This window comes from Caulobacter sp. GW821-FHT11E11, from assembly GCF_058808315.1.
In genome coordinates this window covers 332769-390439 of the sequence record NZ_JBXARO010000002.1, presented here as the reverse complement: position 1 = coordinate 390439, position 57671 = coordinate 332769, and the positions used below count along the sequence as shown (strand labels likewise).

Here is a 57671-nt window from a genome sequence, read left to right as displayed (position 1 = left end):
GAAGATCACCAGCGCCGAGGGCTACGCCTTCGACGCGCCCCAAGCGCTGATCGACATGCGCACGGGCGAGGTCAGCGGCAATTCCGGCATCGCCGGCACGGCGCCCCAGGGCAGCACCCAGGCCAACAGCTACAACGTCACCGACAAGGGCGACCGCGTGGTGCTGAAGGGCCGCGTCCGCACGCGGCTGGACCCCGGTCGCTGACGTGGCCGCCGGCAAACGCGTCTGCTTCCTCTACATCGCGCAACACCATCAGGTCTGGCACAGCCTGTCGGTGGCCGTCGCCATGGCTCGGCGCTGGCCGGCCATCAAGGTCGAGATCGCCACGACCACGCCCGACCTGCTGGACTATGTCGCCGGCCTGATCGCCGAGCTGGGCGGCGCGCCGATCGAGCTCGTCCTGCTGCCGCCGACCTGGCTGCGTCGCCTGAGCAAGAGCGGCGCCCCGCCCAAGGCGCCGATGCTAATCGCCAACGCCCTGCGCCTGGCCCGCTACGACGCGGTGATCACGCCTGAGCGCACCACCGCCCTGCTCCGCCGCATCGGCGTGCGCCATCCGCTGTTGGTCTATACCCAGCACGGGGCCGGTGACCGCGAAGGCCCGTTCGAGCCGCGCCTGAAGGTGTTCGACCTGGTCATGGCCGCCGGTCGCAAGCAGTACGACCGCATGATCGGCGAGGGGTGGGTCACCGAAGACACCTGCGCCATGGTCGGCTATCCCAAGTTCGACCTGGTCGACGAACTGCCCCAGCGCGAGATCCCGCGCTTCGACCACCCCGGTCCGGTGGTGCTGTACAATCCGCACTTCCACACCGAGCTCGGCTCCTGGCCCAAATGGGGCAAGCAGGTGCTGGAGTTCTTCGCGGCCAACGACCGCTACAACCTGATCTTCGCCCCGCACATCCGGCTGTTCGAGACCGCCTCGATGGAAGAGCGCGCGGCGTTCAAGAGCTTCGCCGAAAATCCCCGCATCCATGTCGACCTGGGCGGGCCGGCGGCGGCGGACATGACCTACACCAAGGCCGCCGACCTCTATCTGGGCGACGTCTCCAGCCAGGTCTACGAGTTCCTGCGTACGCCCAAGCCATGCCTGTTCCTCAACAGCAGCGGCGCGGCCTGGTGCGGTGATCCCAGCTTCCACCACTGGCTGTACGGCCCGGTGCTGGAGAGCGTCGAGCATCTGGGCCCGGGCCTGGACCAGGCCTTCGCGACCCACGAGGAGTATCGCGAGACCCAGACCTGGGGCATCGACGAGACCTTCGACGTCAGCAACACGCCCGCCTCGGTCCGCGCGGCCCGCGCCATCGTCGACAAGCTGGAACGCGCGGCATGACCGACGCCGCGCCACCTGTCTCTCCGTTGAGGAAGGTGCTGAGCAACGCCGGCGAGCTGCTGAGCGGCCGCGTGGTCAACGCCGTCGTCGGCCTGGCCTATATCGCCCTGACCGCCCGCAGCCTGGGCAAGGAAGCCATGGGCGTCGTCGTGCTGGTCAACGCCTTCGCTCAGTTCCTGGGCGAGGTGGCGCACTTCCAGTCTTGGCAGACCCTGATCACCTACGGCGCCGAACCGGCGATGGACGGTGACAAGCCCAAGTTCCATCAGGTGCTGCGCCTGTCGCTGCTGCTGGACCTGATCAGCGGCGTCCTGGGCACCGCCCTGGGCGTGGCCGGCGCCTTCCTGTTCTGGCGCCAGCTGCAATGGCCGGCCGACATGATGGGCTATGGCGCGCTGTACGCCCTGTCGATCGGGGTGATGACCTCGGCCACGGGCGTCGGTTTGCTGCGCCTGTTCGACCGTTTCCGCTTCCTGGCGGCCCAGCAGGCGGTCAGCTCGCTGGTGCGGATGGTCGGCTGCGCGATCTGCGCCGTGACCAACGCGCCGATCCAGTGGTTCCTGCTGGCCTGGGCGGCCGGCACCTTCGCCTCATTCTTCTACATCGCCGCCATCGCCATCTGGGATCTGAACAAGCGCGGCCTGCTGCAGGGCTTCACCCTGGCGGGTCCGACCAGCCAAGGTCTGCCCGGCGTCTGGCGCTTCGCCATGGCCACCAACTTCTCCAGCACCGTCGATGTCGGCTTCACCCACGTGCTGACCCTGGTGGTCGGCGCCATGCTGGGCCCGGTGCAGGCGGCCTACTGGCGGATCGGCAAGCAGGTGGCAGACGGCATGGCCAAGCCGGCCCGCCTGATGGTGCCGGCTATGTATCCCGAACTGGCCAAGATGCGCACGACGGGCGGTCAGCAGGCCATGACCAAACTGGCCATGCAGATCGGCCTGATCGGCGGCGCCGCGGCTGGCGTGCTGCTGCTGGTCAGCCTGGTCGCCGGACGATGGATCCTGGAAATCGTGATGGGCAAGGCGTTCGGCGGCGCCGCTGGAGTCATGAACTGGCAGGTGGCCGCCGCGGCCATCGCCATCCTGTCCCTGCCGCTGGAGCCGATGCTGGTCTCGATGCGCGCCGCCGGCGCTGCTCTGGCCGTTCGCCTGGTGGTCGTCGTGGCCTATCTGGCGGCCCTGGTTCCGCTGATCCACGCCTTCGGCCTGACCGGAGCAGGCGCCGCCCTGGTTGCGTCCGCTTTGGCGATGGCGGCCGGCATGTATTTCATGGCGCGTCACAGGCTCGCCCGACTCGCGACGGAGGAAGGCTCCGCGCGCACCGACAAAGACGATGAAAGACTATCCTATGATCACCCCCACGGCGTCTGAGCGTACTGTCCGGTTCGCCGACTTCCCGACCCTGACCCAGGCCCTCGATTTCGCCGCGACCGGCGAGACGGGCGTCAACCTGTATTCGCTGCGCGGTGAGCTGGTCGAGGCCATCCCCTACGCCAAGCTGCGTGACGACGCCGTCGTGCTGGCTCGCCGCCTGCTAGCCACGGGGGCGAAGGTCGGCGACAGCGTGGCCCTGCTGGCCGAGACCGACGCCGACTTCGTGCGCGCCTTCTTCGCCTGCCAGTATGCCGGCCTGCTGCCCGCGCCGATGGCCCTGCCGACCCCGCTGGGCGGCCGCGCGGCCTATATCGAGCAGATCACCAACCTGGCCAAGTCCGCCAAGGCCAAGATCCTGATCGGTCCGGTGGGCCTGAAGGACTGGGTGGCCGAGATCGGCGAGCGCGCCGGCCTGGACTTCGCTGGCGTCCTGGCCGACCTGCCCGAAGACGGCGGCGCGCAGCTGCCCACGATCAAGCCGGAAGACCCCTGCTACCTGCAGTTCTCGTCGGGCAGCACCCGCACCCCGACCGGCGTCCTCGTCCTGCACAAGGCCCTGATGGCCAACTGCGTGGCGATCACCCGCGACGGCCTGCAGGTCGAGCCCAGCGACCGCGCCATCTCGTGGCTGCCGCTCTATCACGACATGGGCCTGATCGGCTTCTTGCTGGCCCCGCTGTCCTGCCAGATGACGGTCGACCTGCTGCCCACCGGCGCCTTCGTGCGTCGTCCTCTGCTGTGGATCGACCTGATCGGCCGCAACGGCGCGACGATCGCCTACAGCCCGACCTTCGGCTACGAGTTGTGCGCCCGTCGCGTGCAGGGCCAGCCGCTGGACAATTACGACCTCTCGCGCTGGCGCAACGCCGGCCTCGGCGGCGACATGATCCGCATGCCGCCGCTAAAGGCCTTCGTCGAGGCCTTCGAGCCCGCCGGCTTCTCGCCCAAGGCCTTCGTGGCCAGCTACGGCATGGCCGAGGCGACCCTGGCCCTGTCGATGGCCCCGCTGGGCAAGGGCCTGCGCGCCGAGACCCTGGACGTCGAGCGCCTGGAGCGCGACAGCCTGGCCGTCGATGCGCCGGAAGGCTCCGAGCGCGCCCGCGACTTCGCCCGCTGCGGCCCCGCCCTGCCCGACCACTTCCTGGAAGTGCGCGACGAGAACGGCGCGGTCCTGCCCGAGCGCGGCGTCGGCCGCATCTTCGCCAAGGGGCCCTCCATCATGAGCGCCTACTTCGCCAATCCGGACGAGACCGCCCGCGTGCTGTCGGCCGACGGCTGGCTGGACACCGGCGACCTGGGCTTCAAGATCGAGGACGAGATCGTCATCACCGGTCGCGCCAAGGACCTGATCATCCTGAACGGCCGCAACATCTGGCCGCAGGACCTGGAGTGGACCGCCGATCACGAGATCGACGGCCTGCGCAGCGGCGACGTCTGCGCCTTCGCCATTCCGGCCGAGCCGGAAGACCAGATCGTGGTGCTGGTCCAGGCCCGCGGCGGCGACGCCGACACCCGCGCGGCCCTGGTCGAACAGGTATCCACCCTGCTGCGCACCCGCCACGGCGTCGACGCCAAGGTGAAGCTGGTCGGCGCCCACGCCCTGCCCCAGACCTCGTCTGGCAAGCTCAGCCGCTCGAAGGCCAAGGTCGCCTATCTGGCCGGGAACTACGGTGACTAACCGCGTCGTCGCCGTCACCGGCGCCACGGGCTTCCTGGGCCGTCACCTGGTCCGCGCCCTGGCCCGGGACGGCTGGACGCCGCGCGTCCTGGTGCGCCGTGACCCGGTCCATCCGTTCTGGCGCGATATCGAGGTCGAGGTCGTCGTCGGCGACCTGAAGTCCCCGGGTGCGCTGGATCGCCTGTGTCAGGGCGCGGAAGTCGTGATCCACGTAGCCGGCCTGATCAAGGCTGGCTCGCTGGATGGCTTCAACATCGTCAATCGCGACGGGGCCCGCGCCGTGGCCCTGGCCGCGAAAGCTGCCAACGCCCGGTTCATCCTGGTCTCCAGCCTGGCTGCGCGCGAGCCTCAGCTCTCGAACTACGCCGCCAGCAAGCGGGCCGGCGAGGACGCCGTGCGCGAGGTCCTGCCCGACGCCCTGGTCGTGCGCCCGCCGGCCATCTACGGCCCCGGCGACACCGAAACCCTGGCCCTGTTCAAGATCGCCGCCAAAAGTCCGGTCCTGCCGGTGCTGTCGCCCGACACCCGGATCGCCATGATCCACGTCCAGGACGCGGCGGCCAAGCTTGCGAACTATTGCAAAAAGCCGATTTCGGGCCTCGTAGAGCTATCGGATGTGCGGCGCGACGGTTACACCTGGGCGGAAATCATGAGCGCCGCGGGTGCGACAATGGGCGCAACCCCGCGCCTGGCAAGGCTTCCCGACAAGGTGCTGATTTTGGCCGGAATCCTTGCGGATGCTTGGTCTTACGCGACCAAAACGCCCTCGGTGTTCGGTTCCGGCAAGGTCAAGGAGTTGCTTCACGCCGATTGGTCACTATCTAGCGCTCCGATGGCGGAGGGAGTACCCAGCCTGTTCGGCCTGATCGATGGGTTTGCTCACACCGTCGATTGGTACCGGACAGAGGGCTGGTTGCCTGAAAATATCGGCGCCTGATTCGAATATGGCGGAAATCTGACAGACTCGCCGTTACAGTAGTGTCACGGGTGGGGCTCCCGGAGGTTTGATTTAGAATGGAAACGGTGACGGATCTCAGCTTGCGCGAGATCGGGGTAGCGACGACCAAGGTTCTGGGACGGCCTGTCGAGGTGCGTGCGGAATCGCATATTGGCCGCGACCTCGCCGTGGACTCCCTGGCCCTCATGAACATCATCATGGAGCTCGAAGACACCTTCGACATCTCCATTCCCCTCGATCGCCTGGCCTCTGTCGAGACCGCTGGCGATCTTTCCAAACTGATCAACGATCTCCGGACTAGGGCTTAACTGATGGGGCTGTTTGATAAGCACCTGGCCTATCGCGACGCGTACAAGGCCATCCAGGACGCCGGGGCCGACCCGTTCAAGGTCCGCTTCGACGCCGTCACCTCGCCGACCGAGGGTGTCGTCGAAGGCCGCCGCACCATCCTGCTGGGCACCAACAACTACCTGGGCCTGACCTTCGACCAGCAGGCGATCGACGCCTCGGTGAAGGCCGTCCAGGAGCGCGGCACCGGCACGACCGGCTCGCGCATCGCCAATGGTTCGTTCGAGGCTCACGTCGAGCTCGAGACCGAACTGGCCAAGTTCTACGGCCGCAAGCACGCCATGGTCTTCACGACCGGCTACCAGGCCAATCTGGGCGTGCTCTCGACCCTGGTGGGTCGAGGCGACCACCTGATCCTCGACGCCGACAGCCACGCCTCGATCTACGACGGCTCGCGCCTGGGCCATGCCGAGGTCATCCGCTTCCGCCACAACGACCCCGAAGACCTGGCCAAGCGCCTGCGTCGCCTGGGCGATGCGCCCGGCGAGCGCCTGATCGTGGTCGAAGGCGTCTATTCGATGATCGGCGATGTCGCGCCGCTCAAGGAAATCGCCGCCGTGAAGCGTGAGCTGGGCGGCTACCTGCTGGTCGACGAAGCCCACTCGATGGGCGTGCTGGGCGCGACCGGTCGCGGCCTGGCCGAGGCGGCCGGCGTGGAAGACGACGTCGACTTCATCGTCGGCACCTTCTCCAAGAGCCTGGGCGCCATCGGCGGCTTCTGCGTCTCGAACCTGGACGACTTCGACGTCATGCGCGTCGTCTGCCGTCCCTACATGTTCACCGCCTCGCTGCCGCCGGCCGTGGTCGCCTCGACCATCACCGCCCTGCGTCGCATGGTCGAACAGCCTGAGCTGCGCGACCGCCTGAACCGCAACGCCAAGCGCCTGTACGACGGCCTGACCGCCATGGGCTTCCACACCGGCCCGACGGCCAGCCCGGTGGTCGCCACGACCATCCCGGACCAGGAACGCGCCATCGCCATGTGGAACGGCCTGCTGCAGGCCGGCGTCTACCTGAACCTGGCCCTGCCGCCCGCAACGCCGGACAGCCGTCCGCTGCTGCGCGCCAGCGTCAGCGCCGCTCACACCGACGAACAGATCGACGCCGTCCTCAGCGCCTTCGCCGAAATCGGCGCGGCCCTGGGCGTCATCGAGCCCCTCAAGCGCGCTCGCGCCTGACAACGCTCCCATTGCTAAACGAAAACGCCCGGGGTTCAGCCCCGGGCGTTTTTGTTTGTCCTAGGCCCTGCGACGGCTTTTCCAGACCTTCATCAGCACCCCGGGCGCAGCGAGGATCGGATGGCGCTCGCGCCAGGGCGTGACCTCGACCGCCACTCCAGTGTGCCGTTCTATCTTCCAAGCCGCGTAGCGCGCCGCGCCCTGGAAGGTGAAGGACGCCTTCATCAGCCGGGCGGCGTTCAGCGGCTTGCCCAGCAGCTTGCGCGGCGTCCAGGCCTTGCGGGTGCTCGCGCGCTGACCAGTCTCCAGCGGCCCGCCCTGGTCGGCCTGCACGGCCTCCATGACGCGGTCGTAGCGGCCCGGATCGAAGGTCAGGATCGAGACCTCGCGGCCAGCCTTCTCGACCCGCAGTTCGGCCTTGTAGGTCTCCTGGAACAGCGCGGTCCACAAAGCCTGTGGCGCGCCGTCGACCGGCCCCAGGGCCTGGGCGTAGCGGGCGGCCGTACGGCAAGCGTCGGTCACCGCGTCGATCACGGCGTCCCGCGCGCCCTCCCCAGCCCAGATCAGGGCGCAAGGCTGGACGAAGCGGGCCCAGATGGTGGTGTCGTAGTCGCCGCCGCCAGCGGTCTTGCGAAACTGGCTCAAGGTCATCGAGGCGACCTTGGCCCGCAGCACCTCTCCGTCGACGGCCAGCTCATGATAGCTGACGTCCGGCCACAGGATGCGCGTGAAGAATCCCCGCCAGCCCGTGGGCGGCCGCTCGGTCAGGACGTAGTAGTCCAGCACGCCGGATAGGTCGCCGGTCCGCAGGATCGATCCGTAGAACAGCACCGCCCGCGCGTCCGGGAAGATCGTCGCCAGGTGCTCGGCGAAGGCGGTGATCGGCGCGGGGGTCGAAACGGAGAGCTCGGCCGCGACCAGGTCGCGAAGGCGGCTCATCCGACCAGGAACCTCAAGGCTGGGCCCAGGCCGATCGTCAGCGCGCCGCCCTCGAACACCTCGCCGTCCAGCACGAACGGCGCGCCACCGGCCAGGCTGATCTCGCGCGGGTCGCGACGGCGATAGCCCATGCCTTCCAGCGCCGGCACGACCCTGCCGCTCAGCACCATCGGGAAGGCCTTCAGCAGGCGGTGCGGAGGCGCATCGACGTCCAGCAGCTTCAAGCCCTCGCGCGGCGCGCCAAAGGGCATGACGCCGAACGGCAGGCGCTTAAGGGCCGTGGCCAGCACCGCGAAGCGCTCGCCCTCGGGCTGGGCCTCGCCGTCCAGGGAGATCTGGGCCGGCACGCCCTCGCGCCACTCGTCGCGGCTGCCGCCGAACACGGCGCGCAAGGCGGCGGTGACGATGGTCACGGCCACCGCCAGGTTATGGAAGAAGCCGACCTTGTGGACCCGCTGGGCCAGGGTGGTGGCCTTCACCGGGGCCCCGACACCGAAGAAGAAGCCCTGCAGGCAGGGCCGGCGGCCGTCGTCCCAGCTGACCCGCAGCGGCGGGCGCGACTTGACCGTCGGCTCGGACCGGCGGGCGGCGATCAGGGCCTCCTCCAGCCGCCAGTCGTCGGGGGTGCCCAGGTCGATGGCCAGCACGTTGGTCTTGCCCGAGGGCAGCACCGCCAGCATCGGCAGGTTCTCGCCGAAGGTGTGAGGTAGCAGGCTGATGACGTCGCGCACGGTGCCGTCGCCGCCGTCGATGACCAGCAGGTCCAGGCCGTCGCGCGCGAAGTCCTCCAGCGCCGTCCGCAGGGCGTCGCGACCGAACGGCTCGACCAGGATCACGCCCTCGGGCGTGGGCCCAGGCGGATGCAGCCGGTTGCCGTGGCTCTTCGGATTGCGGACGACCCCGATACGCGTCATTTCGACAGCCAAGACTGGATCGAGCCCTTCGGTGCGGCCAGCCCCTGTAGAATCTGGACGGCGTGTACGATGAAGCACACGGCGGTCCAGATAGCCACCAGGGTGAAGCCGACGTCCGGACGGCCCACGAGGACGCAGGCCGTCATCAGGAGCAGGTTCGGATTCCGGCGCGCCGTGATCAGGCGGAAGAAGCTGTCGAACGGCCGCCAGGCGTGCATCTCCAGCTTGAATAGGGACAGGAAGATCCCCTCCTCCACCCGCTGGGCGACATAGCCGCCGACGACGATGGCCAGGCTGAGGCCGGCATAGGGGATCGACTGGCCGACCGCATACACGCCGACGAACCACGCCCACCACCAGAACGGCGGATGCAAGAGGTCGATGCCGTGGTCGAAGACGTTGCCCCATTTGGACGAAGTCAGGGTCACGCGGGCCAGCTTGCCGTCGACGGTGTCGAGGAAAGTCATGATCCAGGCGCAGACCAGCCCCCAGCCGAACTGGCCGTGCCAGAACAGCCAGGTGGCGGCCAGGGTCAGCAGAAAGCCGAGGAAGGTCACCTGGTTCGGCGTCATCTTGGCGATCGCGGCCCAGCGGGTGACGATCCGGGCCGGCGTCGGCCAGACGTACTTGGTGACGAAGTCGGTGACGCCCTTGTACGAGCCCTGGAACAGGCGCTTCTCGACGGCCCGGACTGTCTCCGGCGTCAGGCGCTCCAGCACCGGCGGCTCACGCTTGCGCAGGGCGCTGTTGTAGGCCGAGCCCAGCTCAAGCGCGGTCAGGCGCACCAGACGCGGGTCCAGTCCCGACGGATCCTGGCCGGCGTTCAGCGCTTCAGTCGCGGCATAGGCCAGGTCGGCGGGCGCATGCACGGCCACGGCGCGGCCGACGTCATCGACCAGCACCGCGCCCTCGCGGCCGGCCAGAGCCTTGATCAGCGACTCGTCGAACACCCAGCCGGCGTCGACCGCGACCACGGCGTTCGACAGGTCCACGGCCGGCGTCTCGACCAGGCCCAGGCGGCGATAGATGCGCGACAGGCGCTCGGGCGAGCTCATGCCCCAGATACGACCGCCAGCCTCGCCGACGGTCAGAGCGCGCGGCCCGTTTTGAATTTCACTACCCAAAGACAGTTATACCCCTTGAATCTCGACCCGATTGATACGCAGCTTCGCCCGCTTCGACCAGAACGACCCGAACCGTCTTGTCCATATACCGCATCGCGCACCTCTCCGACCCCCACCTGCCGCCCCCGCCGGGCGCGTTTCGGTGGAAGGACGTCTTCACCAAGCGGCTGCTAAGCCGCATCGCCTGGCGTCGGAAACGCAAGGTCCACCGGCCCGATGTGCTGGCGACGCTGGTCGCCGACCTCAAGGCCGTTTCGCCCGATCATGTGGTGATCAGCGGCGACCTCACCAACTTTGCTTCGCGTACGGAGATCGCGGCCGCGCGCACGTGGCTGGAATCGCTGGGAAACCCGGCCGACTTCACCGTCAGCCCCGGCAATCACGACGCCCTGGCCGGCCGGGGCGGCGCCGAACGCTTCGCGACCTGGACGCCCTGGCTGGGCGATGCGGGCGAGACCCGCTTCCCCCAGGTGCGACTGCGCGGCCCCGTGGCGATCTTCAACCTGTGCTCTGCCGTCCGCACGGCTCCACACCTGGCCACCGGACGCCTGGGCGAGGAACAACTGCAGCGCCTGGACGCCCTGCTGGGTGATTCCGCCTATGCCGGCCTCTTCCGCCTGGTCGTGCTGCACCACCCGCCGCACAAGGGCGCGGTGGCCAAGCGCAAGCAGCTGGAAGACCAGGCCGAGTTGCGCGCGATCCTGGCCAGGCGCGGCGCCGACCTCGTCCTGCACGGCCACGCCCACGAGTCGCTGATCGGCTCGGTGCCCGGCCCGAACGGCGCGGCCATCCCGGTGCTGGGCGTGCCGTCGGCCTCAGCCCAGCCCACGGGTCACTCACCGGCCCGCTGGCACATGATCGAGATCGAAGATCGCCACATCCGCGTCGTGGCGCGCGGCATCACGCTGGACCAGGACGGCCTGGTCGAGCTTGGTCGCTACAGCCTGGCCGACATCAGCGGCTAGACGGGTAGCGGACCTTCACGCGGATGGTCGTCTCGCCGACAGGCTTCACGCCGAAGCGCACCGCGTCGAACGATGGCGAGGCGAACTTGGTCGGGGCGTCGTTCGAAAAACCGTAGCCTTCCGTGGGCATGCCGGCCGGGCTGCGGCTGAGATCACCGTTGCCGTCGGCGTCGTGATAGACCGCCACCGCGTAGGCGTCCTCCGGCGAAGGCAGGAAGAAACAGGCCTGGCTCATCGGGGCAGAGGTCTTGATCTTGGCGCGACCGATCTTGCCGCGCGAACTCAGGAAGCGGCTGGGATCCCCCGGATAGACCACGATCACCACGTCGCCGGCGTTCGAGCGCAGCGCGCCCACCTGCACGGTCAGCCGGGTGGCGGTCTTGCGGCCGACGCACTCCTTGTCGACCAGCGCCCGGGCCATGCCCTCGGCGCGCGCGTTTCCCGCCGTCGCGACCATCGCGAACATTACGCCGACGAGAACGGAACGTACTTTCATCTAAAAGGCCGCGTCCTTATTGTTACCGCAGGCGATATCGGCCTGAAGTTCCGGCTTTCTCATGACCAATCCCACCGCCCTGGCGTTCGGCTATCCCGCTTCGAAGGTTGCGGAGACCGCTCATTGGCTGATTCTGGTTCGTCCGAAGCAACCGACATTTGGGTCTTTGGTCCTGGTGTGCAAGGAAGCTGTCCAGGCGTTCTCCGACGTGAGTCCCGCCGCCTTCGCCGACCTGCAGGTCGCGGTGGCCGGGATCGAGCGCCTTCTGAAAGCCAAGATCGCCTACGAGAAGATCAATTACCTCATGCTGATGATGGTCGACAAAGACGTCCATTTCCACGTGCTTCCGCGCTACGAGGGCGTTCGCGAGCATGAAGGGCAGTCTTTCCCTGACGCCGGCTGGCCCGCGGCCCCCGCCCTGGGCTCGGCCGCGGCCCTGTCGGACGAGGCCGTCGCGCGCCTGGCGCAGGATTTCGCCCAAGCCTGGGTCGTCGCGTGAGCGCCAAGGACCTGACCACCGGGCCCGTGCGCCTGATAGACCGCTACCTGCTGCGCCTGCTGGTCTGGCCGCTGGTGGGGTGCCTGGGCGTCACGGTCGTCGCCCTGCTGCTCGAGCGCGTCCTGCGCCTGCTGGACGTGCTGTCCCAGAGCAGCGCCCGCTTCGGCTACGTCACCCAGTTGGCCGCCAACCTAGTGCCGCACTATCTGGGCCTGGCCCTGCCCGTCGCGTTCTTCGTGGCGCTGTTCATCGTCATCACCAAGCTGTCGGACGGCTCTGAAATCGACGCCCTGCTGGCCAGCGGCCAGTCGCTGGAGCGCATCGCCGCGCCGTTCCTGCTCGTCGCCGTGTTCCTCAGCGTCTTCAGCGTCGGCGTGTTCGGCTACATGCAGCCCTACAGCCGCTACGCCTATCGCGCCGTCATGCACGCGGCGATCAACGCCGGCTGGAACGGACGCCTGGCGGGCGGGGCCTTCATCGACGACAAGGGCTCGCTGCTGACCGCCGACAGCGCCGACCTGGCCGGCCAGCGGCTGACGCGGGTGTTCATCCGCCGCCTGGACGCGCGCGGCCAGGAAGAGATCATCACCGCCGCCTCGGCCGACCTGAAGATGGACGCCGGCGGCAAGACCATCACCATGGACCTCAAGGACGGCCGCCGGATCGCCCACGACGTCAACGGCCAGTACCGCAACCTGGCCTTCGACAGCCTGACCACCCAGACGCCGCTGTCCGCCGCCGCCGTTCTCCTGCGCGATCGCGGCAGCGACGAGCGTGAGCTGACCCTGGGCGAGCTGTACAAGCAGGCCCATTCGCCGAACCCGGTCGTGTCCAAAGCGAACCTGCTCAGCGAGTTCTACGGTCGCTGGGCGCGAGCCATCTTCCTGCCGTTCCTGCCACTGCTAGCCTTCCCGCTGGGCCTGGCCTCCAAGCGCGGCAATCGCGCGCCGGGTCTGGTGATGGCGGGCCTCCTGCTGCTGGCCTTCCAGCACTCGCTGCTGATGGGCCAGGGCCTGGCCAAGGCCGGCAAGATCGCGCCGTTCCCGGCCATCTGGGTCCCGTTCACCGTCTTCGCGGCCTTGGCCGTCTGGCTGTTCGTGGGTAGCCGCACGCGACCGGGCGACACCCCGGTCTCGCGCACGGTCCGCCGCGTCAACAAGATCGTGGCGAACATCGTTCGCGCCCTGCCCCTGCCAAAGAAGCGACAAGCCGCATGAGACTGCAGCTCTACGTCCTGCGGACCATCGCCAGCCATATCCTGGGCGCGGCGCTGATCCTGATGGCCATCCTGCAGGTGCTGGACCTGCTGGACGTGACGCCCGACATCCTCGACCGGGGCCTGGGGATGGCCGGCGTGGCCTATTACGCGTTCATGCGCCTGCCGCGCCTATTCGAGCAGGTCGCCCCGATCGCGGTGCTGGCCGGCGGCCTGTTCGCGTTCTCGGGCCTGGCCCGCGAGAGCGCCGTCGTCGCCATGCGCGCCACCGGCATCTCGGGCTATCGCATCGTCGGCATGGCCGTGCCCGCCGCCGTGGTGGTGATGCTTCTAGACGCCTTGTGCGGCCAGTATCTGGCCCCGCGCGCCGACCCTGCCCTGGCCGACTGGTGGAAGAACACGACCCCCGTCGCCGAACGCAAGGTCCCCACGCCGCGCACCTTCCGGGCCGGCGCCGACCTGGTCATCGGGGCCAGCGCCTCGGTCAGCGGCCGCGAGATCTATAGCGTCACCATCTTCCGGCGTGATCCCAAGGGCATCCTGATGGAGAAGGTCGAGGCGGCGAAGGCCCACTATGCCAACGGCGCCTGGACCCTGGACCAGCCCAAGACCACCCGCTTCACCGGCGACCTGGCCCAAACCTCGACGGCCGCCTCCACGAGCTGGCCCAGCGGCTTGCGGCCGCGCGACGTGCAGGGCCTGTTCGGCGACGACGCCGCGCCGACCGCCGCCTCGGCCCAGCGCGCCCTGCAGAACGGCGCCTCCGACCGGCCGGAGAGCTTCTACGCCACCCACCTGCAGGCAGCGTTCGCCGGCCCGTTCGTATCGCTGGTCATGCTGCTGCTGAGCGCGCCCGTGGCCCTGGCCAACTTCCGCAGCGGCCAAGGAGCCGTCCTGCTGACCGGTGGCCTGGCCGCCGGCCTCGTGTTCCTCGTGGCCAACGGCATGCTGACCGCGCTCGGTGAGTCCGGCTCCCTGTCCCCGATCCTGGCCGTCTGGGCCGCCCCCGCGATCTTCGGCGCATTGGCCGTTCGCACCTTCTTGGCCCTGGAGGGGTGATGCCTTTCGACTCCGCGAACGCCGACCTGCACGTCATTCCCGTCTCGACGCCGGACGAGCTGAAGCGCTTCATCGCCCTGCCCGCCCGCCTGAACGCCAAGGATCCCAACTGGATCACGCCGCTGTTCATGGAGCGCACCGAGGCCCTGACGCCCAAGACCAACCCGTTCTTCGCCCACGCCGAGGTCCAGCTGTTCCTGGCCACGCGCGGCGGCCGTGACGTGGGTCGGATCAGCGCCCAGATCGACCAGCTAACCCCGCAGCCGACGCCGGGCCGCCTGGACGGTCACTTCGGCATGATCGCCGCCGAGGACGATCAGGCGGTGTTCCAGGTGCTGTTCCGCGCCGCCGAGGACTGGCTGCGCGCCCGCGGCCGCACCCACGTGGTCGGCCCGTTCAACCTGTCGATCAACGAAGAGGTCGGCCTGTTGGTCTGGGGCTTCGACACGCCGCCGATGATCCTGATGGGCCACGACCCGGCCTATACGGGCAAGCGCGTCGAGGAACAGGGCTACGCCAAGGCCCAGGACGTCTTTGCCTACAAGGCCGACGAGACCGGCGACATCCCCGAGATCGCCCAGCGCCGGGTCAAGCGCGGCCTGCCCTCGGGCGTGGTGCTGCGCCAGCTGGACATGAAGCGCTACGACCAGGAAGTCGTCACCCTGACCGAGATCCTGAACGACGCCTGGTCCGATAACTGGGGCTTCACCGCCACCACCGAGGCCGAGACCGCTCAGCTGGGCAAGGCGCTCAAGCAGGTGATCGACAAGCGCCTGATCTGGTTCGCCGAGATCGATGGCGAGGCCGCCGGCGTCGTGGTCTTCCTGCCCAACGTCAACGAGGCCATCGCCGACCTGAAGGGCAAGCTCCTGCCGTTCGGCTGGGCCAAGCTGCTGTGGCGCCTGAAGGTCAAGGGCGTGAAGTCGGCCCGCATCCCGCTGATGGGCGTGAAGAAGAAGTTCCAGACCACCCAGCGCGGCCGCATGCTGCCGTTCTGGATGATGAAGGCCAGCCGCGATATGGCGATGAGCCTGGGCTACAATCGCTACGAGATCTCGTGGGTGTTGGAGGCCAACAAGGCCATGTGCCACATCGCCGAGAACGTCGGCGGCACGCACTACAAGACCTACCGCATCTACGAGAAGGCGCTTTGAGCGGCTTCAAGGCCCTGATCCTGGCCGGCTCACGCGGCGGTGAGGTCGATCCGGCCGCCGCCTATGCCGGGGTCACGCACAAGGGCCTGATCACCCTGGAGGGCAAGACCCTGCTCAGCCGCGTGCTGGACGCGGTCAGGGGGGCAAACGCCGAGACGATCGGTGTCGCGGCCAACGACGAAGCGATCAAGGCCGCCCTGGCCGGCGCCAGGGTCGTCGTCCTGCCGACCGCTTCGGGTCCCAGCCAGAGCGTCGAGAACGCCGCGCGAGAACTGGGCTTCCCGCTGCTGGTCACCACCGTCGATCATGCGCTGCTGAAGCCGGAGTGGATCACCCAATTCCTGGCCGACACGCCCGACTGGGCCGACGTCGCCGTGCTGCTGGCCCCCGAGGAACGTGTCCAGGCCGCCGCGCCACAGACCAAGCGCACCTATCTGCGCTTCCAGGACGGCCGCTATTCGGGCTGCAACCTGTTCCTACTGCGCACCGAGAACGCCCTGAACGTCGTCCACGTCTGGCGCAAGGTCGAGGCGCTGCGCAAGCAGCCCTGGAAGATCGCCGCCATGCTGGGGCCGTCGTTCCTGATCCGCTACCTGCTGAACTGGCTGACCCTGGACCAGGCCGTGCTGAAGCTGGGCAAGCTGGCCAACGTCAAGGCCGCAGCCGTACGCGCGCACGACGGCCTGGCGGCTGTCGATGTCGACAAGCCGTCGGACCTGGATCTGGTTCGGGAGTTGGTGGGCGAGGCGCCGCCCCAATAGCCATGGCTAGTAGTGGTAGCGGCACTGCGCGATCAGCAAGCCGTCCTCGGTGGGACGATAGACCAGGCGGTGCTCCTGGTTGATCCGGCGAGACCACCAGCCAGCCAGCGGTCCGCGCAGCGGTTCGGGCTTGCCCGTGCCCTGGAAGGGCGTGCGCAGACATTCCTTGATCAGGCTATTGATCCGCATGACGAGCTTGGCGTCCTGGGACTGCCAATACAGGTAGTCCTCCCATGCCTGCTCGCTGAAGATCAGCTTCATTCCGCCAGATCGCGCTCGTCACCGCCGCCGCCTTCGAGCTCGCCGACCGACTGCAGCAGGCGTTCGGCGTTCGCGGGACTGCGGAGCAGGTAGCGGGTCTCCTCGTAGGAGGCGAAGTCCTCGATCGACATCAGCACCGCCGCCGGGCGGCCCTTGTCGCGCGTGATGACGATCGGCTCGTGATCATTCGTCACGGCGTCGATCGTCGCCGCGAGGTTCTTGCGCAGATCGCTGTAGGACGTGGTTCGCATCCCCCACCTGTACAACATTGCGTACACATGGGGAAGCTGACCTCAGACTAGACCGCTGCGGCTTCCTTGGCCGCCCACTTCGCCGTCAGTTCCCGGTTGCCCACCAGGTCTTCCGGGAAGTCCATCTCGGCCCACTCCAGGCCCTGGATCGAGCGCACGCGCACGACGTCGTGGTTCTGGGCGATCTCGTTGATGACGCTCAGGTACCAGCGCTTCAGGCCCTCCGGCGTGCGCATGATCGCTTCCAGCGTCTCGATGAACAGCGCCGAGCCTTCTTCGTTGAAGCGCAGGAAGCCGATCGACTCCGCGTCGTACTCGGTGATCGTCTTGCCGATGGCGCGCAGGACCTCGCCGTCGGTCAGCACCTTCATGTCGTCGCTGTCGTAGACGCCGTCATCCTTGCGGTCGACCGTCACGGTGATCGGCGCGTCCGGGGCGCTGATCAGGCGCTCGGCGATGCCCGGCTCGAACAGGGTGTCGCCGTTGAGGATCATGAACGGCCCGCCGCGCATCTCCTCGCGCGCCAGCCAGCAGGTCGCGAGGTTGTCGGTCACGCTGTAGAACGGGTTGTAGAGCGTGCGGACGCTCATGCCCGGCAGCGCCAGGCGCGCGACCTCGGCCTCGACCAGATCGGCGCGGAAGCCGGTGACCACCACCGCCTCGGTCACGCCCGCCTGATGCAGGTGACGCAGCTGCCATTCCAGCACCGTCTTGCCGGCCAGCTCGACCAGGCACTTGGGCCGGTCGTCGGTCAGAGGCGACAGTCGCTTGCCCTGGCCGGCGCTGAGGATAAGGGTCTTGACCGGCTGCATGACGTTTCGAAATCTCGCTGGATAGGGGCTGAAATTCGCCCCTCTAGGAATCGTTGGACCACGACCCTGGCGGCCGCGAGCGCATAACTGCGCACGAACCCGCCCTACGGCAAGTGCGCGCGGCCTGTCAAAGCCGGTCATGACGTCGCGGTGCAAGCCCTCCCCGCGCTTTTTCGACAAACCGCGTCCAACGGGTGACGCCGGGGCCGCGTTCCAGCCGTCGTCGCTTCACACATCCTATGGTTCAGCTTGGGTTCACCTTGGCCCGACGATTGTCCGTTCGCCGACACAAGCGCCCCTTCCGGAAACTGAACCATCCCACCATATGGCCATTGTCATACGGAGGATTGGGCGGGGGCCTCGGAGCGTAACCAACGGAGGCGTCGTGCAGCTCGCGGAAAGATCAATTCGTCAGTTTGCTGAGGAAAAACCGGCCCGGGGCCTGCGCCTGGCGCTATTTTCCGGGAACTACAACTACACGCGAGACGGCTCGAACCAGGCGCTCAATCGCCTCGCCGCCTATCTGATCGGCCAGGGCGCGCAGGTCCGCGTCTACTCGCCGACCACCGACACGCCCGCCTTCGAACCGGCCGGCGAACTGGTCTCGGCCCCGTCGGTGGCGATCCCCGGTCGCGGAGAATATCGCCTGGCCCTGGGCCTGAACCGCGCCCTGCGCGCCGACCTCGCCGAGTTCAATCCGACCGCCGTCCATCTCTCGGCCCCCGACCTGTTGGGCTCGCAAGCCGGCAAGTGGGCGCGCCGCCACGGCCTGCCGCTGGTCGCCAGCCTGCACACGCGGTTTGAGACCTACCTCTCCTATTATGGCCTGGACTGGCTGCGCTCGAGCGCCGAGCGGTATCTGGACACCTTCTATCGCGGCTGCGACCGCGTGCTGGCTCCCAATGCGCCCATCGCGGACCTGCTGCACGAGCAAGGCCTGGGCGAGCGCGTCGAGGTCTGGGGCCGCGGCGTCGATCGCGACCGCTTCTCCCCCGCCCGCCGTGACGCCGAGTGGCGCCGCGCGCAAGGCATCGCCGACAACGAGATCGTCGTCGCCTTCCTGGGCCGCCTGGTCATGGAGAAGGGCCTGGACGTCCTCGCCGAAACCATGGTCAACCTGCGCGGCCAGCCGATCCGGCCGCTGATTATCGGCGACGGCCCGGCCCGCAGCTTCCTGGAGGAGCGTCTGCCCGAAGCCATCTTTACCGGTCACCTGGACGGCGAGGCCCTGGGCCGCGCGGTGTCCAACGCCGACGTGCTGTTCAATCCCAGCCTGACCGAGGCCTTCGGCAACGCCACGCTGGAAGGCATGGCCGCCGGCCTGGCCGTGCTGTGCCCGCGCGCGCCCAGTACCAGCGCCCTGATCGCCGACGGCAAGGACGGCGTACTGACGCAACGCGCGGACGCCAAAGCCTATGCCGCGGCGATCGTGGCCCTGGTCAACGAGCCGATGCGCCGCCTGCGCCTGGGTCGCGCGGCCCGCGTCTCCAGCGCCCGCTACGACTGGAACGCCATCTGCGCCTCGGTGCTGGACGTCTATCGCGATCTGGGCGCCGCCCCGGCCCAGCGCGCGCGCTCGGCGGCATGACGCCAGAAACAAGCACGAAGACAGAGGCGGCCAAGAAACCCTCCGCGCTCAGGGGTTGGCTGCTGACCATCGGCGTCGGGCTGCTAGCGATCATGCTGGCCACCCATGGCGCCGGCGCGGTGCGCGAGCTGGTGGCCCAGGTCGGCTGGCAGGTGGTGATCGTCATCCTGGCCCACCTGCCGGTGACCTTCCTGGCCACGGTCAGCTGGGAGGTGCTGCTGCCGCCCGACCGCCGCCCGTCCCTGTCGTTCCTGTTCCGCGTGCGCTTCATCAAGGAGGCGGTCAACGCGCTGCTGCCCGTCGCCCAGGTCGGCGGCGACGTCGTGCGCGCCAAGCTGTCGGCCCGCAACGGCCTGACCCTGGCCGAGGCCACGGCCAGCTGCATCGTCGACGTCCTGGCCGGCACGGTGGGCCTGGTCATGTTCGTGCTGACCAGCCTGATCGTCGCCATGGTCACCCTGCACGACCCGCGCCTGGCCCAGGCGGGCCTGGCCCTGGTCGGCATCATCCTGGCCATTATCGCGGCGGCCTACGTCGCCCACAGGGCCGGTGTCGGCCGGCGCCTGGGCCAGTTCTCGCAGCGTTGGACCGCCCTGGCCGGCCGGGTCGGCGAACTGGGCGAGGCCTTCCGCGTCATCGGCCGCCAGCGCAACAACCTGTTCGCGTCCTGGGCCTGGCACCTGGCCGCCTGGATCGCCGGCGCGTTCGAGACCTATGTCTCGATGTGGGCCCTTGGCCTCAATCCTACCCTGCTGCAGGCTTTGATCGTCGAGGGCCTGGCCCAGACGGCCAAGGTCGTCGGCTTCGCCATCCCTGGCGCCCTGGGCGTGCAGGAAGGCGGCTACCTGCTGCTGGGCGGCGCGCTGGGCCTGACACCCGACCAGGCCCTGGCCCTATCGCTGCTGCGCCGCCTGCGCGAGCTGGTCCTGGGCGGCATCGGCCTGGTGCTGTGGCGCATGACCAAGCCCGAAGCGACGATCGCTAAAGAATCCGACAGCGAAGCGGCGCCCGCCTGAGGTCTATCAGACGGGTCAACAACCCCACCGGATTGCCATTCCTCTGATGACCTAGCCGCGACGTAGCGGATCGACCGGAGCCGGGTCGTCGCGATCGCCCTGGCCGTTCCACGTCCGTCGCCCCCGATCACGTCCTTTCAAGACATCCCCTCAGGGGACAATCCAAGGAGCCCCCTATGGACGCGAAGACCTGCGCCGCCTGCGACTGTGAGCTGGAGACCGACATCATCGCCGTCACCCTCGGCGGCCGGGCCGTCGAGGTCTGCTGCACGGAATGCGCCCTGGCCTTGGGAGAAGCCCAGGCCGCCATCAACGCCCTGGAAGCCCGAGCCCAATGACCACCGCCATGACCCGCCGCCGCTGGCTGACCGCCTCGACCTGTCTCGTCGCCATGACCCTGTCGAGCCTTGAGGCCCGCGCCGACCAGCTGGACGCCGCCTATGACGCCAAGGCCGCCGAGCGCTGGACCCGCGAGCGCCGCTTCCAGGTCACGCCCTATGGCCGCACGGCCTATATCGATCGCGGGACCGGCCCCGTCGCCCTGTTCTTGCACGGCTTTCCGCTGAGCAGCTTCCAGTGGCGGGGCGCCATCGACCGGCTCGAGCAGCATCGCCGCTGCCTGGCGCCGGACTCCATGGGCCTGGGCTTCACCGAAGTGCTGCCGGGCAAGTCCGTGACCCCCGCCGACCAGGCGAAGATGCTTATCGCCTTCCTCGACGCCCTGGGTGTCGACACCGTCGATCTGATCGCCAACGACAGCGGCGGCGCGGTGGCGCAACTGTTCGCCGTCAGCCACACCAAGCGCGTGCGCTCGTTGCTGCTGACCAATTGCGATGTCGAGACCAACAGCCCGCCGCCGGCCCTGACCCCGGTGTTCGAGCTGGCCGAGATGGGAATCTGGCCCGACGCCTGGCTGGATCCCTGGCTGAAGGACCCGACCAAGGCCCGCGCGCCCGACGGCCTGGGCGGCATGTGTTTCAGCAACCCGGCCCACCCGACCGACGCGGCGCTGAAGCAATATCTCGGCCCTATCCTGCAGTCGGTCGAGCGCAAGGACCTGGCCAATCGCTACGCCCTGGGCCTGAAGCCCAATCCGCTGGCCGGCGTCGAGGCCTCGTTGCGCCAGCTGGACATCCCCGTGCGGATCATCTGGGGTCAGAGCGACCCGATCTTCCCGCCGGCGGACGGCGAGTACCTGGCCCGGACCCTGCCGCGCGTGGAAAACATCCGCCGGATCGCGGAAGCCAAGCTGTTCTTCCCCGAGGAGTATCCCCATATCGTCGCCGAGGAAGCGCGACTGCTGTGGAAGGTCGCGTGAGGATCCGATGAGCGGATACGCCGTCCAGCACCTGCTCGATACGCCCACCGTGTCGCTGTACGACGTGGTCTGCGACGGCGCGTGCCGGCACAAGAGCGGCGAGGAATGCGCCCACGGCGCGCACCTGGTGTTCCCCTATCGCGGCGTCTTCATGCACCACTTGGGCGGCGACCGCGATGCCGTGGCCGAGCCCAACCAGGTAATGTTCTTCAATGGCGACGAAGGCTTCCGGGTCAGTCACCCGGTCGACGGCGGCGACGCCTGCCTGTCGTTGTCGCTGAGCCCGGACATGCTGGCCGAGCTGACGCCGAAGGACCAGACGCGCGGCGGTCCCGAGGTCGCCTTTGAGTCCCAAAGGCGCGGCATCGATCCCCGCGCCCAGGCCCTGGTCGCCCTGCTGCGCCACAGCCTGACGCGCGGCACGATCGAGACCCTGGAGGCCGAGACCCTGTCGCTGACCCTGGTGCGCCGCGCCCTGGGCGAGCGGACCTCACACGCCAGCGCCGGTAGCTGGGGCCGCACCAAGTTGGTGGACCGCGCCAAGCTGGTGCTGGCCTCTGACCTCGGTCGCCGCTGGACCCTGGCCGAGATCGCAGACGAGGTCGGCGTCTCGCCGGTCTACCTGACCCAGGTCTTCCAGCAGGTCGAGGGCGTGCCGCTGTATCGGTATCAACTGCGGCTGCGCCTGGCCCGAGCGCTGGACCTCTTGGACCGCTACGATCACCTGACCAACCTGGCGCTGGACCTGGGCTTCTCCAGCCACAGCCACTTCAGCGCCGCGTTCAAGCAGCACTACGACCGCACGCCGGCTCAGTTTCAGCGCTCGGTCCGCGCGCAAGCTTAAATCCCATATCGCAGGATAATGTCCTGCATTTTGACATTGAACCCCTCCCCTGGCGGCGCTACCAAAGTCCTTGGACTTTGCACGCGATAGGGAGGCGGCATGATCCTGGATCGGCGCACGCTGCTGGCTGGCCTCGTTCTCGCGCCGAGCGCCGCGCTCGCCAGGGAGGACGCCCCCGTGTGGGTCTTCGATTTCACCACCACATCCATCGGGGCCTATGACCCCGCCGTCGGCCACGGCTTCGAGCCGAGTCCCGGCCGCCTGTTCTCGGTGAAGGTCCCCGAGGGCGACTATCGGATCACGCTGGACCTGGGCGGCGACAAGGCGTCCGAGACCACGGTCAAGGCCGAGTCCCGGCGGCTGATGCTGGAGACCGTCCGCGTCGGCGCTCGCAAGACCCATACCCGCACCATCGTCGTCAATGTCCGCCGGCCCGAGCTGGCCCCGCCGCCGCCCAATGCCCCCGGCGGAAAGCACGTGGCGCTGAACGCGCGCGAGGACGGCAGCTACGACTGGGACGACAAGCTGACCCTGGAGTTCTGCGGCCCGACGGCCGCCGTGCGCCGACTGAGGATCGAGGCCGTCACCGTCCCGACCGTGTTCCTGGCCGGCGACTCCACCGTCACTGACCAGCGCTTCGAGCCCGCCGCCGGCTGGGGCCAGATGCTGCCGCGCTTCTTCAAGCCCGACCTGTCGGTGTCCAACCAAGCCGAGTCCGGCGAGACCCTGAAGGCGTTCCTGGTCGAGCGGCGCTTCGACAAGATCCTCAGCAAGATCAAGCGCGGAGACTGGCTGCTGATCCAGTTCGGCCACAACGACCAGAAGGCTAACTGGCCCCAGACCTATGTCGAGGCCGCCACCACCTATCGCGACTATCTGAGGGCCTATGTCGGCGAGGCGCGGCTGCGCGGCGCGACTCCGGTCCTGGTCACCTCAATGCACCGCCGCAAGTTCGACGAAGCCGGCAAGATCGTGAACACCCATGGCGACTATCCGCAGGCGGTGCGCGAGACGGCCCAGGCGCTGAACGCACCACTGATCGATCTCCATATGATGAGCGCGGCCTTCTACGAGGCCCTGGGTCCCGACAACGCCTGGAAGGCCTTCAACGACGGCGGCAAGGACGCCACCCACCACAACAACTACGGCGCCTATCAGCTGGCGCGCTGCGTGGTCGAGGGCATCCGGGCCAACGTGCCGGACCTGGCCGCCCATCTCGCCACGGACCTGCCGGCGTTCGACCCGACCAAGCCGCCCTCGCCCGAGACCTTCGCCGTGCCTGCCAGCGCCGCGTCCAGCCAGGAAATTCCCCGTGGAAGCTGACCGCCGCGCCCTGCTGGGCCTCGCCGCCGGCCTCGTGGCCGCGCCGACCCTGGCGCGCGCCGCCGAGAGCGCCGTCGAGACCGTCGACCTGTGGCCCGGCGCGGCGCCGGGCGGCGAAAAGGTCACCGTCACTGAAAGCGTGATCCTGCGCACGCCCGGCGGCGATCCGAACGACACCGCCTTCCTGAACGTGACCAAGCCCTGGCTGACGATGCGCCGACCGGCCAAGCCCAATGGCGCGGCGGTGCTGATGATCCCCGGCGGCGGCTATGTGCGCGTGGCCGTGGGCAAGAACGGCGGGTCGATCGACGCCTGGCTGGCCAGCCTGGGCATCACCGCCTTCGTCATGGACTACCGCCTGCCCGCCGACGGCTGGGCGGCCGGTCCCGACGTCGCCCTGCAGGACGCCCAGCGAGCCATGCGCCTAATCCGTGCTCGCGCGCCGTCGCTGGGCGTCGACCCGGCCAAGGTGGCGGCGATCGGTTTCTCGGCCGGCGGCCACGTCGCCGCGCGCCTGGCGACCCAGTTCGCTCGCGAGACCTACGCACCGGTCGACGAGGCCGACAAGCTGCCGACCCGGCCGTTCGCGGCCGGCCTGTTCTATCCGGTGATCACGGGAACGGCGCCCTACGCCCACGGGCAATCGCTGAAGCAGCTGCTGGGCGCGAACCCGACGGACGCCCAACGCCAGGCGATCTCGGTCGAGCTGAATACGCCGGCTGACACGCCGCCGGTGTTCATCGCCGCGGCGGCGGACGACAAGACCGTGCCGGTCGAGAACAGCATGCTGATGTGGCAGGCCCTGCGCGCCAGGAAGATCCCGGTCGAGATGCACCTGCAGGAGGTCGGCGGCCACGGCTTCGGGCTCAAGGATCGCAGCGGCCAGATCGCGCCGGTCGCCCTGGCCCTGGACGCCTTCTTCAAGCGCCACGGCCTCTACGCGTGAAACTGGCCACCGACACGATCAACGCCGCCATCGCCCACGCCCACGCGCGCGGCGGCGGCGAGGTCGTGCTGCCGGCCGGCCGCCACCTGTCGTTCTCGATCCGCCTGCTCAGCGGCGTGACCCTGAGGCTGGAGGAAGGCTGCGTGCTGAAGGCCGCCGATCCGGCCCTGCACGGCGGGACCTACGACGCCGCCGAGCCCAATCCGCACGACCTTTGGCAGGACTTTGGACACAGCCATTGGCGCAACAGCCTGATCTGGGGCGAGGACGTCGAGGACGTCGCCATCATCGGTCCCGGCCGCATCGACGGCGCCGGCCTGACCCGCGAAGGCCCCGGCTCGCGGTGGAAAAAGCAGGACGGCGAGTTCCCGCTCAGCATGGCCGGTCTGTCAGCCGAGGCGATGGCCGAGCTGTCGCCGCAGGTCGAGGCCATGGCCGGCCTGGGCAACAAGGCCATCGCCCTCAAGCGCGCCAAGCGGGTGCGGATCGAGGGCCTGACGATCTTCCAGGGCGGTCACTTCGCGGTGCTGGCCACGGGCTGCGAGGACCTGATTTTGCGCGACCTGGTGGTCGACACCAACCGCGACGGCCTGGACATCGACGCCTGTCGCCGGGTGCTGGTCAGCGGCTGCCGGATCAACACGCCCAATGACGACGCCATCGTGCTGAAGAGCTCCCTGGCCTTGGGCGAACTGATCCCGACCGAGCAGGTGATCATCGAGCGCTGCGAGGTCAGCGGCTTCGATCTGGGCACCATGCTGGACGGAACCTTCGGCCGGACCCAGCTGGTCTCGCCCGACCAGGACCGCGTCACGGGCCGCATCAAGCTGGGCACGGAGTCCAATGGCGGCTTCAAGGACATCTCGATCCGCGACTGCCGATTCACGCGCTCGCGGGGCCTGGCGCTGGAGGTCGTGGACGGCGGCACGATGGAGAACGTGGTCTGCGAGCGCCTGCATCTGCGGGAAGTCACCACCGCCCCGATCTTCCTGCGGGTCGGCGACCGGCGGCGAGGACCGGAAGGCACGCCGCTAGGGGCGATGCGCAACATCGTGCTGCGCGACATCGAGGCTTTCGACGTCCTGCCCGACTACGCCGCCACGATCGCGGGCCTGCCGGACTCGCCGATCCAGGACGTGACCCTGTCGAACATCCACCTGTCCTATCGCGGCGGCGGAGCGGCGGAGTGGGCCGAGCGGCGGCCGGGCGACCTGCCGCAAGCCTATCCCGAACCCAGCATGTTCGGCCCGTCCCCGGTCCACGGCCTGTGGGCGCGACACGTCGACGGCCTCAAGATCGACAACCTGACCATCGAGACCACGACCCCGGACGCCCGTCCCGAGCGCCTGTTCGAGAACGTTCGCGAGGTCGACGCATGATCCTGGGCCGCCGCGCCATGCTGGTAGGCCTGGTCGCCACGCCGTTCGCGAGCCAGGGCAAGCGCCTCCACACTGACGACTTCCGCGACCTGAAGCGCTGGACGATCGAGGCCGAGAAGCCGGCGACCGTGACGACCAAGGACGGCGCGCTCGACATCGTCGCCCCGGCCGGCCTCACCGCCTGGTTCAAGCCTGAGTTGGCCGGTCCCGTGGCCATCACCTACCAGGCGCAGGCCGTCTCGGAAGGCGGGCCATTCGACCGGGTCAGCGACCTGAACAGCTTCTGGATGGCCCGCGAGGTCGACGGCGGTTCGCCCCTGGACCATCCGCGCTCCGGCGCCTTCGCCGACTACGACACGCTGAAGACCTACTATGTCGGCCAGGGCGGCAATACCAACACCAGCACCCGCTTCCGCCGCTATGTCGGCCGCGCCGGCGACCGGCCGATGCTGCCGCAGCACGACCACGCGGCCACCGATGAGCTGCTGATGCCCAACCGCTGGACGACCGTGCGGCTGATCGCCGACGGCCAGCGTATCGAATACTGGAGCGACGGCCGCCGGCTGTTCGAGCACCAAGATCCGCAGCCTTACACCCGCGGGTGGTTTGGCCTGCGGACCACGCAGAGCCATTTGCGGGTCCGCCAGTTCGAAGTGTTCAGCCTACTCCCAGCCGGCCGGTAGGCTGTCGGGCGCGGCGTCGCCGACCAGGGCCAGCAGCTCGAACAGGTTCAGCGCCCACTGCGCCGACTGGTTGGTCGAGACGCCTTCCATCTCGTCGATCGGGTTCAGCACGCCGCTCCCCGCGACGTGGGTGATCGGCTCGGGGCTGTTTTCCTGACCCGTCTTGGTCTTGGCCAGGAACTCGGTCCAGGCCCGCTTGGCCAGCACGGGATCCTTCAGCTTCACGGCCGCCCAGGCCGTCAGGCGCGCGTGCCAGACGGGATAGGCGAAGTAGCGGTCGATGGCCGCCGGACCCAGGGCCGCCTGCCGCTCGGCCAGGGGCGCGTTGTAGTACGCGCAGAAACGGACCCAGGCCTTGCTCCAGGCCGGATCGTCGATCAGCCCGTCCAGCTCGAACACCAGCTCGGCCCCGCCCATGATCGTCACCAGGTGGTAGCTGCTCGTGAAGGCGCTGCCGAGGTCGTAGAGGGTCGCCGTGGCCGGGTCGTAGCCGAACGGCGGGCCGGTGAACATGCCGTGGGACGAGGCCGCGATGGCGTCCAGGCCCTTGACGATCTTGTCGCGCCACTTGGTGTCGCCCGTTCGCTCCCACGCCACCAGCCAGTTGCTGGCGAAGGCGAACCAGTCGGGCCCCGAGCGAGCTTGGGTCGGATACTTGGTCTTGGCGGCGACCTTGCGCACAGGATTGACAGCCAGCAGCGCGTGGTCGCCGTCGTAGAGATCGGCCATCAGGTCGCCGGTCCGCTCGTCGGCAGTCAGGTAGTAGTAGTGGCGGCGCAGCAGCGACTGGCTGATCCGCGCCTCCTTGGCCCCGTCGCCCCAGTGGCTGACATTGTGCCGCGAGCCCAGGCCCTTGAAGGGACCCAGGTGGTGGACGTCGACCTCGCCGGTGTGGCGGGTCATGGCCTCGGCCATGCGGAACAGGTCGGCGCGGCCGGTGCGCATGAAGGCGGTCCACAGCCACAGGTCCGGCACCAGCTCGCTGTTGGCCCAGGCATAGCCGCCGACGTCGTAGCGCCAGACGTGCCGATCCTGGTCGTAGGTGTGCATCACGTCGCCGTGGTCCCAGAACCCGTACCAGCGACGCTGCTCGATCTCGTGCTGGTAGAAGCCCAGCAGGCGCTCGTGGGCGGCCTCCAGCTTGGCCTTCACGGACGAGGAGCGATCGACCGGGGCGAAGACCCCGCCGAACGCGCCGACGCTCTGGTAGTAGGCCGGCGCGGCGACCGGCAGGGCCGGCTCGGTCGTCGCCTTGGCCATGGCCGACAGCGCCGCGCGCGTCGGGGTGGCGGCGACCGGCCACAGGAAGACCTGGTTGGTGCGAGCGATCCCCAGCGGGGTGCTGTGGCCTTCCTCAACATCCTCGTACTGGATCTCCAGGCCGTGGGCCTTGTCGCTGTAGTGGCGCAGGTCCATGGCCCCGGCCTGGGGCGACCACAGCCACAGGGTCACGGTCGCGGCGTCGGTCGTCGCGCCGTCGATCTCGAGTCCCGTCGGATGGCGCTGCCAGAAGTGGCGCAGGCCGAAGGCGATCCCGCCCGAGACGCCACCGACATAGCCTAGGCCCGGCGCGCGGCCGCCATGGTCGGCGCGCAGCCAGCTGCTCTTGGTGTTGGTGCGCTTGTCGATTGTGAAGGCGTCGGCGTCGCCCTGGAACAGGCGATAGCCGTTCCAGGCGGGCACGGTCAGCAACTGGTCGCGGGTCTTGGCGTCCATGGCCGACAGGTCGGGCACACGCTCGCCGCGCAGCTGGTCCTGGAACTTGGCCGCCAGGGCGAACTTGGTCGGCTGCCAGCCCGGGATGTTGCGGACGGCCTCGCCCCACATCCCCTCGCCTTCCCCGGCGAAGCGAACATGGCGGTTGTGCAGTTCGTCGGTCAGCGGGACGTCGAAGCGGATGCCCAAGCCGGCGATGAAGTCCTTGTTCCCGTCGCCATCGAACGTGAAGCTGTGGGTCAGGGCCAGCCGCCCGTCGGCGTCGACCGCGACGCGCAGGGTGAACGGCAACCAGTCACGGCCTGCGCCGCGATGGCGGCCCTCGAAGCGAACCACCGCCCGCACCAGGCCGCGCTGCTCGATCGTAACCGCGTCAATCGCACCGTCGAAGACCCCCGTCTCCCGCGGTGATAGGTCGCCAGGCGGGGTGTTCTGGTTCAACGCGACGAGACGGCCGCCGCGCAGGGTCTCGCGGCCCGTCAGGCTGACGCTCTCGATCAGGTTCGAGCCTGTCCGCGCGAACCGGCAGACGAGATCACCGGCGGTGACCTCGATCCGCTCCGGCGTTTCGCGCACCACGACGGACTTGGACGGTGCGATCGGCTTGCCAGGCTTGACCTGGAAGCCCTTGGCGGCCGGCCCGGCGAGCGCGTGCCCCGTCCACTTCAGCGAGCCGTCGGGCCAATACGCCAAAGGCCAGGTCTGCAAAGGCAGAGCCTGGCCGTCGGCGCCGATCGCCGTCAGGGTTGTCTTGGGTTTGACCGCCCCGCGCGGCCACGGCGCACCCCAGACCGCCGCGCCGGGCGCGGATGGCGGGGCGTCGCCCAGCCAGTGGAAGTCGGCCGAGGCTGGCGAAGGCTTGGCGGCCTGCGCCACGCCTCCCCCGGCCAACGCCGCGACGGGGATCACCAAACTCGAACCCAGCAAACCCCGTCGCGATACCCTCACGCCACTGCTCCCACTCTAGTTTTTGTAGACGAAGCCGATCGCGAAGCGCGCGCCGCCGTACTGCACCGACCAGGGGTTCGGGGCGTTGGCGAAGCCGGCCCGCTCGGAGCCGACGCTGAGACGCGCGGCGTTCAGCAGGTTGCGACCTTCGGCGTAGATCTCGAGGTTCGGATTGATCTTCCGCGAGATCTTGGCGTCCAGATATTCGTACTTTTCCGAGTAGAGCGGCTCGCCCGGATTGTACGGGAAGCCCACGAAGTTGCCGACATTGGTGTTGGGCGAGTTGCGCACCGGCGAGCTGGCCGTCGAAGTGCACGGCGAGATGCAGGTCAGTACCCGGTCACGGGTCTGGTAGGCGATCCGGATCTTGGTGACGTCATCGTCGTACCACAGCACCAGGTTGGCGAAGTACTTGGACTGGCCGGCCGGATCCAGAGACTCGGCGGTCAGCGGGTCGATATAGGCCGCCGCCGTGCCCGACTTGGTGGTCGAGATGTTGAAGTCGACGCCCATGTGCTTGAACTCCCACGGCAGGAAGGTGAAGGCCGTCCGCGCCACGAACTCCCAGCCCGACTGCACGTAGCCCGGACCGTTGATGAAGGTGTTCACGCCGAACTCGTACTCGGACAGCCGCTTGGTGGTGCCCGGGACGATCTCGTCGCTGCCGGCGAAGATGTTGCCGTTCTTCAGCGGCACCTGGACCGGCGCGCCGATCCGCACTTTCTGGCGGTAGTAGGCCAGGCTGAACGAGGTGTCGCGGTTCGGATACCACTCGATCGAGGTGTTGTTCTTGGTCGCCGTGTAGGGCTTGAGGTCCGGATTGCCGAAGGTGTTCGTGCAGGCCATGTCCTGCTCGCTGCCGTCGCTGTCCTGGAAGCCTTCGCGGCGTTCGTCATAGGTGCACGAGCCGGCCGGGAACAGGCGGTTCAGCGGCGGCGGGGCAATGGTCTTGGCCCAAGAATAGCGGATCACCAGCTTGTCCGGGATGGTCCACAGGGCCGCGTTATAGGCCGGCATCCAGCCGGTATATTCGCGGTTGATGCTGACCGGCTTGGTGAAGGTGGCGCTGGTGATGCCCGCCGGATTGGTCGGGTCGGCCTGGTTGAAGGCCGGGGTCTTCAGCGTATAGGTCAGGCCCACATAGCCCGAGCCCGACACCTGGGTCTTCAGCATGCGCATGCCCAGGTTGCCGTTCAGCTCCATGTTCAGCGGCAGCTGCTGCTCGAACTCGGCCATCCAGTACCACGACGTGTACTTCTCCAGCGCCTTGTTGACAGGCTGGTCGTAGACCTTGCCGTCACTGCCCTTGCACGACTTCACGCAGTCGAAGTTGTAGTTGGCGGCGCTGGCCAGTTCGCTGAAGGCCTTGGGCACGTCGATGCTGTCCCAGACCGTCAGGCCCTTGGTGCCGTCATAGCCCTTCATGAACGGGCCGGAATTGCTCTGCAGGCTGTTCTGGAAGATCGAGATCAGCTTGGACTGCGGCACCGTCTCGATGCCGTACAGGAAGGTGTTGCCGGTCGTCGGGTTGGGCGCATAGCCATAGACGCAGGCATTGGCCGCCGTCGTGGTCGGCAGGTTCTCGCAGGCGCGGACGTCGCTGCGCAGCGCCATGGTCGGGACGAACACCCCGGCCGCGGGCGTGTAGCCGCCGGCGCCCCACGAGTTGGTGTTGGCCTCGCGATAGAAGCCGCCGATCTTGAAGCGAGTGAAGAACGGGATCTTGCCGTCGGTCAGATAGCTGACGTCGAGCTTGTACTGGTCCTCGCCGCTCTCGACGATCCGCGGGTTCCACTGCAGGCGCGACAGGGCGCTGTAGCTGGCCATGCCCGGCGCCGTCGGGGCCAGCATCTGCGCGAAGTTCGTCATGTTGGTTTCGTCGAAACCGGCCGGGGTCTTGATGTCCCAGATGCCGTTCTCCAACGCCGTCATGGTGGCGTTGCCGTAGGTGTAGCTGCGCGCGAAACGGCGGTCGTAGCGGGTGTAGCTGGCCTCGGTGCGGCCGCCCCGGAACTCGACGTTCAGCGGCCCGCGATTGTAGTCGGCGCCGTAGGTCAGGTAGTTGGTCTTCCAGTCCTGAGTGTTCTCGATGTGATCGATGCCGATGGCGGCATTGGTGATGTCGAACGAGGTCAGGTGGTGGGCGCTGTCGACCTTGATCGAGCCCGGGATGATGTTGGCGGCGATGCCATAGATCGGGAACGAGTTGTTCGTGACCACGGTCCCCGGCGTCGTGTCGATCGCCGACACCCCCGTCGGGATCCCGCTGTTGTAGATGTAGTAGCCCGAGCCGGCGACCGACGAGAGCGGGTTGATCGTGCCGGTCGGATAGAAGGTGTTGGTCACCAGCGGCGAGGTCACCTGGTTGGCGGTGGCCACGCCCAGCGAGGTGATGCCACCGCGCGTGCGCTGGCGGTTGTCCTCATGCTGGCTGCGATTGGCGACCTGGTACTTGCCGAAGATCGTCAGGTTGTCGGTCACCCGGTAGTCCAGGCGCAGGTCCCACTCCAACCGCTTCTCGTACTGCGACCAGTTCTGGTCGCGGATCAGGTTGGGCGCGTAGTCGTTCCACTGGTTCAGGCAGCTGATCTGCGAGTTGATCATCGCCGCCTGAGCCGCCTGGCGGTTGGCGTTGCTGGTGCCCGGCGAAATGGTGTTGAGTTGGGTGTCGGTCAGCAGCGGGAAGGCCGCCAGACAGTCAGCCTTGGTCTTGGCGTTGGCCGACTTGGTGACGATGTCCAGCGGCGTGGGCGCGTTGAAATTGCCCGAACCGCTGGCCAGCGCCCACGTGCCCACAGGCGTGCTGGCGTCGGGACCGGTGGTCGCCGCGGGGTTATAGGCCCAGGTCTTGTCGGGCGAATTGTCGAAGTCGGCGAAGCGGGTGTAGCCCTGCTGGTTGTTCGAGCCGGCGCTGTTGAGGGCATGGCTGTCGTTGTAGCGCTTGGTCGAATTGATATTGCCCAGCACGCCCAGGCGGTCGTCGAAGAACTTCCGCGTCGCCACCACGCCGATCTCGGGACCAGCCTTCTTCGACAGGGTGTTGCCGGCGGCCGCGCCGCGCACCGACAGGAAGGGCTTCTTGAAGTCCAGGCCCGTGCGGGTCTGGATCTGCACCGTGGCGCCCAGGCCACCGGGCGTCATGTCAGCCGTCTGGCCCTTGATGACGTCCAGGCTCTTGATCATCTCGGCGGGTAGCTCGCGCATGTCGGCCGAGCGACCATCGCCGCCGCCGGCCGCCAGGCTGAAGCCTGAGGCCGCGACGCCCAGGCCGTCCAGCTCGACGCGGGTCAGGTCCGCGCCGTTGCCACGAATGGCGAAGCCGTCGCCCTCGCCGAAGCCGTTGCGCTCGATGGCCACGCCGGCGATGCGCGACATGGCCTCGTTGACGTTGCTGTCCGGGAACGAACCCACGTCGTCGGCGACGATCGAGTCCTGAGCCGTCTTGCTGCGCTTCTTGCGCTGGATGGATGATTGCTGCGAGGCGCGGGCGCCAACGACGATCACCTCGACGGTGTTGTCCTGGGCTGCGGCAGGCGCATTGGCTGGAGGCGTGGATTGCGCCAGGGCCGGCGAAGTCAGTGCGATGCCGGCGCTCAAGGCCAGGATCGATACGGTAGCGGCGGCCGCGCGGCGGCGAGCCCGTGTGAGCTGCATGGTGTCCCTCCCTGTATGGCCGAAACCCCGTCCCCACGGGGTCCCGCACGCCTACCGGTCGGTCTCGGCCCCGAGGGGTCCGCACCAAACACGATGGCGCATTATTAGTACAATTACTGTAGTGCCATATGTTGAGATGTCAACGCAATTTGTGGGAAGACATAACGTAGGTTTCGTGATGTAAACCTGAGCGATCCTGAAACGCGCTCTCGCGGGCGTGGAGTCGAAGAAGCCGCCGCACGCGGCCCCGGGGTCACGAAGGGGCTTTCAGGGAGGGCGCGTTATGGCTCTGAGAAAGACGAGATTCGCGGCGACCGCCGGCCTGGTCGCGCTGCTGGCGACGGGAGCGGCCCACGCCGCGCCGCGCTGGATGGAATCACTGGATCGCGGCGTGGTCGCTGTGCCCGCCAAGGACGGCGGCGTGCTGGTCAGCTGGCGCTTGCTGGGCGACGACCCGGCCGGCGCGACCTTCAATCTCTACAAGGACGGCAAGCGGTTGAACGCCAAGCCGCTGAGCGGCGGCACCGACTTCGTCGACAAGACCGCCGGCGCGGGCGCCTACACGGTGCGCCGGGTCGCCAAGGTCAAGGAAGGCGTGGCCAGCCGCCCTGCCCGTGTCTGGACCGACGGCTATCTGTCGATCCCGCTGGATCCGCCGCCGGCCGGCGTGACGCCTACGGGCGAGGCCTATTCGTACACGGCCAACGACGCCAGCGTCGGCGACCTGGACGGCGACGGTCGTTACGAGATCATTCTGAAGTGGGACCCGACCAACTCGAAGGACAACGCCTTTGGCGGCTATGCCGGCGACGTCTATCTCGACGCCTACACCCTGGAGGGCCAGCGCCTGTGGCGCATCGACCTGGGCCGCAACATCCGGGCCGGGGCGCACTACACCCAATTCCAGGTCTTCGACTATGACGGCGACGGCAAGGCCGAGCTGGCCGTGCGCACCAGCGACGGCACGATCGACGGGACCGGCAAGGTGCTGGGCGACGCCAATGCCGACTGGCGCGAAAGCGGCGGCGAGCGGCCCCAGGCCGACCGCACCGGCGCCTTCGTCCAGCCGGACGGGACCAAGGTCGCCAAGGTCCAGGGCCGCATCCTCAAGGGTCCCGAATATCTGACCGTCTTCGAGGGCGCGACCGGCAAGGCCCTGGCCAGCGCTCCCTACGCGCCCCAGCGCGATCCACGCACCGATGCTCCCAGCGTCGAGCAGATGACGGAGATCTGGGGCGACGGCTACGCCAACCGCTCGGACCGCTTCCTGGCCGGCACCGCCTATCTGGACGACCAGCGGCCCAGCATCATCATGGCGCGCGGTTACTACGGTCGCAGCACGATCGCGGCCTGGGACTTCCGGGATGGCAAGCTGACCCCGCGCTGGCTGTTCGACAGCGCCACGCCGGGCAACGAGGCCTTCGGCGGCCAGGGCAACCACCAGCTCAGCGTCGCGGACGTCGACGGCGATGGCCGCGATGAGATCGTCTATGGCTCGATGAGCGTGGACGACAACGGCAAGGGCCTGTGGAGCGCTCGCCTCTTCCACGGCGACACCATGCATGTCGGCGACCTGGATCCCACCCATCCGGGCCTGGAGAAGTTCGGCGTCCACGAGAGCCCCAAGAGCAATGGCGGCGTTGGCGCGGCCATGCTGGACGCCAAGACCGGCAAGGTCTTGTGGAGCACGCCCACCGACAAGGACACCGGCCGAGGCCTGGCCGCCGACATCGACCCGCGCTTCCCCGGCGACGAGGCCTGGGGCAGCAACTCGGACGCGCTCTACACCGCCCAGGGCCAGGTGATCGAGGGCGCCAAGCACCCGCGCCAGACCAACTTCGCGGTCTGGTGGGACAGCGACCCCCTGCGCGAACTGTTGGACAAGAACCAGATCAGCAAGTGGGACTGGAAGACCGGCCAGGCTCAGCCGCTGCTGACCGCCGAGGGCATGACCTCCAACAACGGCACGAAGGCGACTCCGACCCTGTCGGCCGACCTGCTGGGCGACTGGCGTGAAGAGGTGATCTGGCGGGCCGAGGACAACAAATCCCTGCGGATCTACGCCACGCCCTATCCCACCGACCGCCGCCTGGTGACGCTGATGCACGACCCGCAGTACCGCGTCTCGATCGCCTGGCAGAACACCGCCTATAACCAGCCGCCGCACACCAGCTTCCACCTGGGCGAAGGCATGAAACAGCCCAAGCCCGCGGCCATCGTCACTCGTAAGGCGTCGCAATGAAGTCGTTTGTTCTTGGCGGTCTGGCCGCCCTGCTCCTGGTCGGCGGCGCGAACGCCCAGGACGTCATGACCATGGGCAAGCCCGGCGCGCCCGAGCCGCCGCTGGAGTGGGTGGACAAGACCACCGGCCACCGGATCGTCCGCCTGTCGCGCGAACCGGGCAGCTCCAGCCTGTACTTCAACTACAACGGCTACACGCCCAAGGGCGACCGGCTGGTCTTCGCGACTCCCACCGGGATCGTCGCCATGGACCTGAAGACCCGCGCCCTGACCAGGATCGTCGAGGGCAAGGTCCGGCTGCTGTATGTCGGCCGCAAGACCGGCTCGGTCTATTACGAGAAGTCGCTGACCGATAACCCCGGCGGCCCCAAGGCCGTGATGGCGGTCGATCCCTACACCAAGGCGGTCCGCGAGGTCGCCAAGATGGATCGCGGCTCACTGCAGACCATCAATGCCGACGAGACGCTGCTGGCCGGCGTGGTGGTGCGGAACGACGTCCCGATCCCGCCCAACATGATGGACGCCCTGCCCAAGAACCCCGACGATGTGAAGAGCGCCGACGGCAAGGAGCTCTCCTATGCCGAGGGCCGCGAGGTGCAGCTGAACGCGCGCCTCGACAGCCGCATCCCGATGGAGATCTTCACGATCAACACGGTCACTGGCGAGCGCAAGGTCGTCCACCAGGCCACCGACTGGCTGAACCACCTGCAGTTCTCACCGACCGATCCGGGCCTCCTGATGTTCTGCCACGAGGGTCCCTGGCACAAGGTCGACCGCCTGTGGCTGATCCGGACGGACAAGGCTGGTGACCAGCCGGTCAAGATCCACACCCGCACCATGAACATGGAGATCGCGGGCCACGAGTGGTTCAGCGCCGACGGCAAGACCGTCTGGTACGACCTGCAGACCCCGCGCGGCGAGGACTTCTGGGTGGCCGGCTACGACGTCGCCTCCGGCAAGCGCAACTGGATGCACGTCCAGCGCAACGACTGGTCGGTGCACTTCAACTCATCGTCGGACGGCAAGTTGTTCGCCGGCGACGGCGGCGACAGCGAGATGGTCGCCCATGCGCCGGATGGGAAGTGGATCGTGCTGCTGAAGCCCCGCACCGTGCCGGACGTGGCGGGCATCCACGCGCCCGGGGCCGAGCACCTGATCGCACCGGGCGTGCTGGATTCGGAGCGCCTGGTGGACATGCGCGCGCATGACTATCGGCTGGAGCCGAACGTCAACTTCACACCGGACAACAAGTGGCTGGTGTTCAGGTCGAACATGCACGGGCAGAGCCAGGTGTATGCTGTCGAGGTGGCGAAGGCGCAGCCTTAGGACCAGCCATCCATCCTGCCTTCCTAGGCCTTGTGCCTAGGACCCAGGGTTCAGCTCGTGCTGAGAAACAAGGGCGCGCGCCAACACTGGCCGCGCCCTTTCCATTGGGCCACGCCTGGCGGCGCCATGGGTCCTCGCCACAAGGGCGAGGAAGGCAATCAAGGGATACGCCGATGCAGCTCCGCCTCGATGATCCCCAGTCGCCCGCCGGCCGCGACCTTCTCGGCGCCCGTGTCCAGCCCCGCCCGCGCGCCGGTGATCTCGACGATCTTGCCGAACGCGTCGCGATCCACCGTCGGCTCGGTCAGGGCGATCCGCAGTCGCGAGCCCTCCACCGCCTTCAACGGCAGCACCACGTAGCCCAGGCTCTTGGCCGACACCCCCTCATAGACCACCGCACCATCCATGGTGACGCGCAGCGGGTAAGAGCGCAGCCGCCAGCCGATCAGTTTCAGCTCCAGCTCGTCGACCACCTGGGGCTTGTCCAGGCGGTACTCGATCCAGGCGTTGGCCAGCTGGCCGTCGCTGGCCCAGTGGGTCATCTCGTCGTCGTCCTGGGCCAGGGCGACCGTGTCGGCGTTCGAGCCGGCGATGGTCTGCGCCGGACGCACCGTGACGCGCCAGGGCTTGAACGACGGCGTCGCCGGCGTCGGGCCCCGCACCAGGCTGACCGGCAAGGCGTCGTCGCCCACGGGCCAGCGGCCGTCGGCCTTGAGCGGCGCGGCGACGTCGAGGGTGATCGAGGCGTCCGGCAGCCCGTCGGCCTTGGCTGTCACCACGACCTTCCCCGCCTCAAGGGTCGAGCGCAGGGACACGCGATTGACCCCCGCCTCGACCGGCAGAGTCTTCGAGAGGATGAAGTTGTCGTCCGAGCGCGCCGCACCGGGGAACTTGGTCACCTGGTCGGCGCCCGCCGCCTTCTCGGGTTCGCCCGAGGCCGGCGGCGAGGGCTTGCGGCCCAGGCTGTCGCCCTGGGCGATGCCGCCGCGCCATTCCACCGGACCGGTCGTCGAGAAGCTGACCGTGTTTAGCGCCGTCGGCACACGCCTCCCCTGCTTGTCGACCACCTCGACATCGACCAGGGCCAGATCCGAGCCGTCGGCCTTCCAGCCGCCCGGACCCGTGCGTGGCGTCAGGCGCAGAGCCGCCGGCTCGCCGGTAGTCACCAGAGCATGGCGCGAGACGACCTTGCCCTTGGCGTCATAGCCCACAGCCTCGAGCTTGCCCGGCGCCCAGGCCACCTGCGGGAACGTGAACAGGAAGCCGTCGCTCTTGTTGCCGAAGCCCAGGGCGCGGCCGTTCAGCACCAGCGCGACCTTGTCGGCGCTGGAGACGACCAGCACGTCCTTCACCGTACCCGGCGCGTAGTTCCAGTGGCCGATGATGTGGCTGCGCGACCGCTCGACGTCGACCCAGCCGTCCCAGATCACCTGGTGGGCATAGAAGCCTTCTTTCGGCAGACGCATGCCATCCACCTCGCCGCTGCGGCGATAGTTGTTGTCGCCGCGGAAGTGGGTGTTGCTGTCGGAGAAGATGATGTTGACGCCGCCCGAGCTGACCCGATCGCCGCCGCCCGGCCGCGCGCGCCAGTAGTCGTACCAACGGCGGACGTTCTCGGCCGCGTGGCTGTCCTGGTTGCGGTTGTAGTCGGGGCTGTCCTTGTGGAACGGCGGGGTAAAGTCGTCCTGGAACTTCCGCGCGCCCTCGTCCCGCGAGTACTCCATAGCCCAGACGGGCTTGGAGGCGCTCTTGTTGATGTACAGCATCTCGCCGCCGTACTCGGCGACCTTGCTGGACAGCATCTCGCGCGAGCCGATGGCGCGGCCGCCGTGCGGATCAAGCTTGTCGCGGATGGCCTTCAGCTCGGCCATGTGCTCGTCGCTGATGTTCTCGTTGCCGCCCTCATAGAAGACGATCGAAGGGTTGTTGCGGAAGCGGACGATGGCGTCGGCCATGACCTCCTTGCGCTGATCCCAGCGACGACCGGTGACGTCACTCTCGGCGTCGCCGGCGGGCATGGCCTGCAGCAGGCCCACGCGGTCGGCCGAGGTCACGTCCTGCCGGGCTGGCGTGATGTGCATCCAGCGCACCAGATTGCCGCCGCTCTCAACCATCAGGGCGTTGGAAAAGTCGCTGATCCAGGGCGGGATGTCCGTTCCCAGGGCCGGCCATTCGTTGCTGGTCCGCTGGGCGTAGCCATGCACCTGGATCACCCGGTCGTTCAGCCGGACCATGCCCTGGCCGAAAGCGGTCTTGCGGAAACCGGTGCGGGTGACGACCTCGTCCACCGCCTTGCCGCCCTCGATCAGCGCGGTGTTGACGCCATAGAGATAGCCGTAGCCCCAGCTCCAGAAGTTCAAACCAGACAGCCGTTGCTTGGCCGAGACGGTGCGAGTCTCGCCCGGCGCCAAGGTGAGCGTCGGGCCGGTGAACTCACCGACTGTCTTGCCGCCCACGTCACGGACAGTGACGCGGTAGCTGAAGGTACGCGGACGGTCGGTCTCGTTGCGGACCTCGGACTCGGCATTGACGGTCGCCGTCCGGCCCTTGATGTCGAAGTCGTCGGCCCAGATGTAGACGCCCGTCGTGCCCAGGCTGGCATACAGCGGCAGGGTCTGGTGCAGGCCGCCGGTCAGGTGCAGTCGCACGGCGCGGTGGATGCCGCCGTAGTTCACATTGAAGTTGTTGTTGTTCCACTGGAAGCCGCTGCCGGTGGCCTTTTCCTTGTACTTCCAGTCGCTGTCGACGCGCACCGCCACGACGTTCTCGAACGGCGCGGGCTTGAGCAGCTTGGAGGCGTCGACGCCGAAGGCCGTGACCCCGTTCTCGTGGCCGCCGGCCAGCACGCCGTTGACGTAGACGTCGCCCGCCTGGCGTACGCCCTCGAATTCCAGGAAGGCCTTTTCGAAGACGGCCGGCAGGACGAAGCGCTTGCGGTACCAGGTGATCCCGCCCTTCAGGTCATGGATGTCGACCTTGAAGGCCTCGTCCTCGTTGAAGGCGCGCGGCAGGGTGACGGGCTTCCAGGCGACGTCGTCGAACCCAGGCGTCTCGGCGCCGGCGATCTCGCCCGTCGCCATCCGCCAGCCGTCGTTGAACGTAAACTCGGCCCGTTGGGCCAGGGCTTGGGTCGGCGCGACGGCGGCCAGCACGGCGAGCGCGAGCGGCCCAAACAAGCGCGACATACGACACCTCCCAATTTGGTCAGGCCACTTCGGGCTCTATCGCACCTTTGGCTTGACACCCGGCAGGCTGTCAAGCAATCTCATTATATCGGATGATATCTCACAAATTGGGATTTTATCTGTTAGTGGGCGGTCGCCTCCTCGTGCCCCCGCTGCGCACTTTTTACCCGCCATTCCCCCCGTGCGGGCCTATGGAGCGCCTCCCCGCGAGGCGCTCCATTTTTCTTATCCGCCTAAGGGCAGCTGGGGCCGCCCAGCCGGGCCTGGTTGTCCAGCGGCGCGGGATGGACGTAGCGCGAGAGCGGCAGCTTCAGCTTGGCCAGACGAGTCGCCACCAAGGCCGCGCCTAGACGCGCGCCCTGTTCGTTGATGTGGGTGTCGTCCTTGATCCCATCCGGATAACGGACGACCTGATCGTAGGGCTGGTACTGCAGATAGAGCCCGCGCGAGGCCAGCTGCCCCCTCGCCTTCAGCGCCGCCATCATGTCGCCGTCCAGGTCGACCAGAGGGACCTTCAGGTCGGTCGCCACGCGGTGGATGGTCGCCGCATAGGCCGCATGGGCGTCCTTGGGTGCGCCGTTCTCCCACAGCCAGCGGGCGATCGGGGTGACCAGCACGGGCTCGCCCTGCTTGGCCCGCACGTCGGCCACGAAACGCCGCAGGTTGACGTCGTAGGCGCCGTTCGGGTCGGTGAAGCGGACGATCTTCTTGGTGTCGGCGTCGTTGTGGCCGAACTGGATCAGGACGGTATCGCCGGGCTTCAGCTGGGCCAGCAGCTGGTCCCAGAGGCCCTCCTCGATGAAGGTCTTGGTCGAACGGCCGCCGCGCGCCAGGTTCACGACCTCGACGCGCGGATCCAGCGAGCACTTCAGCACCATGCCCCAGCCCATCTGCGGGTACTGGGACGGGCCGTAGTTGGCGGCGGTGGAGTCGCTGGCGATGACGATGCGCGGCGGCGTTGCCGCCACCGCGACCGCTAGGGCCAGCGCGGCGATCACCGCTCCAGCTCAGCCAGGATCGAGCGGTCGATCGACGCGATGTCGCGCACGCCCGTCAGGGCCATGGCGACGCGCATCTCCTTCTCGATCAGGTCCAGCAGCTGGGTGACGCCCGCCTCGCCGCGCGACGCCAGGGCATAGACGAAGGCCCGGCCCAGCAGGACGCCCTTGGCGCCCAGAGCCAGCATCCGCACCACGTCGAGGCCCGAGCGCACACCGCTGTCGGCGAGCACGGTCAGACGGTCACCGACCGCCTCGGCGATGGCCGGCAGAGCGCGGGCCGAGGACAGCACGCCGTCCAGCTGGCGACCGCCATGATTGGAGACCACGACCCCGTCCGCGCCGATGTCGGCGGCGGCCTTGGCGTCTTCCGGGTCCAGCACGCCCTTAATGATCAGCGGGCCCTTCCAGAGGTCGCGGATCCATTCCAGGTCCTTCCACTGGATGGACGGGTCGAAGTTCGCCCCCAGCCAACCCATGAAGTCCTCGAGGCCCGAATTGGCGCCCAGCACCGGGGCGACATTGCCCAGGGTGTGGGGACGGCCCATCAGACCGACGTCCCAGGCCCATTGCGGCTTGAACATCGCCTGCACCATGCGGCGCGCGGCGGCGTTGGGGCCGCTCATCCCGGAGTGCGCGTCGCGATAACGGGCGCCGGGAACAGGCATGTCGACCGTGAACACCAGGGCCGTAGCGCCGGCCGCGCTGGCGCGGGCCAGCAGGTCGCGCATGAAGGCCCGGTCGCGCAGCACATAGAGCTGGAACCAGATCGGCGCGGACGAGGCCTTGCTGACCTCGTCGACATCGCAGACCGACACGGTCGACAGGCAGAACGGTACGCCCTTCTTGGCCGCCGCGCGCGCCGCCTGCACCTCGCCCCGACGAGCATACATGCCGGTCAGACCGACCGGGGCCAAAGCCACCGGCAGGGCCTGCTTGACGCCGAACAGCGTGGTCGAGGGATCGCCGGCCGAGACGTCCTTCAGCACCCGCTGGCGCAGGGCGATGTCGGCCAGGTCCGAGACGTTGCGGCCCAGGGTCCGCTCGGCATAGGCGCCGCCGTCGATATAGTCGAACAGGAAGCGCGGCAGCTTGCGCCGCGCCGCCTCGCGAAAGTCCGTCGTGGACGAGACGATCACGGGACTACTGCAAGTTCACGAAGGCGCCGCCGTCGACCAGCAGCGCCGCGCCGGTCACGTACTTGGCCAGGTCCGAGGCCAGGAACACGATCGGCCCGGCCAGGTCGTCGGGCTCGCCCAGGCGGCCCAGCGGGATGCGGCCGGCCATGTATTCGCGCTTGGCGACGTCGGCCAGGTCTTCCTTGTTGATCGCCGTCTCGATGGTGCCGGGCAGCACCGAGTTGCAGCGGATGCCGTACTTGCCCAGGGCGATGGCGGTCGACTGCATCAGGCTGTGCACGCCGGCCTTGGTCGGGGTGTAGTGCGTCTGCATGCCGCCGCCGACCAGGGCGCTGATCGAGCTGACGGCGATGATGGCGCCGCCGTTACCCTGCTTGACCATCTGGTTGGCCGCCGCCTGCACCATGTAGTAGGCGCCGAACAGGTTCACCTTCATCGTCCGCTCCATGACCTCGGGCGGCATGTCGAGGAAGGCGTGGAACGGGCAGATGCCGGCGTTGTTGACGAACACGTCGACCTTGCCGAACGCGTCGACAGCGGCCTGCACGAAGGACTTGGAAGTCTCGACATTGGCGACGTCGCCCTTGATGGCGATGGCGCGGCGGCCGAGCGCCTCGATCTGGGCGACGGCGTCGGCGGCGCCGGCCTCGTCGGAGTGGTAGTTGATCGCCACGTCCGCGCCGTGCTGAGCGCAACCGATCGCGGCGGCCTTGCCGATCCCCTGCGAGGCGCCGGTCACCAGCACCACCTTGTCCTTCAGCAGCATCACTACCTCTTGTTTTTACTCATCAGCGGGCCAGCCGTTTTCCGTTCCAGCCCAGGTCACGGCCAATGGCGTTGGCCGTGTCACGCACGTCGTCGACCAGCGTCTTCATGCGGTCGTCGTCCATGTATTGCGCCGCGCCCGAGACGCTGATCGCGCCGACGATCTGGCCCGAGGCCCCACGGATCGGCGCGGCGACACAGCGGATGCGGTCTTCGTTCTCTTCCAGGTCGAAGGCGATGCCGCGCTTGGAGTAGTCGCGCATCCAGTCGATCCACTGCTTCTCATCCGGAGCCGTCGGCAGGGCGACGCCTTCCGAGCGGTACAGCGCGCGCCAGCGCTCCTCGGTGTCGTCCAGCACCAGGGCCTTGCCCAGACCCGTCGAGCGGATCGGCTGGCGATCGCCCACGCGCGAGCTGATGTTGATGCGGCGACGGCCGGTCAGCTTGTCGAGATAAAGCGCGCGCTCATCGTCGAGCACGCCCAGGTGGACGGTGTCCTCAGTCTCTTCCCACAGCTTTTCCAGGTGCGGGCGCGCGATACGCGGCAGATCCATCTGCTGGCTGGCCAGGTAGCCCAGCTCCAGCAGCTTTGAGCCCAGGCTGTAACCTTCGCGCGGCGCCTGCGAGAGCAGACGGCGCTCGACCAGGGCCGTGGCCAGCCGGTGAGTCGTGCTGCGGGTCAGGCCCAACTGCTTGGCCAGGGCCGGCAAAGCGATGGTCCCGGACTCGGCGACCACGTCCAGCAGATCCAGGCCTCGGAACAGGGTTTGGCTGCCGCTGGGAGACTTGGTCGTCGCGTTTTCGTCCGCCGCCACCGGTTCCGCTCCCCTTGACGCTGGTTTCATTTTGTAGCACTACCTCTCATATTGTGGAACGCAAGGCAAGCGGAACGACGGCGACTCTGTATGAGCGCGCCCGCCTCGCGAACCGATAGCGTGACATAGGTTATGTTGGGGAGGTAGGCGCGGCCTAAAGGCGGCGTCACGGGCCTGCTGGAACGCTTCCGGCATGCGCACCTCCCTTGTCCCCAGGCGGCGTCGAGGACGGCCGCCGCAAGGTTGGAGCCTCGTCGTCCATGGCGTTTCCGGTCATCAAGCATGTTCGCGCCTTCGTGGTTCGGGGCGGCGGCGCCGACTATCATGACCAGGGCGATGGCCACTGGATTGACGACCACATCGCCACGCCGATGTCGCGCTATCCGGAATATCGCCAGAGCCGCCAATCGTTCGGCATCAACGTGCTGGGCACGCTGGTCGTCGAGATCGAGGCCGCCGACGGCACGATCGGCTTCGCGGTGACCACCGGCGGCGAGCCCGCCGCCTATATCGTCGAAAAGCACCTGGCCCGCTTCCTGGAAGGCCGCGACCCGACCGAGGTCGAGAAGATCTGGGACCAGATGTACTTCTCCACCCAGTACTACGGCCGCAAGGGCCTGGTGGTGAACGCCATCTCGGGCGTCGACCTGGCGCTGTACGACCTGCTGGGCAAGCTGCGCCAGGAACCGGTCTACGCCCTGCTGGGCGGCAAGGTCCGCGACGAGCTGACCTTCTACGCCACGGGCGCGCGCCCGGACCTGGCCAAGCAGATGGGCTTCATCGGCGGCAAGATGCCCCTGCACCACGGCCCGGCCGAGGGCGAGGAAGGCCTGCGCAAGAACATCGAGGAACTGGCCACCATGCGAGAGCGCTGTGGCGACGATTTCTGGCTGATGTTCGACTGCTGGATGTCGCTGGACCTGAACTACGCCACCAAGCTGGCCCACAAGGCCCACGAGTATGGCCTGAAGTGGATCGAGGAAGCCCTCAGCCCCGACGACTACTGGGGCTATCGCGACCTGAAGAAGAATGCCCCCACCGGCATGCTGGTCACCACCGGCGAGCACGAAGCCACCCGCTGGGGCTTCCGCATGCTGCTGGAGATGGAGTGCTGCGACATCATCCAGCCGGACGTGGGCTGGTGCGGCGGCGTCACCGAGCTGATCAAGATCGCCAACCTGGCCGACAGCAAGGGCGTGATGATGATCCCGCACGGCTCGTCCGTGTACAGCTACCACTTCGTCATCACGCGCCATAACAGCCCGTTCGCCGAGTTCCTGATGATGGCCCCGAAGGCCGACGAGGTGGTGCCGATGTTCCACCCGCAGCTGATCGGCGAACCCGTTCCGGTGAACGGCAAGCTCAAGCTCTCCGACGCGCCGGGCTTCGGCGTCGAACTCAATCGCGAGGTCGGCTTGCACCGTCCTTACGCCCGCTGATCCATTTGAAAGCGTAGATCCATGAAACTGCTCCGCTACGGCCCCAAGGGCGCCGAGAAGCCCGGCCTGCTCGACAACGAAGGCAAGATCCGCGACCTGTCGGGCCACGTGGCCGACATCACCGGCGCCCAGCTGTCGCCGGCCAGCCTGAAGGCCCTGGCCGCCATCGACCCGGCCACCCTGCCCGTCGTCGAGGGCTCGCCCCGCTACGGCGTGCCGGTCAACGGCGTTTCCAAGTTCATCGCCGTGGGCCTGAACTTCGCCGACCACGCCGCCGAGTCGAACCTGCCGATCCCGGCCGAGCCGGTGCTGTTCACCAAGGCCGTCAGCTGCCTGACCGGTCCGAACGACAACGTCATGATCCCGCGCGGTTCGGAAAAGACCGACTGGGAAGTCGAACTGGGCGTCGTGATCGGTTCGCGCGCCAGCTACGTCACCGAGGACGAGGCCCTGGACTACGTGGCCGGCTACGTCCTGATCAACGACGTCTCGGAACGCGCCTTCCAGATCGAGCGTGGCGGCACCTGGGACAAGGGCAAGGGTTGCGACACCTTTGGCCCCGTGGGTCCCTGGATGGTCACCTCGGACGAGGTCGGCGACCCGCAGGACCTGGGCATGTGGCTGGACATCAACGGCGCCCGTAAGCAGGACGGCTCGTCCAAGACCATGATCTTCCCGATCAGCAAGCTGGTCTCGTACATCAGCGAGTTCATGACGCTGGAACCGGGTGACCTGATCACCACCGGCACCCCGCCCGGCGTCGGCATGGGCCAGAAGCCCGAGCCCGTTTATCTGAAGGCCGGCGACGAGATCCGCCTGGGCATCGAGAAGCTGGGCGAACAGCGCCAGATCGTCGTCGCCTGGTCGAAGGACGGCGCCCAGTGAGCACCATCTATCCCAATCGTTTCGCCGGCCGCGTCGCGGTCATCACCGGCGGCGCCTCGGGCCTGGGCAAGGCCGTGGCCGCGCGCATCGTCGCCGAAGGCGGCCAGGTCTCGCTGTGGGACCTTGACGCCGATGGCCTGAAGGCCGCCGCCGAGGAAGTGGGCGCGACCCACACCGTCGCGCTGGATGTCTCGGACGAAACCGCTGTTCTGGCCGCTGGCCAAGCGGCCAACGCGGCCCTGGGCCGCGTCGACATCCTGGTCGCTTCAGCCGGCATCACCGGCGCTACCGCCCCGGTGTACGAGTACCCGACCGACAGCTGGAAGCGCGTCTTCGACATCAACGTCAACGGCGTCTTCTACTGCGCCAAGTCGATCGCGCCGCTGATGATCGCCCAAGGCTACGGCCGGATCGTCAATGTCGCCTCGGTGGCCGGCAAGGAAGGCAATCCCAACGCCGGCGCCTATTCGGCGTCGAAGGCGGCGGTGATCGGCCTGACCAAGTCGCTGGGCAAGGAACTGGCCACCAAGGGCGTCATCGTCAACAGCCTGACCCCGGCCACCTTCGAGAGCCCGATCCTGGAGCAACTGCCCGCCAGCCAGGTCGAGTACATGAAGGGCAAGATCCCGATGGGCCGCCTCGGCGAGATCCACGAGAGCGCCGCCATGGTCTGCTTCATGGCGTCGGAGGAGTGCAGCTTCACCACCGCCTCGACCTTCGACACCTCCGGCGGCCGGACCACGTTCTAGGGAGTAGCTGGAGCCATGGCGTACACGGGCCCCATCGTCGATCCCCACATGCATCTGTGGGACCTCGATCGGCACTATTACGCCTGGCTCCAGGACACGCCGCTGCCGAACAACCCGGCCGGCGACATGTCCGGAATCGCCTACAAGTCCTACGGACTGGACGACTATCTGGCCGATGCGAAGGGCTGGAACGTCGTCCAGGCCGTCCATGTCGAGTGCGGCCTGCCACCCAAGGACCAGCTGTCCGAGACCGACTGGCTGCAGTCGATCGCCGACCAGCGCGGCGTGATCGGTGGCATCGTCGCCGGCGCCAATCTGGACGATCCGGCCGTCGAAGCTATGCTGGCGGCCCACGCCGCCCGCAAAGCCGTCCGAGGCATCCGCCAGATCGTCAACTGGCACGAGGATCCGACCAAGACCTACGGTCCGAGCGACAAGCTACAGGACGACCAATGGCGCAAGGGCTTCGCCCTGCTGGCCAAGTACGGCCTGTCGTTCGACCTGCAGCTCTACGCCTCGCAGATGGCGACGGCGGCAGCGCTGGCCGACGCCCATCCGGACATCCCGCTGATCGTCAACCACGCCGGCATGCCTACTGACCGCGACGAGGCCGGCCTGGCCGCCTGGCGCGGGGGCCTGGCCGAACTGGCCCAGCGTCCGAACGTCGCTTGCAAGATCTCGGGCCTGGCCATGGTCGACCGGTCGTGGACCACCGCCAGCCTCAAGCCCTTCGTCCTGCGGGTCATCGAGACCTTCGGGGTCGAGCGCTGCATGTTCGCCAGCAACTTCCCGGTCGAACGCGCGCACGGCAGCTTCGGCGGCTTCTACGCCGCATATGACGCGATCACGGCCAGCTTCAGTCACGACGAGCGCGAGGCGCTGTTCGCCGGGACAGCCAGGCGGGTCTACCGGCTCGCGAACTAACCAAAAACAAAAACAAGAACGACATTCAGGAGGAAGACGATGAGCACGACGACGGAAAGCCGCCCCCTCGCCTTCCGCATGCAGTTGAAGCAAGGCGTCGCCGCCGAGTACGAGCGCCGCCATGACGAGCTTTGGCCGGACCTCGCCGAAGCCCTGCGCGACGCGGGCATCCACGACTATTCGATCTTCCTGGACGAGGAGACCATGAGCCTCTTCGCCGTGCTGCGCCTGCGCCCCGACAATAAGAAGGACGCCCTGCCGCTGCAGCCGGTGATGAAGCGCTGGTGGAACTTCATGGCGGACCTGATGGAGGTCCATCCCGACAACAAGCCCGTCGAGTGGCCGCTGAAGCCCGTCTTCTACTTCGAGGGCTGAGGATGCGCGCCCTCCCCGCTCTCGGCCTCGTGACGGCGCTGCTGGCAAGCTCCGCGCTGGCCGAGCCCGTCCGCTACACGATGACGGCGTTCACCAACGCCAGCCAGTCGAACATGAGCGTGTACGACTCGGCCGACGGCACGCGCTTCACGCTGAAGAAGCCGCTGGCCTACACGCCGCCCAAGGGCCTCATCCGCGATCCCAGCGTGATGAAGCATACGGACGGCTGGTATTACGTCGCCTACACCACCGGCTGGACTGGCGACACGATCGGCCTGGCCCGCAGCCAGGACCTGACTGACTGGACCTTCCTGCGCGACTTGAAGATCGATGTGGCGGGCGCGACCAACAGCTGGGCGCCGGAGTGGTTCGTCGACCAGGACGGGTCGATCAGCCTGATACTGTCGGTCTCGACCACCGGCATCGCCGGCCAGTTCCAGCCCTATCGCATCACCGCCAGCGACGGCTCGCTGGCGGCCTGGAGCGCGCCCAAGGTGCTGTCGGGCCTGGGTCCGAACTTCATCGACACATTCGTGGTGCGCCAGGACGGCTTCTACAACGCGTTCGCCAAGAACGAGACGACCAAGTTCATCGAGCTCTACACCGCCCCGTCGCTGGACGGGCCATGGGCGCCGAAGGGCACGGGCGACTGGGCCGGCTGGGGCCGCTATCTGGAAGGCCCGGCCATGAGCCGCACGCCAGGCGGCGCGTGGCGGATCTATTTCGACGAGTACATGGCCAAGCGCTACTGGTACTCCGACAGCAAGGACGGCTTCAGGACCTGGAGCCAGAAGGCTGAACTGCCTGAGCTTTCCGGCACGGTGCGCCACTTCACGGTGCTGAAGGAAGGCGGCGACCAGGCGGTCGCGGCCAAGCCTGCCGAAGCCCACAAGATCACCTGGGACAAGTACTCGCTTAAGGTCGACGGCCAGCGAGTGTTCTCGTGGGGCGGCGAATTCCACCCCTTCCGCGTGCCCAGCCCGGACCTGTGGCGCGACATCCTCCAGAAGATGAAGGCCAGCGGCTACAACACCGTCGCGATCTATTTCGACTGGGGCTACCACTCGCCCAAGCAGGGCGTCTACGACTTCAGCGGCGTGCGCGACATGGACCGCGTGCTGACCATGGCCAAGGAAGAAGGCCTGTACGTCATCACCCGCGCCGGGCCTTACGTGAACGCCGAGCTGACCCGGGGCGGCTTCCCGGGTTGGATGGTCAATCAGCAGGCTCGCGCCCGCACCGACGCGCCGGAATATATCCAGGCCTCGGACGAGTGGCTGACGCGGATCAACGCCGTCATCGCCCGCCATCAGCTGACCACCGGCCAGGGCACGGTGATCGCCCATCAGATCGAGAACGAGCTGGACGTCGTCGGCGCCCCGCAACAGCGCTACATGCAGTGGCTGTACAACAAGGCCAAGGCGGACGGGATCACCGTCCCGATCTTCCACAACGACAAGGGCCGCAACGGCTACTGGGTGCCCAAGGGCTCGAACGTGCCCGGCACGGTGGAAGGTCCCAACGACCTCTACGCCTTCGACGGCTATCCGGGCGGCAACTGCCGCGTCGACAGCAAGCCCGCCAGCCCCGGCGTCGCGCCCGACTGGGGGATCTATGGCGCGAACGGCGCCAAGGGCGGGGCCCTGGCCAGTCCGAACACGCCCGGCTTCCTCGCGGAGTTCGGCGGCGGCTGGTTCGACTACTGGGGCAGCAACGGCGATTACGACTGCACGGCCATCCACCGCGGCGTCGGCTATCAGCGGGTGTTCTACGGGACCAACATCGCCAACGGCCTGACGCTGCAGAGCTTCTACATGACCTATGGCGGCACCAGCTGGGGCTGGCTGCCGGCCCCGGTGGTGTTCACCTCGTACGACTACGGCTCGGCCATCGACGAGACCCGGGGCCTGCGCGACAAGATCCGCGTGATGAAGCAGATGGGCGAGTTCATCGCCGCCGTCCCCGACCTGACCCGGATGGACAAGGGCGAGGCCGTCGCTGCCTCGAACGACAAGGTCCGCGTCTATCACAACGTCAATGCCGAGACCGGCAGCCACCTCTATGTCGTGGTCCACAATCCCAGCAGCGCCACAGGCGACGAGGCCTTCACCTTCAAGCTGAAGACCCGCGACGGCGAGTATGTGGTCCCCTCGCGGATCAAGGGCCAGGACAGCAAGATGCTGATGGCCAGCTACGACCTGGGCGGCCAGCGACTGGTCTATTCGACGTCCGAGATCCAGACTCACCTGAAGCAGGACGGAGGCGACATCGCCCTGCTCTACGGCCGCGCCGGCGAGGCGGGCGAGACGGTGTTGCGCTATGCGTCCGCGCCGAAGGTCGCGGTGCTGGAAGGCGACGTCGCCTCGGGCTTCGACGCGGCCAAGGGCGACCTGAAGCTGACCTACGCCCACAAGGGCCTGGCCCGCGTGCGGATCACTGGCGGTGGTCGCCCGCCCCTCACCCTGCTGCTAGCCGACGCCGAGACCGGCCAGACCTTCTGGCGACGCGACGAGGTGCTGGTGCGCGGTCCGGGGCTGGTGCGCAGCGCGGCGACCAAGGGCGGCGTCCTGAGCCTCACCGGCGACACCGAAACCGACAGCCCGCTGGAGATCTTCGCGCCCAAGGCCGTGACCGCCATCCGCTGGAACGGCGCCAAGGTCACGGCCAAGACCACCGCCTCGGGTAGCCTGCTCGCCGACAAGGCCCTGGCGGGTCCGGGCGCGATCACCCTGCCCGACCTCGCCAAGCTCGACTGGAAGACCGCCCCCGGCTCGCCCGAGGCCGACCCGAAGTTCGACGACGCCGCTTGGCTGAAGACCGAAGGCCGCCGCAGCGGCTCGACCGTGCGTGGCCCCACAGGCCAGCCGGCCTTGGACATGAGCACCTACGGCTTCCACCAGGGCGACGTCTGGTATCGCGGCCGATACCAGGGCCAGGCCGATATCGACACCCTGACCCTGCACTACGGCGCCGGCGGCGCGGGTCTGCTACAGGTCTGGCTGGACGGCCGGTTCCTGGGCGAGCACGAGCTGGACGGCGGCCTGCCCCGCCCGATCACCACGGGCGTCGCCACCTTCAAGCTGCCCCAAGACCTGCGTGGGACCGGCGAGCACGTGCTGTCGGTGATGGTCCGCAACAACGGCCACAATTGGGACCTCGACGCTGACGACTTCCACAAGGAGGCCCGCGGCCTGGTCTCGGCCTCGCTGTCGGGCCCAGGGACCTACAGCTTCGCCGTGCCGATCGCCTGGAAGATTCAAGGCAACAAAGGCGGCGAGGACATCCAGGATCCGGCGCGCGGCAACCCCAATAACGGCGGCCAGTATGGCGAGCGCGAAGGCTGGCACCTGCCGGGCTTCCCGGACGCGTCGTGGGCCAAGGCCGACATGGCCGCGACCACGCCCTACGCTGGCACGACCTGGTATCGCAGCAGCTTTGATCTCGCCTTGCCCAAAGATCACGACGTCACCCTGGGCCTCAGCATCGGCGATCCGGACAAGCCGCGCTCGCCGAACAAGCGCTACCGCGTACTGATCTTCGTCAACGGCTGGAACATGGGCCAGTTCATTGCCCATGTCGGCCCGCAGCGGACCTTCGTACTGCCCAATGGCATCGTCGATCCGCGCGGCAAGAACACCATTGCGCTCGCAGTGACCAGCGACGGCGCCCCCGGCGACGCCCTGGAAGCCGTCAAGCTCGTGAACCTGCGGACCGTGCGCGGCGGCGTCCCTGTCGCCCGCGTGCCCGCCCCCGACTTCAAACCCTGATACCGAACTCCTGGAGACTACCGTGCCCAATCTCGCCCATGGCCTGGACGCCAAGGACATCAAGGCCAAGATCGCCTCGCTGATCAGCAACCTTGTCGACATCACCGACGAGACCGGCGAGTTCCTGCTGCGCCTGGACGACGGCCGGGTGATCGACACCAAGGGCTGGAACGACTGGGAATGGACCCACGGCGTCGGCCTCTACGGCCTGTGGAAGCAGTACGAGATGCACGGCGACGAGCGCGCCTTCGACATCATGACCCAGTGGTTCGCCGACCGCTTCGAGGCCGGCACCCCGACCAAGAACATCAACACCGTCTCGCCGTTCCTGACCCTGGCCTATCTGTACGAGGCCACCGGCGACCACACCTACATCCCCTACCTCGAGACCTGGGCCGACTACGTCATGTACGAGGGTCCGCGCACCGAGGAAGGCGGTTTCCAGCACATCGTCTTCAACAGCGAGAACCCGCAGCAGCTGTGGGACGACACGCTGATGATGAGCGTGCTGCCGCTGGCCAAGATCGGCCTGCTGCTCGACCGCCCCGACTTCGTCGAGGAGGCCAAGCGCCAGTTCATGGTCCACATCAAGTATCTGGCCGACCGCAAGACCGGCCTGTGGTTCCACGGCTGGACCTTCGAGGGCCGTCACAACTTCGCCGACGCCCTGTGGGCGCGCGGGAACTGCTGGGTGACCATCGCCATCCCCGAGTTCATCGAGCTCCTGGACCTCAAGCCGGGCGATGGCCTGCGCGCCTTCCTGATCGATGCGCTGGAAGCGCAGATCAAGGCGCTGACCGAGTACCAGGACCAAGAGACGGGCCTCTGGCACACGATCATCAACGACAAGACCTCGTACCTGGAAGCCTCGGCCACGGCCGGCTTCGCCTATGGCGTCCTGAAGGCCGTCCGTAAGCGCTACATCGGCAAGGAATACGAGGCCGTCGCCATCCGCGCCATCAAGGGCGTGCTGGCCAATATCGACGACAAGGGCGAGCTGCAGCAGGTCTCGTTCGGCACCCCGGTGTTCGACACGATCCAGGGATACAAGGACATCCCGCTGACCTCGATGCCCTACGGCCAGTCGCTGGCCATGCTGGCCCTGGGCGAGTTCCAGCGCGCCTTCATCTAACCGATCACCGCATCAATCCGGTCCAGCACAGAGCTGGACCGGCAAGGGGCGCAAAGACCCCGCCTCGAAGGGAGAAGACCATGGCCACCTCAGACATCCGCAAACCCACCTGGGTGAACTATTGGGGCTGGGGCTCCGGCGACATGCTGGGGGCCGGCGCTCAGGCCGTGATCACCGGCTGGCTGGCCTATTTCTTCATCACCTTCTGCGGGCTGTCGCCGGTCGAGACGGGCCTGATCCTGGGCCTGCCGCGCCTCTTGGAAGCCATCACCTGCCCGCTGATCGGCTACATCTCCGACAACCTGCGCCACACCTGGGTCGGGCGGAAGATCGGTCGCCGCAAGATCTTCCTGATCCTGACCATCCCGCTGCTGCCGGCCTTCGCCCTGATCTTCGTCACCGGCCAGACCTTCGCCTACTACCTGGTGACCTTCATCTTCTTCGAGTTCGTCTACACGATGTTCCTGATCCCGTGGGAGACCCTCGCGGCGGAGATGACCAAGGATTACAAGGAGAAGGCCAAGTTCGCGGGCGCCCGCATGCTGATCGCCCAGAGCTCGGCGATCCTGGCCTCGTACCTGCCGACCCTGATCATCAGCCACTTCGGCGGCAAGGACTCGCCCAACACCTTCCTGATCATGGCCGCCATCTTCGGCGTGCTGTTCAGCATCGTCGTGACGATCGTCGTCCTGCTGTCCTGGGAGCGCCCCTACAGCGAGGCCGAAAAGCTGGTCCAGCCCGAGCCGATGGACTGGTCCAAGGCGGCGCTGATCCCGGTCAACATGTTCCGCGATCTGTTCTCGACCTTGCGCATCAAGGCCTTCCGCCAGCACCTGTCGCTGTATCTGGGCGGCTATATCAGCCAGGACATCTTCAACACCGCCTTCCCGCTGTTCGTGGCCACGGTAATGCTGGGCTCGACCCTGCTGATCTCGCAGCTGATGACGACCATGTACGTGGCCCAGCTGATCTCGGTGATGATCGCCATCCGCGTCATCATCCGCACCGGCCCGACCGCCGCCTACCGCATGGCCATCAGCTTCGTCGGCGCGGCCCTGCTGCTGTTCCTGGCCTTCTACCTGATCAAGCCGGCGGGCTTCGCGCAGGGCGTGGCGGGTCTGGGCGGCAACATCTTCAGCGCCAAGGCCGGTCCGGCCGTGCTGTTCTGGCTGTTCGTGCCGATCATCCTGGCGGGCCTGGGCCGCGGCACGCTGAACTTCGTGCCGTGGGGCGTCTACAACTACCTGCCCGACGTCGACGAGGCGGTCACCGGCCTGCGCCGCGAAGGCATCTTCGCCGGGGTCATGACCTTCGTACGCAAGATCGCCCAGTCCGGCGCGATCCTGCTGACCACCAGCCTGATCGGCCTGGGCGGCTTCGTCTCCGCCGCCAAAGGTCAGCCGATGCCCGTGCAGACGCCCCAGGCGATCCAGGCCCTGGTGCTGGTCATGATCGGCGGCCCGCTGGTGGTGATGATCGCCGGCATGCTGATCTCGTGGCGTTTCCACCTCAACGCCCGCACCCACGCGGTGCTGGTCCACGAGGTCGAACGCCTGCGGGCCGGCGCCACCGCGCCCGAGAGCGAGGAGTCCAAGGCCATCGTCGAGGACCTGACCGGTTGGAAGTGGGAGCGGCTCTGGGGCCGGGCCTAGAGCCAGCCGTTCGAACGGGCGATGCGGCCAGCCTCGACGCGGTTGGCCGCGCCCAGCTTCTGGGCCGCTTCCGACAGGTAGTTGCGGACCGTGCCGGGCGAGAGGTCCAGCACCTCGGCGATGTCCTTGTTCGATCGCCCCTCCTCGGCCAGACGCAGGATCTCGCGCTCGCGGTCGGTCAAGGGATCGGGGGCGGCGTCCCAGATGGACTCCGACAGCTCCGGCGCGATGGCCCGGCCGCCGGCGGCGATGGTGCGGACGGCCGCGGCCAGCACGCTGCTGGGACCGTCCTTCAGCAGGTAGCCCTTCACCCCCGCCTCCATGGCCCGGCGCAGATAGCCCGGCCGGCCGAAGGTGGTGACGATCAGGACCCGCGTGCTGGCCCCATCGGCCGTGAGCCGCGTGGCGACATCGATGCCGGTCAGGTTCGGCATCTCGATGTCGGAGATCAGCACGTCCGGCTTCTCGGAGCGCACCAGGTCCAGCGCCTCGACGCCGTCGGCCGCCCGGCCCACGACCTGGATGTCGCCCTCCAACTCGAGCAGCGCGCTGAGGGCGCCCAGCACCATCTTCTGGTCTTCGGCGATGACGACGCGGATCACTGGGAAGCCTCCCCAAAAGCGCTTACGGGCGCCGTCGCCACCAGGCGCGTCCCGTTCTTGTCCGACACGATGTCGAGGTCGCCGCCGATGGCCGACAGGCGCGTGCGCATGCCCTTCAGGCCCGAGCCCTCGACAAGGCTGCCGCCCTTCCCGTCGTCGACGATGCTGAGGGTCAGAGCCACGGGACTGGGCGCCACCCAGATCTGGCAGCGCGTGGCGCCGGCATGGCGGATGACATTGGTGATGGCCTCGCGCAGGGCCATGGCCAGCACCGCCTCCTGGCCGGGATAGCCGTCGGTCGCGGTCGCGGAGACCTCGGCCTGGATGTTGGCGGCGGCCAGGGCGACCTTGGCGCGCTCCAGCTCGGTGGTCAGCGAGGCGCCCTTCATGCCGACCACGGCGGTGCGGACCTCGGACAGGGCCTCGCGGGCGGCGGCGGCGACGGATTGCATCTCGCGCTCGGCGGCCTGCGCGTCGCGGCTGACCAGCTTGGCGGCCAGCTCGGCCTTCACGGCGACCAGGGTCAGGGTGTGGCCCAGCAGGTCATGCAGGTCGCGGGAGATCCGCTCGCGCTCGGCCGTGGTGGCCAGGGCCCGGACCTCTTCATGGGCGAGGGCCAGCTCCTCGTTCTTGCGCTCGATATCGGCCTGCATCAGGCCGGCGAAGCCCGTGATGCCGCCAAACAGCACGCCCGAGGCCCAGACCGGCCAGTTGTAGTTCATGAAGAACGGACCCAGCGCCAGCAGAAGCACCTCCAGCCCGATCATCGTCCGCACCGCCACCTTGCGCGACGGCAGGCGCGAGGCGAACGACATGGCGTAGATCGTGTAGACGCTCCAGCCCGTGTTGAAGCCCGACAACGACAGGCCGATGCCGTAAATCGCCAGCACCTGCCACAGCGCCGGCCGGCCCTTGCGCATCCAGATCGCGTAGAACAGCGCCAGGAAGACCAGCACGCCCGCGATCGAGGCCGCCAGCTCCAGCGGTCCCGGCCGGCGGAACAGCCACGAGATGAAGTAGAACGGCACGTAGGACAGGAAGACCAGGCTCCAGCGGCGGCGGTTGTGGCCGTCCGCCAGGGGGGCGCTGCTGTTGCGAGTCGAGGTCTCCATCTCGGCGATGTCGCGCGCGGGCCTCTCCACGGTCAAGCCGCCTGCCGTCGCCAGGCTGCCCAGGCGCCGATCAGGGCCGCCAGGCTGATGCCGACCAACACCATGACGTGCTGCTGGACGTCGGCCATTGGCTGCATGCCCGACAGCATCTGCGACAGCTGGCCCAGGTGGTAGGACGGCATGACCTTGGCGATGCGGGTGAACCAGTCGGGCATCATGTTCAACGGCATCCACAGCCCGCCAAACAGCGAGAAGCCCAGGAACAGCAGGTTGGCGATGGCGGTGGCGCCTTGCGAGCCGAAGCGCAGGCCGACGTTCAAGCCGATCAGGGCGAACGGGATGGCCGAGGCCAGGCCCACACCCAGGGTCGCGGCCCAGCGCCACGGCTCCATCTTCACCCCGCCGAAGAAGGCCAGCACGCCTAGCAGGCCGACCGACGCGGCGACCAGCGCCAGGGCGGCGGCCAAGCGTCCGACCAGATAGCCGCCGGCCGGCAGCGGCGCGATCTGCTTCAGCTCGATCAGCTTGGCCTCGCGCTCGGCGGCGACGGCCGCGCCGAAGCCGAACATGGCCGGGGCGATCGCGGCGAAGATCACGTAGTTGGCCAGCATGAAGTGAGCGATCTCCTCGCGCCCCTTGCTGAGGCCCAGGCCCATGACCCCGTAGAACAGCAGCGGCAGCGCCACGCTGGGGATCAGGAACTGCGGGGTGCGCCAGGTGGCCAGGACCTGGGCGCGGGCTTCACGGATGTAGACGAGCAGCGTGTGCATCTCAGGCGGCCTCGGTTTGGCGTTGGGTCCCGACCAGGCGGGTGACGGCGTCCTCCAGCGAGGCGCCGGCGACGGTCAGGTCGTCGACCGTCTCGTCGCGGGCCAGGAGCTCGCGCAGGGTGGCGGGGGCCGACGTGGTCAGCAGCGTGACCCGGCCGCCGTCGCGGCTGACGCCGGTGACGCGGGCCAGGCCGGCCAGCTCGGTATCCGACAGGCGCGAGCGGCAGCGGATGGCCACGCCCGAGACCCGCGACTTGATGGCTTCTGGCGTGCCGTCGGCGATGACCTGGCCGTGGTCGATGACCACGATGCGGTCGGCCAGGGCCTCGGCCTCGTCCAAGTGATGGGTCGTCAGGAGCACCGCGCAGCCGCGGGCGATCTCGGCGCGGACGGCGGTCCACAGGGCCCGGCGGGCGTCGATGTCCATGCCGGTGGTCGGCTCGTCCAGCACCAGGAAGTCCGGCTTCCCGGCGATGGCCAGGGCGAACTGCACACGGCGCTGCTGGCCGCCCGACAGCGCCCCGCAGCGGCGGCGCTCCAGACCGTCGAGGCCGGCCAGGCGGATGATCTCGTCCAGCGGACGGGGCTTGCGATAGTAGCCCCGGAACAGGTCGATCTGCTCACGGACGCTCAGGGCGCGTGGCAGGCCGGCCTCCTGCAGCATGACGCCCATGCGACCCCGCGCGGCGACGTCGCGCGGATCGCCGCCGAACAGGAAGGCCTCGCCGGTATCGGGGCGCAGGCGGCCAGTCAGCAGGGCCACGCTGGTGCTCTTGCCCGCGCCATTGGGGCCCAGCAGAGCCACGCACTGGCCGGGACGGATCAACAGGTCCAGGCCGTTCAGCGCCAGGGTCGCGCCTCGCCGCTTGACCGCCTTGGATATGGCCGCGACTGGCGGCGGAAGATTGGGTGACATGGTCGGCTCCCTCGAAGTGAAGCCAACATGGCGCCGCCCTGCCCGGCCCATCAGTGCCGGCCGTCACCGGGCCGACATGACAAACGTCACCTCTTTGAAAATCACCGTTCGCCGACCTGCGCCAATCCGCCGCGCCCGCCC

The 57671-nt window shown here is 68.0% G+C and carries 50 protein-coding genes (1 of these 50 only partly in view); 32 read left to right on the top strand and 18 right to left on the bottom strand.

The window, feature by feature from the left end:
* The 7 genes from lptC to spt all read left to right on the top strand — a co-directional run.
* Window positions 1–205, top strand: the 3' end of a protein-coding gene (lptC, locus tag AC1RR5_RS05865; protein ID WP_492920183.1) for an LPS export ABC transporter periplasmic protein LptC. The gene continues 428 nt to the left of window position 1, outside the view; only the last 205 of its 633 coding nucleotides appear in the window; the start codon falls outside the window, past its left edge; its stop codon occupies window positions 203–205.
* Window position 206: 1 nt separating this feature from the next.
* On the top strand, window positions 207–1334 hold the full coding sequence (locus AC1RR5_RS05860) for a CDP-glycerol glycerophosphotransferase family protein (protein ID WP_492920181.1): 1128 nt from the start codon (window positions 207–209) through the stop codon (window positions 1332–1334).
* Window positions 1331–2707 (top strand): lipopolysaccharide biosynthesis protein, encoded by a 1377-nt coding sequence (locus tag AC1RR5_RS05855; RefSeq protein ID WP_492920180.1) that lies wholly within the window; start codon window positions 1331–1333, stop codon window positions 2705–2707. The genes AC1RR5_RS05860 and AC1RR5_RS05855 overlap by 4 nt, the downstream gene beginning before the upstream one ends.
* Window positions 2670–4388, top strand: coding sequence for a fatty acyl-AMP ligase (locus tag AC1RR5_RS05850; protein ID WP_492920178.1), 1719 nt, complete (start codon window positions 2670–2672; stop codon window positions 4386–4388). The genes AC1RR5_RS05855 and AC1RR5_RS05850 overlap by 38 nt, the downstream gene beginning before the upstream one ends.
* Window positions 4381–5325 carry a ceramide reductase gene (cerR, locus tag AC1RR5_RS05845; protein ID WP_492920176.1) on the top strand — a complete coding sequence of 315 codons (945 nt, stop codon included), beginning with the start codon at window positions 4381–4383 and terminating at the stop codon, window positions 5323–5325. Before AC1RR5_RS05850 ends, cerR begins: the two co-directional genes overlap by 8 nt.
* 77 nt (window positions 5326–5402) lie before the next feature.
* Entirely contained in the window at window positions 5403–5654 is a 252-nt protein-coding gene (locus AC1RR5_RS05840) for an acyl carrier protein (protein ID WP_492082211.1), read from the top strand.
* Window positions 5655–5657: 3 nt separating this feature from the next.
* Window positions 5658–6872, top strand: coding sequence for a serine palmitoyltransferase (gene spt, locus AC1RR5_RS05835; RefSeq protein WP_492920174.1), 1215 nt, complete (start codon window positions 5658–5660; stop codon window positions 6870–6872).
* 60 nt (window positions 6873–6932) lie between these two features.
* On the opposite strand, the gene AC1RR5_RS05830 is transcribed toward spt, so the two are convergent.
* Genes AC1RR5_RS05830 through AC1RR5_RS05820 form a run of 3 tightly spaced genes read right to left on the bottom strand, consistent with a single transcriptional unit; the run spans window position 6933 to window position 9849 of the window.
* Entirely contained in the window at window positions 6933–7811 is an 879-nt protein-coding gene (locus tag AC1RR5_RS05830) for a hypothetical protein (protein ID WP_492920172.1), read from the bottom strand.
* Complete coding sequence (locus AC1RR5_RS05825) at window positions 7808–8803, bottom strand: diacylglycerol/lipid kinase family protein (RefSeq protein WP_492920170.1); 996 nt, start codon at window positions 8801–8803, stop codon at window positions 7808–7810. Before AC1RR5_RS05825 ends, AC1RR5_RS05830 begins: the two co-directional genes overlap by 4 nt.
* Window positions 8722–9849, bottom strand: coding sequence for a CDP-alcohol phosphatidyltransferase family protein (locus tag AC1RR5_RS05820; RefSeq protein WP_492920168.1), 1128 nt, complete (start codon window positions 9847–9849; stop codon window positions 8722–8724). The genes AC1RR5_RS05825 and AC1RR5_RS05820 overlap by 82 nt, the downstream gene beginning before the upstream one ends.
* 77 nt (window positions 9850–9926) lie before the next feature.
* On the opposite strand from AC1RR5_RS05820, the gene AC1RR5_RS05815 reads away from it, so the two are divergent.
* Complete coding sequence (locus tag AC1RR5_RS05815) at window positions 9927–10814, top strand: metallophosphoesterase family protein (RefSeq protein ID WP_492920166.1); 888 nt, start codon at window positions 9927–9929, stop codon at window positions 10812–10814.
* Here AC1RR5_RS05815 and AC1RR5_RS05810 read toward each other — a convergent pair.
* Window positions 10804–11310 (bottom strand): DUF2141 domain-containing protein, encoded by a 507-nt coding sequence (locus tag AC1RR5_RS05810; protein WP_492920164.1) that lies wholly within the window; start codon window positions 11308–11310, stop codon window positions 10804–10806. The genes AC1RR5_RS05815 and AC1RR5_RS05810 overlap by 11 nt on opposite strands.
* A gap of 61 nt (window positions 11311–11371) precedes the next feature.
* On the opposite strand from AC1RR5_RS05810, the gene AC1RR5_RS05805 reads away from it, so the two are divergent.
* From AC1RR5_RS05805 to AC1RR5_RS05785, 5 genes are read left to right on the top strand one after another with little or no spacing between them, the layout of a single operon-like run.
* Complete coding sequence (locus tag AC1RR5_RS05805) at window positions 11372–11809, top strand: HIT family protein (RefSeq protein WP_492920163.1); 438 nt, start codon at window positions 11372–11374, stop codon at window positions 11807–11809.
* Complete coding sequence (locus AC1RR5_RS05800) at window positions 11806–13026, top strand: LptF/LptG family permease (RefSeq protein ID WP_492920161.1); 1221 nt, start codon at window positions 11806–11808, stop codon at window positions 13024–13026. Before AC1RR5_RS05805 ends, AC1RR5_RS05800 begins: the two co-directional genes overlap by 4 nt.
* On the top strand, window positions 13023–14084 hold the full coding sequence (locus AC1RR5_RS05795; protein WP_492920159.1) for an LptF/LptG family permease: 1062 nt from the start codon (window positions 13023–13025) through the stop codon (window positions 14082–14084). Before AC1RR5_RS05800 ends, AC1RR5_RS05795 begins: the two co-directional genes overlap by 4 nt.
* On the top strand, window positions 14084–15238 hold the full coding sequence (bcerS, locus tag AC1RR5_RS05790) for a ceramide synthase (protein WP_492920157.1): 1155 nt from the start codon (window positions 14084–14086) through the stop codon (window positions 15236–15238). The genes AC1RR5_RS05795 and bcerS overlap by 1 nt, the downstream gene beginning before the upstream one ends.
* A complete protein-coding gene (locus tag AC1RR5_RS05785) occupies window positions 15142–15999 on the top strand; it encodes a nucleotidyltransferase family protein (protein WP_492920156.1) in 858 nt (285 codons plus the stop codon). Before bcerS ends, AC1RR5_RS05785 begins: the two co-directional genes overlap by 97 nt.
* A 6-nt stretch (window positions 16000–16005) precedes the next feature.
* Here the strand turns inward: AC1RR5_RS05785 and AC1RR5_RS05780 are convergent, their stop codons facing one another.
* From AC1RR5_RS05780 to AC1RR5_RS05770, 3 genes are read right to left on the bottom strand one after another with little or no spacing between them, the layout of a single operon-like run.
* Window positions 16006–16260, bottom strand: coding sequence for a Txe/YoeB family addiction module toxin (locus AC1RR5_RS05780; protein ID WP_492920154.1), 255 nt, complete (start codon window positions 16258–16260; stop codon window positions 16006–16008).
* Window positions 16257–16511: a type II toxin-antitoxin system Phd/YefM family antitoxin gene (locus AC1RR5_RS05775; protein WP_492920153.1), complete on the bottom strand. Its 255-nt coding sequence runs from the start codon at window positions 16509–16511 to the stop codon at window positions 16257–16259. The genes AC1RR5_RS05780 and AC1RR5_RS05775 overlap by 4 nt, the downstream gene beginning before the upstream one ends.
* Window positions 16512–16558: 47 nt before the next feature.
* On the bottom strand, window positions 16559–17323 hold the full coding sequence (locus tag AC1RR5_RS05770) for a phosphocholine cytidylyltransferase family protein (RefSeq protein ID WP_492920151.1): 765 nt from the start codon (window positions 17321–17323) through the stop codon (window positions 16559–16561).
* A 385-nt stretch (window positions 17324–17708) separates the two neighbouring features.
* On the opposite strand from AC1RR5_RS05770, the gene AC1RR5_RS05765 reads away from it, so the two are divergent.
* The 9 genes from AC1RR5_RS05765 (at window position 17709) to AC1RR5_RS05725 (ending at window position 26420) form a co-directional block, all read left to right on the top strand.
* Window positions 17709–18911 carry a glycosyltransferase family 4 protein gene (locus AC1RR5_RS05765; protein WP_492920149.1) on the top strand — a complete coding sequence of 401 codons (1203 nt, stop codon included), beginning with the start codon at window positions 17709–17711 and terminating at the stop codon, window positions 18909–18911.
* The gene (locus tag AC1RR5_RS05760; protein ID WP_492920148.1) at window positions 18908–19927 is read left to right on the top strand and encodes a flippase-like domain-containing protein; all 1020 of its coding nucleotides are present in this window, start codon (window positions 18908–18910) and stop codon (window positions 19925–19927) included. The genes AC1RR5_RS05765 and AC1RR5_RS05760 overlap by 4 nt, the downstream gene beginning before the upstream one ends.
* Before the next feature lie 176 nt (window positions 19928–20103).
* The gene (locus AC1RR5_RS05755; protein ID WP_492920147.1) at window positions 20104–20265 is read left to right on the top strand and encodes a hypothetical protein; all 162 of its coding nucleotides are present in this window, start codon (window positions 20104–20106) and stop codon (window positions 20263–20265) included.
* Complete coding sequence (locus AC1RR5_RS05750; RefSeq protein WP_492920145.1) at window positions 20262–21245, top strand: alpha/beta fold hydrolase; 984 nt, start codon at window positions 20262–20264, stop codon at window positions 21243–21245. The genes AC1RR5_RS05755 and AC1RR5_RS05750 overlap by 4 nt, the downstream gene beginning before the upstream one ends.
* Before the next feature lie 7 nt (window positions 21246–21252).
* Complete coding sequence (locus AC1RR5_RS05745; protein ID WP_492920144.1) at window positions 21253–22089, top strand: helix-turn-helix transcriptional regulator; 837 nt, start codon at window positions 21253–21255, stop codon at window positions 22087–22089.
* A 99-nt stretch (window positions 22090–22188) separates the two neighbouring features.
* Entirely contained in the window at window positions 22189–23412 is a 1224-nt protein-coding gene (locus tag AC1RR5_RS05740) for a rhamnogalacturonan acetylesterase (protein WP_492920142.1), read from the top strand.
* The gene (locus AC1RR5_RS05735; protein WP_492920141.1) at window positions 23402–24358 is read left to right on the top strand and encodes an alpha/beta hydrolase; all 957 of its coding nucleotides are present in this window, start codon (window positions 23402–23404) and stop codon (window positions 24356–24358) included. The genes AC1RR5_RS05740 and AC1RR5_RS05735 overlap by 11 nt, the downstream gene beginning before the upstream one ends.
* Window positions 24355–25737 (top strand): rhamnogalacturonidase, encoded by a 1383-nt coding sequence (locus AC1RR5_RS05730; RefSeq protein WP_492920139.1) that lies wholly within the window; start codon window positions 24355–24357, stop codon window positions 25735–25737. Before AC1RR5_RS05735 ends, AC1RR5_RS05730 begins: the two co-directional genes overlap by 4 nt.
* On the top strand, window positions 25734–26420 hold the full coding sequence (locus AC1RR5_RS05725; protein ID WP_492920137.1) for a DUF6250 domain-containing protein: 687 nt from the start codon (window positions 25734–25736) through the stop codon (window positions 26418–26420). The genes AC1RR5_RS05730 and AC1RR5_RS05725 overlap by 4 nt, the downstream gene beginning before the upstream one ends.
* Here the strand turns inward: AC1RR5_RS05725 and AC1RR5_RS05720 are convergent.
* Window positions 26400–29012, bottom strand: a complete 2613-nt coding sequence (locus AC1RR5_RS05720; protein ID WP_492920136.1) for an exo-rhamnogalacturonan lyase family protein — start codon at window positions 29010–29012, stop codon at window positions 26400–26402. The two genes, AC1RR5_RS05725 and AC1RR5_RS05720, sit on opposite strands and share 21 nt — an antisense overlap.
* An 87-nt stretch (window positions 29013–29099) precedes the next feature.
* Window positions 29100–32738, bottom strand: coding sequence for a TonB-dependent receptor (locus tag AC1RR5_RS05715; RefSeq protein ID WP_492920134.1), 3639 nt, complete (start codon window positions 32736–32738; stop codon window positions 29100–29102).
* 283 nt (window positions 32739–33021) lie between these two features.
* Between AC1RR5_RS05715 and AC1RR5_RS05710 the strand changes: the two genes are divergently transcribed.
* Together AC1RR5_RS05710 and AC1RR5_RS05705 are read left to right on the top strand one after the other, a co-directional pair.
* Window positions 33022–34980 carry a rhamnogalacturonan lyase gene (locus AC1RR5_RS05710; protein ID WP_492920133.1) on the top strand — a complete coding sequence of 653 codons (1959 nt, stop codon included), beginning with the start codon at window positions 33022–33024 and terminating at the stop codon, window positions 34978–34980.
* Window positions 34977–36305, top strand: coding sequence for an oligogalacturonate lyase family protein (locus AC1RR5_RS05705; protein WP_492920131.1), 1329 nt, complete (start codon window positions 34977–34979; stop codon window positions 36303–36305). The genes AC1RR5_RS05710 and AC1RR5_RS05705 overlap by 4 nt, the downstream gene beginning before the upstream one ends.
* A 158-nt stretch (window positions 36306–36463) precedes the next feature.
* Here AC1RR5_RS05705 and AC1RR5_RS05700 read toward each other — a convergent pair whose 3' ends face one another.
* The 5 genes from AC1RR5_RS05700 to AC1RR5_RS05680 form a co-directional block, all read right to left on the bottom strand.
* Window positions 36464–39490, bottom strand: coding sequence for a glycoside hydrolase family 2 protein (locus tag AC1RR5_RS05700; RefSeq protein ID WP_492920130.1), 3027 nt, complete (start codon window positions 39488–39490; stop codon window positions 36464–36466).
* 233 nt (window positions 39491–39723) lie between these two features.
* Window positions 39724–40488: a rhamnogalacturonan acetylesterase gene (locus AC1RR5_RS05695; RefSeq protein ID WP_492920129.1), complete on the bottom strand. Its 765-nt coding sequence runs from the start codon at window positions 40486–40488 to the stop codon at window positions 39724–39726.
* On the bottom strand, window positions 40485–41627 hold the full coding sequence (gene lldD, locus AC1RR5_RS05690; protein WP_492920127.1) for an FMN-dependent L-lactate dehydrogenase LldD: 1143 nt from the start codon (window positions 41625–41627) through the stop codon (window positions 40485–40487). The genes AC1RR5_RS05695 and lldD overlap by 4 nt, the downstream gene beginning before the upstream one ends.
* A gap of 4 nt (window positions 41628–41631) precedes the next feature.
* Window positions 41632–42393, bottom strand: coding sequence for an L-rhamnose 1-dehydrogenase Lra1 (gene lra1 / locus AC1RR5_RS05685; protein ID WP_454716865.1), 762 nt, complete (start codon window positions 42391–42393; stop codon window positions 41632–41634).
* Window positions 42394–42415: 22 nt separating this feature from the next.
* Entirely contained in the window at window positions 42416–43237 is an 822-nt protein-coding gene (locus AC1RR5_RS05680; protein ID WP_492920126.1) for an IclR family transcriptional regulator, read from the bottom strand.
* Window positions 43238–43467: 230 nt separating this feature from the next.
* On the opposite strand from AC1RR5_RS05680, the gene rhmD reads away from it, so the two are divergent.
* The 8 genes from rhmD to AC1RR5_RS05640 all read left to right on the top strand — a co-directional run bounded on the left by rhmD (window position 43468) and on the right by AC1RR5_RS05640 (window position 54130).
* Entirely contained in the window at window positions 43468–44646 is a 1179-nt protein-coding gene (gene rhmD, locus AC1RR5_RS05675; protein WP_492920125.1) for an L-rhamnonate dehydratase, read from the top strand.
* 21 nt (window positions 44647–44667) lie between these two features.
* Window positions 44668–45531, top strand: coding sequence for a 2,4-didehydro-3-deoxy-L-rhamnonate hydrolase (locus tag AC1RR5_RS05670; protein WP_492920123.1), 864 nt, complete (start codon window positions 44668–44670; stop codon window positions 45529–45531).
* Window positions 45528–46280 (top strand): SDR family NAD(P)-dependent oxidoreductase, encoded by a 753-nt coding sequence (locus tag AC1RR5_RS05665; protein WP_492920122.1) that lies wholly within the window; start codon window positions 45528–45530, stop codon window positions 46278–46280. The genes AC1RR5_RS05670 and AC1RR5_RS05665 overlap by 4 nt, the downstream gene beginning before the upstream one ends.
* A 15-nt stretch (window positions 46281–46295) precedes the next feature.
* The gene (locus tag AC1RR5_RS05660; RefSeq protein ID WP_492920121.1) at window positions 46296–47204 is read left to right on the top strand and encodes an amidohydrolase family protein; all 909 of its coding nucleotides are present in this window, start codon (window positions 46296–46298) and stop codon (window positions 47202–47204) included.
* 39 nt (window positions 47205–47243) lie between these two features.
* Complete coding sequence (gene rhaM, locus AC1RR5_RS05655) at window positions 47244–47579, top strand: L-rhamnose mutarotase (protein WP_492920119.1); 336 nt, start codon at window positions 47244–47246, stop codon at window positions 47577–47579.
* 2 nt (window positions 47580–47581) lie between these two features.
* Window positions 47582–51346 (top strand): beta-galactosidase, encoded by a 3765-nt coding sequence (locus tag AC1RR5_RS05650; RefSeq protein ID WP_492920118.1) that lies wholly within the window; start codon window positions 47582–47584, stop codon window positions 51344–51346.
* 22 nt (window positions 51347–51368) lie between these two features.
* The gene (bglB, locus tag AC1RR5_RS05645) at window positions 51369–52478 is read left to right on the top strand and encodes a beta-galactosidase BglB (protein ID WP_492811690.1); all 1110 of its coding nucleotides are present in this window, start codon (window positions 51369–51371) and stop codon (window positions 52476–52478) included.
* An 80-nt stretch (window positions 52479–52558) separates the two neighbouring features.
* Window positions 52559–54130, top strand: a complete 1572-nt coding sequence (locus AC1RR5_RS05640; RefSeq protein ID WP_492920117.1) for an MFS transporter — start codon at window positions 52559–52561, stop codon at window positions 54128–54130.
* Here AC1RR5_RS05640 and AC1RR5_RS05635 read toward each other — a convergent pair.
* Genes AC1RR5_RS05635 through AC1RR5_RS05620 form a run of 4 tightly spaced genes read right to left on the bottom strand, consistent with a single transcriptional unit; the run spans window position 54127 to window position 57581 of the window.
* Window positions 54127–54732 carry a response regulator transcription factor gene (locus AC1RR5_RS05635; RefSeq protein WP_492920115.1) on the bottom strand — a complete coding sequence of 202 codons (606 nt, stop codon included), beginning with the start codon at window positions 54730–54732 and terminating at the stop codon, window positions 54127–54129. The genes AC1RR5_RS05640 and AC1RR5_RS05635 overlap by 4 nt on opposite strands.
* Entirely contained in the window at window positions 54729–55874 is a 1146-nt protein-coding gene (locus tag AC1RR5_RS05630) for a sensor histidine kinase (RefSeq protein ID WP_492920114.1), read from the bottom strand. The genes AC1RR5_RS05635 and AC1RR5_RS05630 overlap by 4 nt, the downstream gene beginning before the upstream one ends.
* Window positions 55875–55876: 2 nt before the next feature.
* Window positions 55877–56614, bottom strand: coding sequence for an ABC transporter permease (locus AC1RR5_RS05625; RefSeq protein WP_492920113.1), 738 nt, complete (start codon window positions 56612–56614; stop codon window positions 55877–55879).
* 1 nt (window position 56615) lies between these two features.
* Window positions 56616–57581: an ABC transporter ATP-binding protein gene (locus AC1RR5_RS05620; RefSeq protein ID WP_492920112.1), complete on the bottom strand. Its 966-nt coding sequence runs from the start codon at window positions 57579–57581 to the stop codon at window positions 56616–56618.
* Window positions 57582–57671 lie beyond the last annotated feature (90 nt).

Coding starts and splice junctions, on each gene's coding strand:
- AC1RR5_RS05795 (WP_492920159.1), top strand. CDS start 13,023: ATGAGACTGCAGCTCTACGTCCTGCGGACCATCGCCAGCCATATCCTG.
- lra1 (WP_454716865.1), bottom strand. CDS start 42,393: ATGCTGCTGAAGGACAAGGTGGTGCTGGTGACCGGCGCCTCGCAGGGG.
- AC1RR5_RS05745 (WP_492920144.1), top strand. CDS start 21,253: ATGAGCGGATACGCCGTCCAGCACCTGCTCGATACGCCCACCGTGTCG.
- rhaM (WP_492920119.1), top strand. CDS start 47,244: ATGAGCACGACGACGGAAAGCCGCCCCCTCGCCTTCCGCATGCAGTTG.
- AC1RR5_RS05755 (WP_492920147.1), top strand. CDS start 20,104: ATGGACGCGAAGACCTGCGCCGCCTGCGACTGTGAGCTGGAGACCGAC.
- AC1RR5_RS05850 (WP_492920178.1), top strand. CDS start 2,670: ATGAAAGACTATCCTATGATCACCCCCACGGCGTCTGAGCGTACTGTC.
- AC1RR5_RS05710 (WP_492920133.1), top strand. CDS start 33,022: ATGGCTCTGAGAAAGACGAGATTCGCGGCGACCGCCGGCCTGGTCGCG.
- AC1RR5_RS05840 (WP_492082211.1), top strand. CDS start 5,403: ATGGAAACGGTGACGGATCTCAGCTTGCGCGAGATCGGGGTAGCGACG.
- AC1RR5_RS05855 (WP_492920180.1), top strand. CDS start 1,331: ATGACCGACGCCGCGCCACCTGTCTCTCCGTTGAGGAAGGTGCTGAGC.
- AC1RR5_RS05725 (WP_492920137.1), top strand. CDS start 25,734: ATGATCCTGGGCCGCCGCGCCATGCTGGTAGGCCTGGTCGCCACGCCG.
- AC1RR5_RS05810 (WP_492920164.1), bottom strand. CDS start 11,310: ATGAAAGTACGTTCCGTTCTCGTCGGCGTAATGTTCGCGATGGTCGCG.
- AC1RR5_RS05750 (WP_492920145.1), top strand. CDS start 20,262: ATGACCACCGCCATGACCCGCCGCCGCTGGCTGACCGCCTCGACCTGT.
- AC1RR5_RS05770 (WP_492920151.1), bottom strand. CDS start 17,323: ATGCAGCCGGTCAAGACCCTTATCCTCAGCGCCGGCCAGGGCAAGCGA.
- AC1RR5_RS05640 (WP_492920117.1), top strand. CDS start 52,559: ATGGCCACCTCAGACATCCGCAAACCCACCTGGGTGAACTATTGGGGC.
- AC1RR5_RS05680 (WP_492920126.1), bottom strand. CDS start 43,237: ATGAAACCAGCGTCAAGGGGAGCGGAACCGGTGGCGGCGGACGAAAAC.
- AC1RR5_RS05660 (WP_492920121.1), top strand. CDS start 46,296: ATGGCGTACACGGGCCCCATCGTCGATCCCCACATGCATCTGTGGGAC.
- AC1RR5_RS05700 (WP_492920130.1), bottom strand. CDS start 39,490: ATGTCGCGCTTGTTTGGGCCGCTCGCGCTCGCCGTGCTGGCCGCCGTC.
- AC1RR5_RS05670 (WP_492920123.1), top strand. CDS start 44,668: ATGAAACTGCTCCGCTACGGCCCCAAGGGCGCCGAGAAGCCCGGCCTG.
- AC1RR5_RS05625 (WP_492920113.1), bottom strand. CDS start 56,614: ATGCACACGCTGCTCGTCTACATCCGTGAAGCCCGCGCCCAGGTCCTG.
- AC1RR5_RS05760 (WP_492920148.1), top strand. CDS start 18,908: ATGACGCCAGAAACAAGCACGAAGACAGAGGCGGCCAAGAAACCCTCC.
- AC1RR5_RS05830 (WP_492920172.1), bottom strand. CDS start 7,811: ATGAGCCGCCTTCGCGACCTGGTCGCGGCCGAGCTCTCCGTTTCGACC.
- AC1RR5_RS05620 (WP_492920112.1), bottom strand. CDS start 57,581: ATGGGCCGGGCAGGGCGGCGCCATGTTGGCTTCACTTCGAGGGAGCCG.
- bcerS (WP_492920157.1), top strand. CDS start 14,084: ATGCCTTTCGACTCCGCGAACGCCGACCTGCACGTCATTCCCGTCTCG.
- AC1RR5_RS05705 (WP_492920131.1), top strand. CDS start 34,977: ATGAAGTCGTTTGTTCTTGGCGGTCTGGCCGCCCTGCTCCTGGTCGGC.
- AC1RR5_RS05740 (WP_492920142.1), top strand. CDS start 22,189: ATGATCCTGGATCGGCGCACGCTGCTGGCTGGCCTCGTTCTCGCGCCG.
- AC1RR5_RS05780 (WP_492920154.1), bottom strand. CDS start 16,260: ATGAAGCTGATCTTCAGCGAGCAGGCATGGGAGGACTACCTGTATTGG.
- spt (WP_492920174.1), top strand. CDS start 5,658: ATGGGGCTGTTTGATAAGCACCTGGCCTATCGCGACGCGTACAAGGCC.
- AC1RR5_RS05805 (WP_492920163.1), top strand. CDS start 11,372: ATGACCAATCCCACCGCCCTGGCGTTCGGCTATCCCGCTTCGAAGGTT.
- AC1RR5_RS05650 (WP_492920118.1), top strand. CDS start 47,582: ATGCGCGCCCTCCCCGCTCTCGGCCTCGTGACGGCGCTGCTGGCAAGC.
- AC1RR5_RS05775 (WP_492920153.1), bottom strand. CDS start 16,511: ATGCGAACCACGTCCTACAGCGATCTGCGCAAGAACCTCGCGGCGACG.
- AC1RR5_RS05715 (WP_492920134.1), bottom strand. CDS start 32,738: ATGCAGCTCACACGGGCTCGCCGCCGCGCGGCCGCCGCTACCGTATCG.
- rhmD (WP_492920125.1), top strand. CDS start 43,468: ATGGCGTTTCCGGTCATCAAGCATGTTCGCGCCTTCGTGGTTCGGGGC.